The organism is Sanguibacter suarezii NBRC 16159 (assembly GCF_001552735.1).
GTDB lineage: Bacteria > Actinomycetota > Actinomycetes > Actinomycetales > Cellulomonadaceae > Sanguibacter > Sanguibacter suarezii.
The window spans coordinates 57,672-113,837 of the sequence record NZ_BCRT01000016.1; the positions used below are offsets into that span (position 1 = coordinate 57,672).

Annotated in this window: 56 protein-coding genes and 1 pseudogene (2 of these 57 running past the window's edge); 23 read left to right on the plus strand and 34 right to left on the minus strand. The window is 71.1% G+C overall.

Annotated features, from left to right (window positions below; genetic code table 11):
* Together SS2_RS10940 and SS2_RS10945 are read left to right on the plus strand one after the other, a co-directional pair.
* On the plus strand, positions 1 to 26 hold the end of the coding sequence (locus tag SS2_RS10940; protein ID WP_066463975.1) for a pyridoxal phosphate-dependent aminotransferase. The gene continues 1,201 nt to the left of window position 1, outside the view; the window shows 26 of its 1,227 coding nt (coding positions 1,202-1,227); its start codon lies off the left edge, out of view; the stop codon is at positions 24 to 26.
* 128 nt (positions 27 to 154) lie between these two features.
* Positions 155 to 619: a helix-turn-helix domain-containing protein gene (locus SS2_RS10945; RefSeq protein WP_083942138.1), complete on the plus strand. Its 465-nt coding sequence runs from the start codon at positions 155 to 157 to the stop codon at positions 617 to 619.
* A gap of 8 nt (positions 620 to 627) precedes the next feature.
* Here SS2_RS10945 and SS2_RS10950 read toward each other — a convergent pair whose 3' ends face one another.
* Positions 628 to 1,239: a ClpP family protease gene (locus tag SS2_RS10950; protein ID WP_066463977.1), complete on the minus strand. Its 612-nt coding sequence runs from the start codon at positions 1,237 to 1,239 to the stop codon at positions 628 to 630.
* Positions 1,236 to 1,904, minus strand: coding sequence for a ClpP family protease (locus SS2_RS10955; RefSeq protein WP_157607306.1), 669 nt, complete (start codon positions 1,902 to 1,904; stop codon positions 1,236 to 1,238). The genes SS2_RS10950 and SS2_RS10955 overlap by 4 nt, the downstream gene beginning before the upstream one ends.
* Before the next feature lie 206 nt (positions 1,905 to 2,110).
* Between SS2_RS10955 and SS2_RS10960 the strand changes: the two are divergent.
* Positions 2,111 to 3,376 (plus strand): annotated as a pseudogene (locus SS2_RS10960) (DHA2 family efflux MFS transporter permease subunit); the annotation flags it as partial.
* Positions 3,377 to 3,615: 239 nt separating this feature from the next.
* Here the strand turns inward: SS2_RS10960 and SS2_RS17020 are convergent.
* A complete protein-coding gene (locus SS2_RS17020) occupies positions 3,616 to 4,638 on the minus strand; it encodes an NADP-dependent oxidoreductase (RefSeq protein ID WP_083942139.1) in 1,023 nt (340 codons plus the stop codon).
* Between the two features lie 90 nt (positions 4,639 to 4,728).
* Between SS2_RS17020 and SS2_RS18145 the strand changes: the two genes are divergently transcribed.
* Complete coding sequence (locus SS2_RS18145; protein ID WP_066463981.1) at positions 4,729 to 5,379, plus strand: TetR/AcrR family transcriptional regulator; 651 nt, start codon at positions 4,729 to 4,731, stop codon at positions 5,377 to 5,379.
* Here the strand turns inward: SS2_RS18145 and SS2_RS17765 are convergent.
* From SS2_RS17765 to SS2_RS10985, 3 genes are all read right to left on the minus strand, one after another.
* Complete coding sequence (locus SS2_RS17765) at positions 5,363 to 6,160, minus strand: phosphotransferase (RefSeq protein WP_066463983.1); 798 nt, start codon at positions 6,158 to 6,160, stop codon at positions 5,363 to 5,365. The two genes, SS2_RS18145 and SS2_RS17765, sit on opposite strands and share 17 nt — an antisense overlap.
* Positions 6,161 to 6,211: 51 nt before the next feature.
* On the minus strand, positions 6,212 to 7,447 hold the full coding sequence (locus SS2_RS10980) for a multidrug effflux MFS transporter (RefSeq protein ID WP_066463985.1): 1,236 nt from the start codon (positions 7,445 to 7,447) through the stop codon (positions 6,212 to 6,214).
* A gap of 90 nt (positions 7,448 to 7,537) precedes the next feature.
* The gene (locus SS2_RS10985) at positions 7,538 to 8,095 is read right to left on the minus strand and encodes a hypothetical protein (protein WP_157607307.1); all 558 of its coding nucleotides are present in this window, start codon (positions 8,093 to 8,095) and stop codon (positions 7,538 to 7,540) included.
* A 216-nt stretch (positions 8,096 to 8,311) separates the two neighbouring features.
* Here SS2_RS10985 and SS2_RS10990 point away from each other — a divergent pair, with 216 nt between their 5' ends.
* Complete coding sequence (locus SS2_RS10990; protein WP_083942141.1) at positions 8,312 to 9,037, plus strand: SOS response-associated peptidase; 726 nt, start codon at positions 8,312 to 8,314, stop codon at positions 9,035 to 9,037.
* 4 nt (positions 9,038 to 9,041) lie between these two features.
* On the opposite strand, the gene SS2_RS10995 is transcribed toward SS2_RS10990, so the two are convergent.
* Together SS2_RS10995 and SS2_RS11000 are read right to left on the minus strand one after the other, a co-directional pair.
* Positions 9,042 to 10,109: an adenylate/guanylate cyclase domain-containing protein gene (locus tag SS2_RS10995; protein ID WP_066463989.1), complete on the minus strand. Its 1,068-nt coding sequence runs from the start codon at positions 10,107 to 10,109 to the stop codon at positions 9,042 to 9,044.
* A 4-nt stretch (positions 10,110 to 10,113) separates the two neighbouring features.
* Positions 10,114 to 10,980: a biotin--[acetyl-CoA-carboxylase] ligase gene (locus SS2_RS11000; protein ID WP_066463990.1), complete on the minus strand. Its 867-nt coding sequence runs from the start codon at positions 10,978 to 10,980 to the stop codon at positions 10,114 to 10,116.
* A gap of 163 nt (positions 10,981 to 11,143) precedes the next feature.
* Here SS2_RS11000 and SS2_RS11005 point away from each other — a divergent pair, with 163 nt between their 5' ends.
* From SS2_RS11005 to SS2_RS11015, 3 genes are read left to right on the plus strand one after another with little or no spacing between them, the layout of a single operon-like run.
* Positions 11,144 to 12,742 (plus strand): acyl-CoA carboxylase subunit beta, encoded by a 1,599-nt coding sequence (locus SS2_RS11005; RefSeq protein ID WP_066463991.1) that lies wholly within the window; start codon positions 11,144 to 11,146, stop codon positions 12,740 to 12,742.
* Positions 12,739 to 13,386 carry a hypothetical protein gene (locus tag SS2_RS11010; protein ID WP_083942142.1) on the plus strand — a complete coding sequence of 216 codons (648 nt, stop codon included), beginning with the start codon at positions 12,739 to 12,741 and terminating at the stop codon, positions 13,384 to 13,386. Before SS2_RS11005 ends, SS2_RS11010 begins: the two co-directional genes overlap by 4 nt.
* Positions 13,376 to 13,633 (plus strand): acyl-CoA carboxylase subunit epsilon, encoded by a 258-nt coding sequence (locus tag SS2_RS11015; RefSeq protein ID WP_245643527.1) that lies wholly within the window; start codon positions 13,376 to 13,378, stop codon positions 13,631 to 13,633. Before SS2_RS11010 ends, SS2_RS11015 begins: the two co-directional genes overlap by 11 nt.
* 44 nt (positions 13,634 to 13,677) lie before the next feature.
* Here SS2_RS11015 and SS2_RS11020 read toward each other — a convergent pair whose 3' ends face one another.
* Positions 13,678 to 14,388, minus strand: coding sequence for a vitamin K epoxide reductase family protein (locus SS2_RS11020; protein ID WP_083942143.1), 711 nt, complete (start codon positions 14,386 to 14,388; stop codon positions 13,678 to 13,680).
* Between the two features lie 122 nt (positions 14,389 to 14,510).
* Between SS2_RS11020 and SS2_RS11025 the strand changes: the two genes are divergently transcribed.
* The 6 genes from SS2_RS11025 (at position 14,511) to SS2_RS11050 (ending at position 22,068) form a co-directional block, all read left to right on the plus strand.
* Entirely contained in the window at positions 14,511 to 16,226 is a 1,716-nt protein-coding gene (locus SS2_RS11025; protein WP_066463994.1) for a DUF885 domain-containing protein, read from the plus strand.
* A gap of 145 nt (positions 16,227 to 16,371) precedes the next feature.
* Positions 16,372 to 17,058, plus strand: a complete 687-nt coding sequence (locus SS2_RS11030; RefSeq protein WP_066463996.1) for a Maf family protein — start codon at positions 16,372 to 16,374, stop codon at positions 17,056 to 17,058.
* A 185-nt stretch (positions 17,059 to 17,243) separates the two neighbouring features.
* Positions 17,244 to 19,022 carry an ATP-binding protein gene (locus tag SS2_RS11035; protein WP_066463997.1) on the plus strand — a complete coding sequence of 593 codons (1,779 nt, stop codon included), beginning with the start codon at positions 17,244 to 17,246 and terminating at the stop codon, positions 19,020 to 19,022.
* 15 nt (positions 19,023 to 19,037) lie between these two features.
* On the plus strand, positions 19,038 to 19,538 hold the full coding sequence (locus SS2_RS11040) for an NUDIX hydrolase (protein WP_066463998.1): 501 nt from the start codon (positions 19,038 to 19,040) through the stop codon (positions 19,536 to 19,538).
* 47 nt (positions 19,539 to 19,585) lie between these two features.
* Positions 19,586 to 21,571 carry an endonuclease/exonuclease/phosphatase family protein gene (locus SS2_RS11045; RefSeq protein WP_066464000.1) on the plus strand — a complete coding sequence of 662 codons (1,986 nt, stop codon included), beginning with the start codon at positions 19,586 to 19,588 and terminating at the stop codon, positions 21,569 to 21,571.
* Positions 21,572 to 21,579: 8 nt separating this feature from the next.
* The gene (locus SS2_RS11050; protein WP_066464002.1) at positions 21,580 to 22,068 is read left to right on the plus strand and encodes a hypothetical protein; all 489 of its coding nucleotides are present in this window, start codon (positions 21,580 to 21,582) and stop codon (positions 22,066 to 22,068) included.
* Positions 22,069 to 22,083: 15 nt separating this feature from the next.
* On the opposite strand, the gene SS2_RS11055 is transcribed toward SS2_RS11050, so the two are convergent.
* Positions 22,084 to 23,556 carry an NAD(P)H-quinone dehydrogenase gene (locus SS2_RS11055; protein ID WP_083942144.1) on the minus strand — a complete coding sequence of 491 codons (1,473 nt, stop codon included), beginning with the start codon at positions 23,554 to 23,556 and terminating at the stop codon, positions 22,084 to 22,086.
* A gap of 120 nt (positions 23,557 to 23,676) precedes the next feature.
* Between SS2_RS11055 and SS2_RS11060 the strand changes: the two genes are divergently transcribed.
* Complete coding sequence (locus tag SS2_RS11060; protein WP_066464006.1) at positions 23,677 to 24,525, plus strand: purine-nucleoside phosphorylase; 849 nt, start codon at positions 23,677 to 23,679, stop codon at positions 24,523 to 24,525.
* Between the two features lies 1 nt (position 24,526).
* A complete protein-coding gene (locus tag SS2_RS11065; protein ID WP_066464007.1) occupies positions 24,527 to 26,302 on the plus strand; it encodes a phospho-sugar mutase in 1,776 nt (591 codons plus the stop codon).
* A gap of 65 nt (positions 26,303 to 26,367) precedes the next feature.
* Here SS2_RS11065 and SS2_RS11070 read toward each other — a convergent pair whose 3' ends face one another.
* The gene (locus tag SS2_RS11070) at positions 26,368 to 27,072 is read right to left on the minus strand and encodes a DUF4352 domain-containing protein (protein WP_083942145.1); all 705 of its coding nucleotides are present in this window, start codon (positions 27,070 to 27,072) and stop codon (positions 26,368 to 26,370) included.
* Positions 27,073 to 27,257: 185 nt separating this feature from the next.
* Here SS2_RS11070 and SS2_RS11075 point away from each other — a divergent pair, with 185 nt between their 5' ends.
* The gene (locus SS2_RS11075; protein WP_157607308.1) at positions 27,258 to 28,595 is read left to right on the plus strand and encodes a sensor histidine kinase; all 1,338 of its coding nucleotides are present in this window, start codon (positions 27,258 to 27,260) and stop codon (positions 28,593 to 28,595) included.
* Positions 28,596 to 28,638: 43 nt separating this feature from the next.
* On the plus strand, positions 28,639 to 29,301 hold the full coding sequence (locus SS2_RS11080; RefSeq protein ID WP_066464010.1) for a response regulator transcription factor: 663 nt from the start codon (positions 28,639 to 28,641) through the stop codon (positions 29,299 to 29,301).
* On the opposite strand, the gene SS2_RS11085 is transcribed toward SS2_RS11080, so the two are convergent.
* The 15 genes from SS2_RS11085 to SS2_RS11155 form a co-directional block, all read right to left on the minus strand.
* Positions 29,284 to 30,135, minus strand: coding sequence for a siderophore-interacting protein (locus SS2_RS11085; protein WP_245643529.1), 852 nt, complete (start codon positions 30,133 to 30,135; stop codon positions 29,284 to 29,286). The two genes, SS2_RS11080 and SS2_RS11085, sit on opposite strands and share 18 nt — an antisense overlap.
* Positions 30,136 to 30,224: 89 nt before the next feature.
* Positions 30,225 to 30,965 carry a deoxyribose-phosphate aldolase gene (gene deoC / locus SS2_RS11090; protein WP_083942146.1) on the minus strand — a complete coding sequence of 247 codons (741 nt, stop codon included), beginning with the start codon at positions 30,963 to 30,965 and terminating at the stop codon, positions 30,225 to 30,227.
* 81 nt (positions 30,966 to 31,046) lie between these two features.
* Positions 31,047 to 32,141 (minus strand): adenosine deaminase, encoded by a 1,095-nt coding sequence (locus tag SS2_RS11095; protein WP_066464012.1) that lies wholly within the window; start codon positions 32,139 to 32,141, stop codon positions 31,047 to 31,049.
* Between the two features lie 16 nt (positions 32,142 to 32,157).
* Positions 32,158 to 32,421, minus strand: a complete 264-nt coding sequence (locus tag SS2_RS11100) for a hypothetical protein (protein WP_066464013.1) — start codon at positions 32,419 to 32,421, stop codon at positions 32,158 to 32,160.
* Positions 32,422 to 32,525: 104 nt separating this feature from the next.
* Positions 32,526 to 33,239: a hypothetical protein gene (locus SS2_RS11105; protein ID WP_157607309.1), complete on the minus strand. Its 714-nt coding sequence runs from the start codon at positions 33,237 to 33,239 to the stop codon at positions 32,526 to 32,528.
* On the minus strand, positions 33,236 to 33,571 hold the full coding sequence (locus SS2_RS11110) for a DUF202 domain-containing protein (RefSeq protein WP_066464016.1): 336 nt from the start codon (positions 33,569 to 33,571) through the stop codon (positions 33,236 to 33,238). Before SS2_RS11110 ends, SS2_RS11105 begins: the two co-directional genes overlap by 4 nt.
* Positions 33,571 to 33,984, minus strand: a complete 414-nt coding sequence (locus SS2_RS11115; protein ID WP_066464440.1) for a YidH family protein — start codon at positions 33,982 to 33,984, stop codon at positions 33,571 to 33,573. Before SS2_RS11115 ends, SS2_RS11110 begins: the two co-directional genes overlap by 1 nt.
* Before the next feature lie 19 nt (positions 33,985 to 34,003).
* Positions 34,004 to 35,326 carry a thymidine phosphorylase gene (locus SS2_RS11120; protein WP_066464017.1) on the minus strand — a complete coding sequence of 441 codons (1,323 nt, stop codon included), beginning with the start codon at positions 35,324 to 35,326 and terminating at the stop codon, positions 34,004 to 34,006.
* Positions 35,327 to 35,392: 66 nt separating this feature from the next.
* Positions 35,393 to 35,800, minus strand: coding sequence for a cytidine deaminase (locus tag SS2_RS11125; RefSeq protein WP_083942147.1), 408 nt, complete (start codon positions 35,798 to 35,800; stop codon positions 35,393 to 35,395).
* A gap of 2 nt (positions 35,801 to 35,802) precedes the next feature.
* Entirely contained in the window at positions 35,803 to 37,080 is a 1,278-nt protein-coding gene (locus SS2_RS11130) for an ABC transporter permease (RefSeq protein ID WP_066464020.1), read from the minus strand.
* Positions 37,077 to 38,333, minus strand: a complete 1,257-nt coding sequence (locus tag SS2_RS11135; protein ID WP_083942148.1) for an ABC transporter permease — start codon at positions 38,331 to 38,333, stop codon at positions 37,077 to 37,079. The genes SS2_RS11130 and SS2_RS11135 overlap by 4 nt, the downstream gene beginning before the upstream one ends.
* Positions 38,330 to 39,904, minus strand: coding sequence for an ABC transporter ATP-binding protein (locus SS2_RS11140; RefSeq protein WP_066464021.1), 1,575 nt, complete (start codon positions 39,902 to 39,904; stop codon positions 38,330 to 38,332). The genes SS2_RS11135 and SS2_RS11140 overlap by 4 nt, the downstream gene beginning before the upstream one ends.
* A 129-nt stretch (positions 39,905 to 40,033) precedes the next feature.
* Positions 40,034 to 41,131, minus strand: coding sequence for a BMP family lipoprotein (locus SS2_RS11145; protein WP_066464022.1), 1,098 nt, complete (start codon positions 41,129 to 41,131; stop codon positions 40,034 to 40,036).
* Positions 41,132 to 41,376: 245 nt separating this feature from the next.
* Positions 41,377 to 42,570 (minus strand): amidohydrolase, encoded by a 1,194-nt coding sequence (locus tag SS2_RS11150; protein ID WP_245643531.1) that lies wholly within the window; start codon positions 42,568 to 42,570, stop codon positions 41,377 to 41,379.
* An 89-nt stretch (positions 42,571 to 42,659) separates the two neighbouring features.
* On the minus strand, positions 42,660 to 43,784 hold the full coding sequence (locus SS2_RS11155; protein ID WP_157607310.1) for a mannose-1-phosphate guanylyltransferase: 1,125 nt from the start codon (positions 43,782 to 43,784) through the stop codon (positions 42,660 to 42,662).
* Positions 43,785 to 44,009: 225 nt separating this feature from the next.
* On the opposite strand from SS2_RS11155, the gene sdhC reads away from it, so the two are divergent.
* The 4 genes from sdhC to SS2_RS11175 are packed head-to-tail and all read left to right on the plus strand — an operon-like array spanning position 44,010 to position 47,528.
* On the plus strand, positions 44,010 to 44,393 hold the full coding sequence (sdhC, locus tag SS2_RS11160; RefSeq protein ID WP_083942149.1) for a succinate dehydrogenase, cytochrome b556 subunit: 384 nt from the start codon (positions 44,010 to 44,012) through the stop codon (positions 44,391 to 44,393).
* A complete protein-coding gene (locus tag SS2_RS11165; protein ID WP_066464026.1) occupies positions 44,393 to 44,857 on the plus strand; it encodes a succinate dehydrogenase hydrophobic membrane anchor subunit in 465 nt (154 codons plus the stop codon). Before sdhC ends, SS2_RS11165 begins: the two co-directional genes overlap by 1 nt.
* A gap of 47 nt (positions 44,858 to 44,904) precedes the next feature.
* On the plus strand, positions 44,905 to 46,764 hold the full coding sequence (gene sdhA, locus SS2_RS11170; RefSeq protein ID WP_066464027.1) for a succinate dehydrogenase flavoprotein subunit: 1,860 nt from the start codon (positions 44,905 to 44,907) through the stop codon (positions 46,762 to 46,764).
* The gene (locus SS2_RS11175) at positions 46,764 to 47,528 is read left to right on the plus strand and encodes a succinate dehydrogenase iron-sulfur subunit (RefSeq protein ID WP_066464029.1); all 765 of its coding nucleotides are present in this window, start codon (positions 46,764 to 46,766) and stop codon (positions 47,526 to 47,528) included. Before sdhA ends, SS2_RS11175 begins: the two co-directional genes overlap by 1 nt.
* A gap of 312 nt (positions 47,529 to 47,840) precedes the next feature.
* On the opposite strand, the gene SS2_RS11180 is transcribed toward SS2_RS11175, so the two are convergent.
* From SS2_RS11180 to sigE, 7 genes are read right to left on the minus strand one after another with little or no spacing between them, the layout of a single operon-like run.
* Entirely contained in the window at positions 47,841 to 48,938 is a 1,098-nt protein-coding gene (locus tag SS2_RS11180) for a YihY/virulence factor BrkB family protein (protein ID WP_066464033.1), read from the minus strand.
* 9 nt (positions 48,939 to 48,947) lie between these two features.
* Positions 48,948 to 49,523: a 2'-5' RNA ligase family protein gene (locus SS2_RS11185; RefSeq protein WP_066464035.1), complete on the minus strand. Its 576-nt coding sequence runs from the start codon at positions 49,521 to 49,523 to the stop codon at positions 48,948 to 48,950.
* Entirely contained in the window at positions 49,520 to 50,548 is a 1,029-nt protein-coding gene (gene trpS / locus SS2_RS11190) for a tryptophan--tRNA ligase (protein WP_066464040.1), read from the minus strand. Before trpS ends, SS2_RS11185 begins: the two co-directional genes overlap by 4 nt.
* 43 nt (positions 50,549 to 50,591) lie before the next feature.
* On the minus strand, positions 50,592 to 51,065 hold the full coding sequence (locus tag SS2_RS11195; protein ID WP_066464042.1) for a twin-arginine translocase TatA/TatE family subunit: 474 nt from the start codon (positions 51,063 to 51,065) through the stop codon (positions 50,592 to 50,594).
* Between the two features lie 2 nt (positions 51,066 to 51,067).
* A complete protein-coding gene (locus SS2_RS11200; RefSeq protein WP_066464044.1) occupies positions 51,068 to 52,558 on the minus strand; it encodes a S1C family serine protease in 1,491 nt (496 codons plus the stop codon).
* A complete protein-coding gene (locus SS2_RS17770) occupies positions 52,555 to 53,559 on the minus strand; it encodes an anti-sigma factor family protein (RefSeq protein WP_066464051.1) in 1,005 nt (334 codons plus the stop codon). The genes SS2_RS11200 and SS2_RS17770 overlap by 4 nt, the downstream gene beginning before the upstream one ends.
* Entirely contained in the window at positions 53,556 to 54,227 is a 672-nt protein-coding gene (sigE, locus tag SS2_RS11210; protein ID WP_083942187.1) for an RNA polymerase sigma factor SigE, read from the minus strand. The genes SS2_RS17770 and sigE overlap by 4 nt, the downstream gene beginning before the upstream one ends.
* Positions 54,228 to 54,505: 278 nt before the next feature.
* On the opposite strand from sigE, the gene SS2_RS11215 reads away from it, so the two are divergent.
* On the plus strand, positions 54,506 to 55,147 hold the full coding sequence (locus SS2_RS11215) for an O-methyltransferase (protein WP_281178686.1): 642 nt from the start codon (positions 54,506 to 54,508) through the stop codon (positions 55,145 to 55,147).
* On the opposite strand, the gene SS2_RS11220 is transcribed toward SS2_RS11215, so the two are convergent.
* On the minus strand, positions 55,148 to 56,166 hold the 3' portion of the coding sequence (locus tag SS2_RS11220; protein WP_066464055.1) for a leucyl aminopeptidase family protein. The gene runs 577 nt beyond the window's last position; the window shows 1,019 of its 1,596 coding nt (coding positions 578-1,596); its start codon lies off the right edge, out of view; it ends in the stop codon at positions 55,148 to 55,150.

Consider the following 56,166-nt stretch of genomic DNA (forward strand, 5'->3'; position numbering starts at 1 on the left):
TGGGCCGGTTGCGCGGGACTGTCTAGGCGTAGCGTCGATACGCGGACAGCGAACCGTTCCGCCACCCCGCGCCACCAGCGCTGCTGCGTGGCTAGGCTGACGGGACGCGCACCGCGCCGGCCGCAGGCCCCACCACGACGCCGAGGAGACCTCGATGGGCGACGTCATCGCATTCCCCGGGAGCTGGCACGGCGACGACGTGCCGCAACCCTCGGATCGTCCCGTCGCCGAGGACAGTTCGGCCCGCGCGGCGACGGACCCCGCGGCCCTGGACCCCGCAGCCCTGGACCACACACACCAGCGACCTGTCCCGGAAGAGCACCGCAGCTGCCCCGGACGCGCCCTCCTCTGGCGCGAGGTTGCCGGTCATGAGCTGCGCCAGGAGCGGCTGCGCCAGTCCCGCACGCAGTCCGACGTCGCCGACCGCGCCGGAGTGTCCACGCAGTACCTCTCTGAGGTCGAGCGTGGCCGCAAGGAACCCTCCTCGGAGGTGCTGCACGCCGTGTCAGGTGCCCTCGGCCTCGATCTCCTCGAGCTCACCACCCGCGTGAGCCGCACCCTGGCCGCGACGCCGGCAACCCGGTCGTCGTCGACGTCGCCCGTGCTGCTGGCCGCCTGAGCACGCGCTCACCGCGTGAGCGTACGCACCTTCCGGCTGACGACGACCTCGTCCGCCAAGCCGTAGTCCACAGCCTGCGCACTGGTGAAGATCCGGTCGCGGACGGTGTCCTCGCGCAGGCGACCGGTGTCCTGACCGGTGTGCAGGGCGAGCAGGTCGTCCACCTCCAGCCGCATCCGTTGGATCTCCTTGGCCTGGATCTCCAGGTCCGGCAGGGTCCCTTGGCTCCCGGCCGTCGGCGGGTGCAGCAGCACCCGCGCGTGCGGCAGCACCCCGCGCCGGCCGGGCTCACCGGCGGCGAGCAGCAGAGCGGCGGTCGAGGCTGCCTGCCCCACGCAGACCGTCCCGACCGGTGCCCGCAGGAACTGCATCGTGTCGTAGATCGCGAGGGTCGCGGTGATCGAGCCGCCGGGTGAGTTGATGTAGAGGTTGATGCCCTGGTCCGGGCTGGTCGACTCCAGGTGCAGCAGCTGGGCGATGATCACGTTGGCGACGCCGTCGTCGATCTCGGTCCCCAGGAAGACGATGCGGTCCGAGAGCAGCCGGCTGTAGACGTCGGCGGCCCGCTCCCCGGTGACCGTCCGCTCGATGACGCTGGGGATCGTGTACTGCCCGCTCATCGCACACCGCCCAGACCCACGCTGCTGCGGGCCATCACCGGGAGGATGTCCGTCAGGCTCGTGGCGATCTCGTCGACGAAGCCGTAGTCGCGTGCCTGCTCGGCGGTGAACCAGCGGTCCCGGTCAGAGTCGGCCACGACTCGGTCATAGGGCTGACCGGTGTGCTCGGAGATGAGGGTGAGCAGCACCTTCTTGGTGTGCTCGAGGTTCTCCGCCTGGATCGCGATGTCGACGGCGCTGCCCCCGATCCCTGCGGACCCCTGGTGCATGAGCACCCGAGCGTGCGGCAGCGCGAACCGCTTCCCGGGCGTCCCGGCGGCGAGCAGGAACTGGCCCATGCTCGCCGCGAGGCCCATCGCGACGGTGCGGACGTCGCACGGGACCAGACGCAGGGTGTCGTACATGGCCAGGCCGGCCGAGACGGACCCGCCCGGTGAGTTGATGAGCACGGTGATGTCGGTGTCGGGATCCTCGACGGCGAGCAGCAGCAGCTGGCTGCACACGCGCCCGGCGAGCGCATCGTCGACCTCGTGATCGATGAGCACGACGCGCTGGTGCATGAGGCCTGCCGCGAGGCGGTCTGTGGCGGCAGCTGTGGCGGCCGGCGGGACGTCCGGGGCGTCGGCTCGTGCGCCGGGGAGGTGGGGTCGGACGGTGGTTGTCATGGTCATGATTCCTCCAGAGGGTGCGGTACCTCTCCACCATCCGCCTGCCAGGCACAGCGGGGAGGGCCGCGCGTCTGACGGCGGATCTGCCGTCAGCAGAGGACGCTCCCCCAGCGCTCACGACGCGGTTCAGGCATACGCTCAAAGGTGCCCAGCGCTTCGGTCCAGGCGTTGGGATCCCACCGCCTCGTCCCTCGGGAGGCTCGATGTCCGTACCGGCCTCCCCCACTGCGCCCGGGCAGAGCCCTCGGCGCTGGCTCGTGCTCGCCACCGTCGCGCTCGCCCAGCTCATGGTGGTGCTGGACGCCACGATCGTGAACATCGCGCTGCCCTCGGCGCAGGCCGACCTCGGGTTCGACGACAACAACCGGCAGTGGGTCGTCACGGCGTACTCCCTGGCCTTCGGCAGCCTGCTGCTGCTCGGCGGCCGGCTCTCGGACATGGTCGGGCGACGGCGGATGTTCCTCATCGGCCTCGTCGGTTTCGCGGCGGCCTCCGCCCTCGGGGGCGCCGCGCAGACCTTTGCGATGCTCGTCGGGGCGCGCGCCCTCCAAGGCGTCTTCGGCGCCGCGCTGGCTCCGGCCGCGCTGGCCGTGCTCACCACGACCTTCGTCGACTCCACGGAACGCGGCCGCGCCTTCGGGGTCTTCGGTGCGATCGCGGGCATGGGCGGCGCGATCGGGCTGCTGCTCGGGGGGTACCTGACGGAGAACTTCAGCTGGCGCTGGAACCTCTACGTCAACGTCCTCATCGCCGCGATCGCCGTCGCCGCCGGGCTCTGGCTGCTGGGGCGCGGTGGCCACACCGGCCGTCAGACCCTCGACCTGCCGGGGGTGCTGCTCGGCTCGGCGGGGTTGTTCGCCCTCGTCTTCGGCTTCTCCCAGGCGGAGCCGCAGGGGTGGGACTCCCCGCTCACCTGGGTGCCGCTCGCGCTGAGCGTGCTGCTGCTCGTCGGCTTCGTCGTGCGGCAGCGGATGGCGATCAACCCGGTCCTGCCGCTGAGCATCGTCGTCGACCGGGACCGCGGGGCGTCCTTCGTGGCGATCCTCGTGGCCGGGTCAGGGATGTTCGGGGTCTTCCTCTTCCTCACGTACTACCTGCAGACGACGCTGGGGTTCACCCCGATGCAGACCGGCACGGCCTTCCTGCCGATGGTCGTCTCGATCATCATCACCGCCCAGATCATGAGCAACATCGTGCTGCCGCTCGCAGGGCCACGGATCCTCGTGCCCAGCGGCATGGTGCTCGGCGCGGCGGCGATGCTCTACCTGACCACCCTGCAGCTCGACAGCACCTACGTGCACGTGCTGCCCGGGCTCATCCTCCTCGGTGTGGCGATGGGCTCGATCATGCCGGCGTCCTTCCAGATCGCCACGCTCGGGGTGCCCGGCGGGCACGCGGGCGCGGCGTCGGCGATGGTCTCGACGAGCCAGCAGATCGGCGGCGCCGTCGGCACCGCGGTGCTCAACACCCTGGCCGCCACAGCGGCGACGCGCTTCGCCCTGGACAACGCCCCCGCGACGCCAGCCGTCATGGCCGACGCCGCGCTGCACAGCTACGCGACCGCCTACACCGCCTCAGCCCTGATCTTCCTGGCCGGTGGGGTGGCGACGGTCGCGCTGTTCCGCTCGCGGACCGAGCGCGCAGCGAGGGCCGGGGCGCGCCTGCCGGTGACTCTCCTGAGCAGGCGCTCCCGGCCCAGTGACCTGCGTCAGTCCTGCGGCGTGGTGCGCACGACCATCTTGCCGGTGTTCTCCCCGCGCATGAGGCCGAGGAAGGCCTCCACGGAGTTCTCGATGCCGTCCACGACGGTCTCGTCGAAGACGACCTTGCCGGCGGTCAGCCACTCGGTCATGTCCGCCATGAAGGCCGGGAAGTGCTGGGTGTAGTTGCCCACGGTGAAGCCCTGGAGCATGAGCCCCCGGGTGACGATGTTGGCCATGTTCCGCGGTCCGGCGGCCGGGCCGGTCTCGTTGTACTCCGAGATTGCTCCGCACAGGGCCGCGCGGCCGCCGTCGTTGAAGGCCGCGAGCGCTGCCTCGAGGTGGTCGCCGCCGACGTTGTCGAAGTACACGTCGATGCCGTCCGGTGCTGCCTGGGCGAGCTGGTCCATGACGGGGGCGTCCTTGTAGTTGAAGGCCGCGTCGAAGCCGTAGCGCTCGGTGAGCAGAGCCACCTTCTCGGCGGTGCCGGCCGAGCCGATGACCCGGGACGCGCCCTTGAGGCGGGCGATCTGCCCGACCATGGACCCGACGGCGCCGGCCGCTCCGGAGACGAAGACGGTGTCGCCCTCACGCAGGTGGGCGATCTCGAGGAGGCCGACGTAGGCGGTCAGCGCGGTCATGCCGAGCACGCCGAGGTAGGCCGAGCTGGGCACCCCGGGGATCTGCGGGACGACGCGGAAGCCAGCGGCGTCGCCCTGGGCGACGTCGCGCCAGCCGAGCTGGTGCACGACGGTGTCGCCGACCGTGACCGCGTCGGAGGCCGAGGCGACGACCCGTCCCACGGCGCCACCGGTCATGGTCTCGCCCAGCACGTAGGGCGGGGTGTAGGACTTGACGTCGTTCATCCGGCCCCGCATGTACGGGTCGACGGAGATGAAGTCGTTGACGACGCGGACCTCTCCGGGCGCGAGGTCGTCGAGCTCGACGCGGACGATCGAGAAGTTGTCGGCGGTGGGCCACCCTGTGGGGCGGCTGGCGAGCTGGACCTGGGTGCTGGTCGCGTCAGTCATGGGACTCCCTGCGATAGTATTGAACCGTTCAGTTCACTATAGGTCGCGTTCTCTCTCTCCGACAACACGACCCCTGATGCAGGAGGCTCCATGGGACGCCAGCAGACCTTCGACACGACCGCCGTGGTCCAGGCTGCCCGCGACCTCTTCTGGGACCACGGGTACGAGGCGACGTCCTTGTCCGACCTCGAGGAGGCCACCGGCCTCAACCGATCGAGCCTCTACCACGCCTTCGGCAGCAAGCGCGGGCTCTTCGACGCCGCCGCCCAGGACTACCTGGACACCGTCATCCGGCCCCGGCTGGCCGCGCTCGTCGCCGTCGCCGACGTCACACCCGACGCCGCCAGCGCAGCGCAGGCTCCACCGGCGGCCCGGCGGTCCCAGGCGGTCTCGGCACTCATGGAGTACTTCGACTCCCTCGCCCGCGCGGTCGCGGCACTCCCCCCGGGCTCCTCCCGCCAGGGCTGCCTGCTCGTCAACGCCACAGCGGGCCTGGCCGCGCACGACGACGGCGCGCGCGCCGTCGTCGAGGGCTACCGGATCGAGCTGACCCAGGCGCTGCGTGGCGCCCTCGCCGTCGCCGGCCCCACCCGCACCCCCGAGGACCTCGAGGCCGACGCCCGCGTGCTCGCGTCCCTGTCCGTCTCTGCGATGGTGCTCGCCCGGATCAACCAGGGCGAGTCCGTCGCCCTGCTGACCAGCGCCGTCGCCATGGTCGAGCGGCTCACGGGAGAGCAGTAGCCCCAGCCACAGACCGTCCGTCTGAATCGCCAGCGGCGTCCACTGCGGCGCCCAACGCGGCCTGGACGTGCCCGAGCTCCTGCTCGGTGTACCGGCCCGCGAGGTCGGCGAGCATGTAGCGGCAGGCCCAGGCGGTCGCCGCAGGCGGCAGGTCGTCCAGGGCCGCAGCCTCGCTCCAGCCGTCCACGAAGGCGACCCAGGTCGGGTCGACCCGCAGGGCGATCGCGACGGGATCGAGCAGGAGGATGCTCGCCGTGCGGGCTCGGTCGTACTCCGGCGGACCGGCGGCCGCGTTCGTCCAGTCCAGCACGGCAGCGACCTCCCCGTCCGCGGCCACGAGCACGTTGAGCGGGTGCAGATCGAGGTGCAGCAGCCGCGCGCCAGCCCCCTCGGGTCCGAGGACGGGCAGCCCGGCCGGGGCGGGCACCTCCCCCAGGGCGAGCTGCATACGCCCACAGGCCGCGCCGCGGCGTCGGGCACTGGCGGTGTCCAGGCCGGTCAGCGTGGCTGCGGTCGGGGCATCGATACGTGGCAGCAGGACGACCGAGCCCTCGGCGCCGTCATACCGTCCCAGCACTGCGGGGACGGGGACGACGGCAGCACCAGCCGCGGCGGCGAGGGCTTCCAGGTCGAGCACTCCGGGCCAGCCCACCCGCAGCACGACGTCGTCGAGGGCGAAGACCTGCCCGGTCATGCCGCCCAGCGGGACGGCCCGCGACGGGTCGAGCCCGAAGTGGGCAGCCCCCTGCTCCAGCAGCGCGGACGCGCGTGAGGCATCCATGATGCGTCCTCTCGGTCATCGTCGGCCGCCGCGTCGCGGCTCGGGAGCAGGCTACGCCTCGAGCCACCCGCCGCGCCGGTAGGCCGGCGTGGCCACTGCGAGGATCGTCACGCCGATCGCGATCGCCGCGATGATCACGGTCGCCATCGCGACAGCGGTTCCGCCGAGCAGCCCGACGAAGGGGCTGACCACTCCCGCGATCCCGGACTGCATCGCGCCGATGAGCGCTGCGGCAGTCCCGGCCATGTGCCCGTACCGGCCCAGCGCCAGCACCGTCGCGTTCGCGGGGATCATCCCCTGCATACCCAGCACGAGCCAGAGCGCGGCGACCACACCGACCACCCCGCCGACGCCGGTGAGGATCACCACGAGGAGGATGACGGCGAAGATCAGCTGGAGGATCATCGCCACCCGCAGGATGCGGATCGGCGCGACCTTGCGGACGAGGTAGGCGTTGAGCTGGGCAGACAGGACCAACGCCACGCCGTTGAGGGCGAAGATCACCGCGAACTGCCCCTCGCTCATCCCGTACTCGGTCTGCAGCACGAAGGGTGAGCCGACGACGTAGCTCATGATCACGGCCATGCCGAGGCCTGGCAGCACGGCGAGGGCGAGGAAGTGGCGGTCCCGCAGCAGACCGAGGTAGCCGGTGAGGGCGCCCCGCGGCCCGGCCACCCGGCGCCGGTCCACCGGCAGCGTCTCGGGCATGAACCGCCAGACGATGGCCACGAGCACGAGCCCGATGAGCGCCAGCGCGTAGAACACCGCGCGCCACTGCCACTGTCCCGCGATCGCCTGCCCGAGGGTCGGCGCGAACAGCGGCGCGACGCCGATCACGAGCATGAGACGCGAGAGCAGCCTCGCCGCCTCCGAGCCGGTGAAACGGTCACGGATGACCGCGATGGCCACGACCGCGGCGGCGGCGTTGAAGAACCCCTGGACGACGCGCAACGCGATGAGCGTCTCGATGGACGGTGCGATCGAGCACAGCAGCGAGGTGATGACGTGCAGGCTGATGCCGATGAGCAAGGGCAGCCGCCGTCCGTACCGGTCCGAGAAGGGCCCGATGACCAGCTGACCGACGGCGCCGCCGAGCAGCATGCCAGACATCGTCATCTGCGCTGCCGCGGTGCTGGCGCCCAGGTCGGTGGCGACGGTGGGCAGCGAGGGCAGGTAGATGTCGGTCGTGATCGCGGGCAGCGCTGCGAGCGCGCCCAGCATGAGCACGTACTTGATGGTGGGGGTGTAGCGGGGGGACGGGTCGGAGCGCGGAGCGGGGTCGTTCACTGCACGATCATAACGATTCGATCGCGCAGACCGGGGATGTCGACACCCGCACGGTCACGGCGGTCAGGCCGGTCAGCCCAGTCAGTCCAATCAGTCCTGGAGGATGAACTCGTAGTGGTTGGGTTCCTCCTGCGCGGCGATCCACGACTCCACGTGGGCGACGACCGTCTCGGGCGCCTGTGCCCGCACCGTCGTCCCGCTCGCGACAGCCGTGTGCGTCCAGGCCGGACCTGCCTCGTCCGCCTCGTCCCAGTAGACGATGATGACGATCTTCCCGGAGCCGTCGGTCACCTGGTCCGCCAGCGCCTGCACCCGTTCGGGGACGCCGTCAGTCAGTGCACTCAACCGCGTCATCTCGGACTTCACCTGCTCCACGACCGTCTCCGACAGGTCGTCGACCCGAGGCACGGACGTCTGGACGGGTATGGCTGCCGGGTCGACGCCGCTGCGCAGCACCGGCGCGGCCTCCTCGACCACCTCGATCGGAAGCTCCAGGGTGTCTGCGGCGATGTCGGCCACGGGCTCCACAGCCGCCCCGCGCACGAGGCTGGAGAAGGCATGACCGGAGGTGAGACCGGCGGCCAGGACCACAGCACCGGCGCTGATGGTCGCGACCAGGATCATCGACCTGTCCCGCGGGCTCTTCACCTACGCCCTCCGCTCCTTCTGGCAGCTGCCGACCAGCACGTGATGATCATCACGCTGACATCTTTGTCATCGGCACGTTCTCGCTCAACATGATGATTGCTGCGCGACTGTCTCATCGTAGGTCGAACGAGGCGTCGTCGCGGCCTTCGAGGGGGTGATATCGCACGTCATCGCCCTGTGACCCACGGTGACCCACCGCAGCCTACGATTGCCGGTATGTGCGGCCGATTTGCCATGAACGACGCGGTCAACGCGATGATCACCGACTTCGTGCTCGCCACGGGCCGGGATCCGGACGAGTGGATCTCCAGCTGGGCCCCGTCCTACAACATCCGCCCGACGGACCCGGTGCCGATCCTGCTGGAGAGCCTCCAGGACAAGGCCGATCCCGAGGGGCCCACGACCCGCCGGGCCGCGCTCGCGCAGTGGTGGCTCACGCCATCCTCGGCCACGACCCTGCGCAGCTCCGCGCCCATGTTCAACGCCCGCAGCGAGACGGTGACCGAGCGGCCCTCCTTCCGCGGACCGGTCGAGCGACAGCGCGCGATCATCCCGGCGGCCGGTTACTTCGAGACGATGACGGTCGAGGGTGCCAAGGTCCCTCAGTTCATCCAGCGGCCCGGGGACCTGCTCTACCTCGCGGGGCTGTACTCCTGGTGGGCGGACCCTGCCGTCCCGCCGGGCGACCCGGCACGCTGGCACCTGACGACGACGATCCTCACCCGCGAGGCGGTCGGCGACGTGGCGCGGGTCCACGACCGCACGCCCGTCACCCTCCCGCACGAGCTCATCGGCACGTGGATCGACCCGCACGTCGTCGGCGACGCGGCCTTCGTCCAGGACATGGTCGACGCGGCCACGGACGTCGCCGAGGGCCTCGTCTTCCACCAGGTGGCCTCGCCGATCCGCGGGGACTCCCCCGAGACGATCGCGCCGGTCTGAGCCCTCAGCCCTCCGGCGTGAACGCCCGCTGCAGCCGCACGGGAGCGATCACCCCGAGGCCGCGGACCTCCCGCTCGGGCTTGCCGGTCAGCGCGAACTTCGCGTTCCCGGCGAGCAGCTTCGCGGTGGCCTGGTCGAGCAGGACCGTGCCGGGGTCCGCCTCGGCCGTCAACCGCGCGGCGAGGTTGACCGAGGGACCGAACACGTCACCGAACCGCGAGAGCACCCTGCCCCACACCAGGCTCACCCGGACCGGGGGCACGTCGACGAGCTGGCCGTCACGACCGGCCATGGCCAGGCCGAGGGCCACCTCCGCACCGGTCTCGACGTCGTCGGCGATGAACAGGACCGCGTCGCCGATGGTCTTGACGACCCGGCCGCCGGCCGCCGTGATGACGTCACGCGCCCCGGCCTCGAAGTCGGAGACGAAGTCCGAGAGCTCTGAGGACATGAGGCTCGCGGTGCGCGTGGTGAAGGAGACGATGTCCGCGAAGCCCACCGCGCGCGGCAGCGGCAGCTCCCCCTCACCCTGCTCGTCGGCTGCCCGGGCCCCGGAGAACTCCACGGCCCAGCGCCCGGCCAGTGCGGCGATCTGCCGTCGCCAGGCGTGCACCATCTGCGCCTCGAGCACCGGCGCCAGGCTCGGCAGCCGGTCGAGGAAGAGCAGCCGGGCGGAGGTGTCGTCCAGGTGGTGACGCTGCGCCATGTGCTCGACGAGCGCTTCGGCCTGCCACAGGGCCAGGCGCTCGGTGGTGTGACCCACAGACCGCACGAGCGAGGTCAGGGACCGGTTGGAGAGCTCCTCGGTGCCGGCCACCTCGGCGATGTCGCGCAGGGCCTGGGCGTCGTCGGCGGTGAAGCTGCGCTCGTCCGGTCCCACGACCGGCAGCCCCAGAGCCCGCCAGTAGGAGCGCAAGAACTCGTGGCTCAGATTCGTCTGGGCCGCCAGCTCGTCGAGGGTGAGCGAGCGCTCCCCGCCGAGCAGGGCCTCGTCGAGCTCTCGACCTCGGTCGGCGTCGAGGGCTGAGCTCGGCTGATGGGGCGGCGGACCGGGGGTGGGCTCGTGAGACACGACGTCAGTTTAGGCGAAGGTGATACACATCACCGCTACGCACCGTGGTGGTCCGCCCCGCGGCGTCGACCACCACCAGGCCGCCGTCCTCGGCGAAGCCGGTCGCCCGTCCGGTGAGCACCTCGCCGCCGGTGAGCTCGGCCCGCACCTGGGAGCCGATCGTGGCCGAGACGGCCATGATGTCCTCCACCAGACCGGCCGCCACCACGTCCCCGCCGGCCGCCGTCCACCGCTTCTGGACCGCGACGAACGCCTCCGCGAGGGCGGTGAGGATGACTGCACGGTCCGTCGTCGCCCCTCCGGCGAGGGCGATCGACACGGCGCTGGGCACCGGCAGCTCCTCACGCGCCTGGGAGACGTTGAGCCCGATCCCCACGATGACACCGCCGTCGGGCAGCAGCTCGGTGAGGATGCCCGCGACCTTGCGCAGCGATCCCCACCCCTCGATGGCCGGCTCGTCGGTGGGGACCAGGACGTCGTTGGGCCACTTGACCCGGGCGTCCAGCCCGAGGGTCGAGCGCAGCGCGGTGACCGTGGCCAGCCCGGCCAGCAGCGGCAGCCAGCTCAGCGCCTCCTGCGGCACCTGGGGACGCACGAGCAGGGAGCACGTCAGCGCCGCCCGGTCCGGGGTCTGCCATTCGCGACCGGACCGGCCTCGCCCGGCGACCTGGTGCTCGGCGACCAGCAGCGCCGGCGCCGGCCACGCCTGCGGGTCGCTGGCCACCGCGGCGGCCAGCTCGGAGTTCGTGGACTCCGACTCGTCCACCACGCGCAGCGTGGCGAGCGGGCCGTGCGGGACCAGCAGCAGCTCAGACAGGAGCGTGCGGTCCAGTGACGGGCGGTCGAGCGGCGCGGGGTCCTGAGTGTGCATGTCCCCATCATGCCCTGGGTCGCCTCGCCGCGACCTGCTCCAGCGCTCGCCGTCCAGCCGTCACCGGCTGCGGCTCGTGTTGTAGGAATCCCCCAACAGCGCGGCGCGAACCACTCGGCGGGCCCCACATGATTCATGCGTCCTCAGCAACTAGGCTCGGGGCGTGACTGACGCAACCTCCCACCCGGCCGCTGGCACCGCAGCCAAGCTCGCAGACCTCGCGCTGCGCTACACCGAGGCGGTGACGACCCCCGAGGTCGCCGCCGTCGAGAAGCAGCACGCGCGCAAGAAGAAGACGGCCCGCGAGCGCATCGACGCGCTGCTCGACCCGGGCAGCTTCGTCGAGATGGACGCCTTCGCCAAGCACCGCTCGGTGAACTTCGGGCTCGAGAAGAAGCGGCTCGCCGGCGACGGCGTCGTCGTCGGGCACGGCACCGTCGATGGGCGCCAGGTGTGCATCTACTCCCAGGACTTCACGGTCTTCGGTGGCAGCCTCGGCGAGGTCCACGGGCAGAAGATCACCAAGGTCATGGACCTCGCGCTGCGCACCGGGGTGCCGCTCATCGGCATCTCTGACGGTGGCGGCGCGCGCATCCAGGAGGGTGTGGCGGGCCTGACCCAGTTCGCGGAGATCTTCCGGCGCAACGTCGCCGCCTCGGGCGTCATCCCCCAGATCTCCCTCATCCTCGGCCCGTCCGCGGGTGGCGCGGTGTACTCCCCCGCGCTGACCGACTTCATCGTCATGGCCGACGGCACCTCGAACATGTTCATCACCGGCCCGGACGTCATCCGCGCGGTGACCGGCGAGGACGTCGGCTTCGAGGAGCTCGGTGGGGCGCTCACCCACAACGAGCGCTCCGGCGTGGCCCACTACATGGGGGCTGACGAGGACGACGCGATCGACTACGTCCGCAACCTCCTGGACTACCTGCCCCAGAACAACCTCTCGGACGCGCCGACCTTCGCCGCCGAGACGGCCGAGCTCGAGCTCACCGACACCGACCTCGAGCTCGACACCCTGGTGCCGGACTCCGACTCCCAGCCCTACGACATGCGCACGGTCATCGAGCACATCGTCGACGAGGGCGTGTTCCTGGAGGTCCAGCCGCTCTACGCGCGCAACATCCTCATCGGCTTCGCTCACATCGAGGGCCACTCCGTGGGCATCGTGGCCAACCAGCCGATGTCCATGGCCGGCACGCTGGACATCAACGCCGCCGAGAAGGCCGCACGCTTCGTGCGGACCTGCGACGCCTTCAACATCCCCGTGGTCACCCTCGTCGACGTGCCGGGCTTCCTGCCCGGCACCGACCAGGAGTGGAACGGCATCATCCGCCGCGGCGCCAAGCTCATCTACGCCTACGCCGAGGCCACCGTCCCGCTCGTCACCCTCATCACGCGCAAGGCGTACGGTGGTGCGTACATCGTCATGGGCTCCAAGCAGCTCGGCGCAGACGTCAACCTCGCCTGGCCGACGGCGCAGATCGCCGTGATGGGTGCCGGTGGCGCGGTGAACATCCTCCAGCGTGGTGCGCTCAAGGCAGCCGCCGACGCCGGGCAGGACGTCGAGGCCAAGCGCAAGCGGCTCACCGACGCCTACGAGGACGCGATCGTCAACCCGTGGGACGCAGCCGAACGTGGCTACGTCGACGCGGTCATCGCCCCTCACGACACACGGATCCAGATCATCCGCGCACTGCGTGCCCTGCGCACCAAGCGCGCGTCCCTTCCTCCGAAGAAGCACGGGAACATCCCACTATGAGCAACCCATTCGACCCCACCTCCTCCGAGGACCCGACCGGCGACGACCAGTCCCACGAGGCCGCGAGCGGCGCTGAGGGCTCCGGCCACGACGACCACGGTCACGGTCACGGCGGACACGACCACGCCGCCCACGGCCCCGAGCCGCTGCCCGGCGTCGACGCCGGCGAGCTGCACACGGCGGTCGACGAGATCGCGGCCGCGCTGCACGACTACATCGAGTCAGCAGCCGGGGTGCGCGCGGAGTTCGGCGCGCACGAGGCCGACGAGGACCCGCGCATCCTCGCGATCGAGGAGCGGGTCTCGGGTCTCAACGCCCGCCTCTACGACCTCATCCACGAGCGTCTGGGCATGCACGCCGACCTCACCAGCCTGGCCTGGGAGGAGGAGCCCGGCGACGAGCACTCCGACGACGCCGGCGAGAACGCCCCGGACACCTTCCACCTCGGCTTCTTCGTCTGGCCTCCCGCGGGCCCCTCGGACGAGTCGATGGACTCGGTCATCTCCCTCATCGACGCCGGCGGGGAGGCCATCACCCAGCGTCTCGCCGAGGCCGGCTTCCAGGTCTCGGAGTGGGGCGCGGCTCGCGGTACGCCGGTCCTCTTCGAGGACGACTCCGACGAGGACTCCGACGGTGAGCACTGATCAGATGAGCACGGAGCAGACCGGACCGGTCGCCGAGATCGTCGCGGCGGCCGCGCAGATGCGCGTGGTCCGTGGTGCTCCCGACGACCTGGAGGTCGCCGCGCTGGTGGCCGGCCTGGTCGCCGTCGCGTCGTCGGGCGCAGATGTGCCCGACGACGTCCCGGAGACCGGGCAGTGGGTGCGCCGCTCGCGTCCTGCCGCGGCGCTGCCCACGGGTGGGGACTCCTGGCGCTGGAGCCTGCGCTGAGCGACGCCAGCTGAGCGATGCCTGCTGGCCGATGCCTCCCGCTCTCAGCTGAAGAGCTTCGACCCGTGCTCGATGAAGATCAGCACGAAGAGGAACGCGACCCAGGCGATCCCGGCGTAGAGGTCGTAGTCGTTGCGGAACCAGCCGCGGACCCGGGCCTGTGCCTTCGCCGGGAGGTAGAGGTTGTTCTCGCGGACGTTGTAGTGCAGCAGCGTGAGGAACACCAGCGACGTCGAGATCGTGATGAGCAGGCACCACGGGCACAGCGCGCCGATGACCCACATCGACTGGCTGAACAGCCACACCGCGAAGATCAGTCCGAGCAGGTAGATGACCTGAGCGGTGAACATGAACCAGCGGGGGAAACGCACCCCGGCCAGCCCGGCCACCGCGATCGTGATGACCACCGGTTCGGTGATCAACCCGAGGAAGGCGTTGGGGAAGCCGAAGAGGCTCGCCTGCCACGACAGCCCGACCGTGCCGCAGCTGATGACCGAGTTGACGTTGCAGCTCAGCGCCGCCAACGGGTCCTCGGCGAGCTTGATCGCGTCGTAGGAGAGCACGAAGGCGGCGAGCAGGCTCAGCGTGGCCGAGAACAGCATCGTCCCGAAGATCCACCGCGTGGAGTGACGGAAGCCGGTCATGGCCTGCGCGGCCTGCGCCAGCTCCTCGTCGCTCATGAGGTCGAAGTCGTCGGGCTCGGCGGACTCGACGGTCGCGAGCCGGTCCCCTGCCGTTCCGGTGTCGTGCGCCATGGTGCTGTCCCCTCAGACGGTGCCGGTGGTGCCCGGGATTCTTCCCGGTCTATGGTCTCTCGCGGTCGACCCGCGAGGTCAGGACCATCGTCCCCAGCTGCTCCTGGAGTAGCGTGCTGACCATGACGAACACTCCCGAGGTGCCGCCACGCACCCCCTCCGAGATCGACGCGCTGGCCAATATTTTCGTCCAGTCCGCTGCGAAGCTCAACCCCTTCGCGGCAACATCGTTGGGTATTCCCGGCTATGACCACCTCGTCACCGACTTCTCCCCCGCGGGCATCGAGGCCCGCGCATCGCTGGTGCGCACGGTCCTGGCCGACGTCGACGCCCTGACCCCGGTGGACGACGTCGACGTCGTCACCCAGGCGGCCATGCGGGAACGGCTCGGCCTCGACCTCGAGCTCAACGCCGCCGGTGAGGAGCACGCGATGCTCAACGTCATCGCGAGCCCGCTGCAGGAGATGCGCGACGTCTTCGACATCTCCTCCCAGGACACCCCCGAGCAGTGGGAGAACATCGCCGCACGCCTCAACGCGCTGGGCACGTCCGTCGACGGGTACATCGAGTCGCTGCGCTACGCCGCCTCGCGCGGGCAGGTCGCAGCGATACTCCAGGTGCGCGAGGGGGCCAAGCAGGCCGCCGAGCTGGCCGACCCTGCCGAGTCCTTCTTCACCTCCTTCGTCGCCGGCCCGGCCGTGGACGCCGCCCTCGACGACTCCGCCTCCTGCGCGGCGATCCGCAAGGAGCTGGAGTTCGGGGCCCGGGCAGCCCGGGAGGCCTACGGTCGCCTGGAGCAGTTCTTGCGGGACGAGCTCGCCCCGCAGGCTCCCACGCGTGACGCCGTGGGGCGCGAGCGCTACACCCTCGCCTCCCGCTACTTCCTCGGCGCGACGGTCGACCTCGACGAGACCTACGAGTGGGGCCTGGACGAGCTCGCCCGCGTGGTCGCCGAGCAGCAGTCCGTCGCCGAGCAGGTGGCCGGACGCGGCGCGAGCATCGAGGAGGCCGTCGCCCTGCTCGACGCCGACCCCGCGCGGGTGCTGCACGGCACCGCCGCGCTGCGCGCGTGGATGCAGGAGACCTCCGACGAGGCGATCCGCGCCCTCGACGGCGTGCACTTCGACATCCCTGCCCCGGTCCTCGACCTGGAGTGCATGATCGCCCCGACGCAGAACGGCGGGATCTACTACACCCCGCCGAGCGACGACTTCTCCCGCCCGGGCCGCATGTGGTGGTCCGTGCCGCCGGAGGTCACCCAGTTCAACACGTGGCGCGAGAAGACCACCGTCTTCCACGAGGGAGTGCCCGGCCACCACCTGCAGTGCGGTCAGGCGGTCTACGAGCGCGACACGCTCAACGACTGGCGCCGGTTGGCCTGCTGGGTCTCCGGGCACGGGGAGGGCTGGGCCCTCTACGCCGAGCGCCTCATGGCCGACCTCGGCTTCCTCGACGACCCGGGCGACCGGCTGGGCATGCTCGACGCCCAGCGCATGCGGGCCGCGCGCGTCGTCCTCGACATCGGGGTGCACCTGGGCAAGCCGGCGCCCCAGGCCTGGGGCGGGGGCACGTGGGACTCGGCGAAGGCCTGGGACTTCCTGCGCGCCAACGTCAACATGCCCGAGCCCTTCGTGCGCTTCGAGCTCAACCGGTACCTCGGCTGGCCGGGGCAGGCACCGTCGTACAAGGTCGGTCAGCGTCTGTGGGAGCAGACCCGCGACGCCGCGAAGGCCGCGGCCACCGGGCGCGGGGAGGACTTCGACATCCGCGCCTTCCACGCCCGCGCCCTGAGCCTGGGCTCGGTCGGCCTGGACGTGCTCAAGGACGCCTTGTCCTGAGGTGGACGCCGGGGCCTGCGCACGCTGAGGGGGTCGCGCGCAGGCCCCGGCGTGATCGTGGGGGACGTGCGACGATTCTCCCCGATCGTGGCACCGGAAGGCTGGGACGAAGGTCCAACCTCCGCGGCGCACTAGGCTGGTCCGCGTGACCACCCTGCTCCTCGCCTCCGCGTCCCCTGCCCGCCGCACCACCCTCATCGCCGCCGGCATCGTGCCCGTCGTGCGCGTCTCCGACGTCGACGAGGACGCGGTCCTGGCCGCGGCCCGCGCGCGCTTCGGCGAGCTCGAGCCCGCCGACGCGGTCCTGCTGCTCGCTCAGGCCAAGGCCGAGGCCGTGACCCAGCTCGTCGAGGCCGAGGCGGAGATCGCCGGCACCGAGACCGAGCCCGCCCCGATCGACGGGGACATCGTCGTCGGCTGCGACTCCATGCTCGAGCTCGACGGGGAGATCTTCGGCAAGCCCGCCACCGCCGAGGAGGCCGTGGCCCGCTGGCAGTCGATGCGCGGCCGGGCCGGCGTGCTGCACACCGGCCACTGGGTCGTCGACCTGCGCGCCGAGGCCGACGGTGGCACCGGCGGCACCCTCGGGGCGTCCAGCGCCACCGTGGTGCACTTCGCCGACGTGAGCGACGCCGAGATCGAGGCGTACGTCGCCACCGGCGAGCCGCTCGCCGTCGCCGGCGCCTTCACCATCGACGGCCTGGGCGGCGCCTTCGTCGACCGCATCGAGGGCGACCACCACAGCGTCGTCGGGCTCTCCCTGCCGCTGCTGCGCGAGCTGCTCGGCCAGCTCGGTGTGACGTGGACCGACCTGTGGGTGCGCAGCGCCTGACACCTCGCCCGGATGTGCGACTCCACCAAGGGACCCGCCCCACAGCGCCCTCGCACCCGATTTGCGGGTGCGCGCCATGGAGGATCCCTACAATCGCCCGAGAGGGCGGTTGGCCGTCTCCCCAATCTTGGCTCGCCACGCGCGCCAACCGTGAAATGAGGCCCGTCGAAGCGTTACGGTGAGCCGTGCCCCTCATCTCCAAGGTCCTCATCGCCAACCGCGGCGAGATCGCCGTCCGCATCGCTCGCGCGTGCGCCGACGCCTCGATCGCCTCCGTCGCCGTGTACGCAGACTCCGACCGCGAAGCCCTCCACGTCCGTCTCAGCGACGAGGCCTACGCCCTCGGCGGCAGCCGCGCTGCAGAGACGTACCTCGACATGGGCAAGCTGCTCGACGTCGCCCGCCGCTCGGGAGCCGACGCCGTGCACCCCGGCTACGGCTTCCTCGCCGAGAACGCCGACTTCGCCCGGGCCGTCATCGACGCCGGCCTGGTGTGGATCGGTCCGCCGCCCTCGGCGATCGACTCCCTCGGGGACAAGGTCAGCGCGCGGCACATCGCCCTGCGCGCCGGCGCTCCCCTGGTGCCTGGCACCCCGGACCCGGTCGCCGACGCGAGCGAGGTGCACGCCTTCGCCGCCGAGTTCGGCCTGCCCGTGGCGATCAAGGCAGCCTTCGGTGGCGGCGGACGCGGCCTCAAGGTCGCCCGCACCGCCGACGAGATCGACGAGATGTTCGACTCCGCCGTCCGTGAGGCCACCGCTGCCTTCGGTCGCGGCGAGTGCTTCGTCGAGCGCTACCTCGACCGTCCGCGGCACGTGGAGACCCAGTGCCTGGCCGACCAGCACGGCACGGTCGTGGTCGTCTCGACCCGTGACTGCTCGCTGCAGCGTCGCCACCAGAAGCTCGTCGAGGAGGCCCCCGCGCCCTTCCTCACCGACGCCCAGCGCGCCGAGCTCTACGCCTCCTCCGAGGCGATCCTGCGCGAGGCCGGCTACGTCGGCGCCGGCACCTGCGAGTTCCTCATCGGGGTGGACGGCACGCTGTCCTTCCTCGAGGTCAACACCCGCCTGCAGGTCGAGCACCCGGTGAGCGAAGAGGTCACCGGGATCGACCTCGTGCGCGAGCAGCTGCGCATCGCCGCGGGCGAGCCGCTCGGCTACTCCAGCGTCGAGGTCCGCGGGCACTCCTTCGAGTTCCGGATCAACGGCGAGGACCCGTCCGCCAACTTCCTGCCCGCCCCCGGCAAGATCACCCGGCTGCGCCTGCCCAGCGGGCCCGGCGTCCGCGTGGACAGCGGGGTCGTGGAGGGCGACACGATCTCCGGCGCCTTCGACTCCCTGCTGGCCAAGGTCATCGTCACCGGCGCCACCCGCGCCGAGGCGATCCAGCGCGCCCGCCGTGCGCTGCGCGAGCTCGAGGTCGTGGGCATCCCCACCGTCACCCCCTTCCACCGCGCGGTGCTCGAGGCGGACGCCTTCGTCGCCGACGAGCCCTTCTCCGTGCACACCCGGTGGATCGAGACCGAGTTCGTCGAGGAGTGCGCCGCCCTGGGCGCGCCCGCCTCCGCCCCCGAGGAGGAGGACGCCCCGGCGGCCACCGAGCGCGTGGTCGTCGAGGTCGGCGGCAAGCGCCTGGAGGTCGTCATCCCGGCCGGCCTGGGCATCGGCTCCGGCCTCGCCGGACGCGCCCGCTCCGGCGCCACCCGCCGCCCGGCCCGCCGGTCCTCGGCCAAGCCGGCCGGCGGCAGCGGCAACGCCCTGAGCTCGCCCATGCAGGGGACGATCGTCAAGGTCGCCGTGGCCGACGGCGAGAAGGTCGCCAAGGGAGACCTCGTCGTCGTCCTGGAGGCGATGAAGATGGAGCAGCCGCTGCTCGCCCACCGCGACGGCACCGTCACCGGCCTGACCGCGACGGTCGGCACGGGCATCACCTCAGGGTCGGTCATCTGCGAGATCGTGGACTGAGGACCGGGAGAACCGATGACCGCTGGCGAGCCGCACTCGATCCGCCACCCCGGTGACGGGTGGGTGGACTGCGCCTGCGGCAGCCGGCACTGGGGCCAGTTCGGCGCGGCCGGGCTGCTGCTCGCCCGCCGCGACGCCACCGGCGCGCCCTCGCACGTCGTCCTGCAGCACCGTGCGCTGTGGAGCCACCTCGGGGGGACGTGGGGGGTGCCCGGCGGGGCCCTCGCCCCCGGGGAGACCCCGGTGGACGGCGCGCTGCGCGAGGCCCACGAGGAGGCGGGCATCCCGCCCGGCGCCGTGCGGATCCTCGGCGAGCACGTGCTCGACCACGGCCCGTGGCGGTACACCACGATCCTCGCCGACGTGCTGCCTGGGACCGCGATCGACGTGCGCCCCACCGACCCGGAGAGCCTGGAGATCGCCTGGGTCTCGGTCGATGAGGTCACCGACCGGACGCTGCTGCCCGCCTTCGCCCAGGCCTGGCCGCAGCTGCTGGAGCGCCTCTCCCCGGTCTGACCTGCTGTGATGAGCACGCCGTGGCAGGAGGCGAGTAGCGTCGCCCTATGACCGACGACACCCCGGGCACCCGCGCACCGCAGCTGCCTGCCCGTTCCCCGGACCGGGTGCTGCTCGCGCTCCTCGTCGTCGTCACCGCCGTCGCAGCCGAGCTCGTCCGGATGAGCGGCCCGTTCATCGACGCCGCCTTCACCTCCGGCGTGGTCACCGCCGCGCTGACGGCCGTGATCACCTACGCCGCCCCCGGTCTCTTCGTGCTGGCCTTGTGCACCCGGCGTCCGCTCGACGGGCGCGTCGTGCTGCTCACGGTCGGCGCGCTCACCGTCGGGCGGATCGCCACTCAGGGGCTCACCGGCACGGCTCGGTACGGCGTCGTGCTGGCCACCGTCGCCCTCGCCGTGGCGAGCGTCGTCGTCCTCGCCGCGGCCGTCGCCCGGATCTCCGGGCGTGCGGTGGCGGCCGGGGTGGGCGGCGGGCTCGCCGTCTCCGCCGCGATCAACCTCACGCTGCGCACCTGGGACGCCGGATGGCGCTCCGGGGTGCTCGGCTGGGGGGTCACCCTCGCGCTGCTGGTCGTCGCCCTCGTGCTGGCGTGGCGGCTGCGCGCGCTGCCGTCCGCCCCGGCGGTGCGCGGGCTGTGGCTGCTCGGTCCGTACCTGGGTCTGGCGGTGATGACCTTCGCCAACCCCGCCTTCATCGCCTCCCAGTCGGGGCTGCCGCTGTGGCTGTCCGGCGTCGTCCTCCTGGTCGCTGCGCTGGGCACCGCGACGCTGCTCGCGCTGCCGGCGCCCAACCCCGCCCGGCTGCCCGCCTGGACCGACGCGATCGTCGTCGTGATCGCGGCCGGCGCCGGCGCCGGCGTCTTCTTCACGACCGGCTGGCCACAGGACCCCGGGCGGGCCACAACGGTCCTCGTCGCAGTGAGCATCGTGGTCCTCGCCGGGTCGACGACGATCGCGCTGGCTCAGGCCCTCACCCGCCCCACCCACCGTCAGCGGGCGCCGCGGCTGGCCGGCGCGGCGACGTGCGCCGGGCTGGGCCTCATCCTCCCGCTGCTGGTCTACCAGCTCGACTACGCCGTGCCGCTGCCCGTCCCTCACACCCTTGTCCCGGTCGCTGTGGCCGTGCTCATCGCCGGGATGTCGATGCGGGCACGGATGCGGGCACGGATCTTCGACGGGGAGGTGGTCCTCACCGCGACCCCGCTCCCCCTGGCAGCTCAGGCCCCTGCGCTGGTCGCCACCTGCCTGCTCGCCCTCGTCGGCATGACCCTCGTGGTGCCCACCGGGTCGCCGGGCACCACCGACCGCCTCGCGGGCGAGTTCCGCATGCTCAGCTGGAACCTGCACTACGGCGTGAGCGCCGAGCCCTCGGTCGAGCTCGCGCAGATGGCTGCGGTCATCCGGGACTCCGGCGCCGAGGTCGTGACCTTCCAGGAGGTCTCGCGCGGGTGGATCATGGGCGGCGGCGCGGACATGGCCACCTACCTGGCCCAGGACCTGGACATGGAGTTCGTCTTCGCGCCTGCCGCGGACCGACAGTTCGGCAACGCCATCCTGTGGAAGGCCTCCCTCGGTGACCTCGTCGACGTCGAGCGCACCGGCCTGCCCTTCGGGGAGGGTCCGCAGCGCCGCTCAGCCATCTCGGGAACTCTCACCGAGGCCGTCCCGGTCCGGATCACCTCGGTCCACCTGCAGCACCGCGCCGAGAACACCCCCACCCGGATCGCCCAGCTCGACGTGCTGCTCACCGCGCAACCCGTCACAGGGGCGTACCTGCTGGCCGGTGACCTCAACGCCGAGCCCGGCTGGCCCGAGCCCCACATGCTGGCCTCGGCCGGGCTGACGAGCGCCCAGGACGCCGCCGGCGCTCCGGGCGCACCGACCTTCCCCAGCCTCCTGCCCTACCAGCGCATCGACTGGATCTTCGGCGCCAACGTGACGTTCAGCGACGTCGAGGTCCTCAGTACCCAGCAGTCCGACCACCTGCCGCTCGCGGCCACCGTCACCCTCGATCCCGCCACCACACCCTAGGAGCCGTCATGGAGATCACCCTGCCCCTGAACGAAGCGCTCGCGCTGGCCACAGCGAAGGAACCGCTCCCGCCCGTGGTCCGCTCGATCACCGCGGACGGTGCCTCGCTCCAGCTCGACATCGACCTGCGCGTCATCCCGGACGCCCCGCTCGCCCTGCGGGTGGCCGCCTCGGCCATCGGGACGGTGACCGTGACCGCGACCTTCACCGGGTACTCCTTGGGCGCGGCCCTCTTCGAGATGACCGCGCACGCCCGGGCGATCCCGGCGCACAAGCTGCTCAACCAGCTCACCGGGCCCATCGCCTCGGCCCTGGGCCGGCGCGGCCTGCCCGAGGGGCTCATCGAGGTCCGCAAGGGCGACAACGAGCCGATCGTGGCCGTGCACGTGCAGGACGCCGTCGCGGCCAAGGCGACCGGGGTCACCGTGACCGACGTCGACGTGCGCGACGCGACGGCCTACGTGAGCCTGGCGGTGGGCACGGTCACGCTGCTGTGACCGGCCGCCGCCACGTCACTCGCTGACGTGGTGGCTCATCCGCGCGACCTCGGCGATCGAGCCGGACAGCGACGGGTACACGGTGAAGGCCTCTGCCACGTCGTCAGCGGTGAGCCGGTGCTCGACGGCGAGGGTGATCGGGAAGATCAGCTCGCTGGCCCGCGGGGCCACGACCACCCCGCCGAGCACCACTCCCGCGTCAGGGTGGGAGAACATCTTGACGAAGCCGTCCCGGATGCCCAGCATCTTCGCCCGCGGGTTGCGGCTCAGCGGCAGGATCGTGGTGAGGTACTTCGACCCCTGGGCGATGAGCTTCTTCTCCGAGTACCCCACGGTCGCGATCTCCGGGGCGGTGAAGATGTTGGCCGCGACGGTCCGCAGCTTGATCGGTGCGACGGCGTCGCCGAGGGCGTGGGACATCGCCACGCGGCCCTGCATGGCAGCCACGCTCGCCAGCGGGAAGACGCCTGTGCAGTCACCGGCCGCGTAGACGCCGCGGGCGCTGGTCCGCGAGACCTTGTCCACCTCGATGTGCCCGGACGGCGTCAGCCGCACCCCGGCCTCCTCCAGGCCGATGCCCGCCGTGCTCGGCACCGAGCCGACCGCCATGAGCAGGTGGGAGCCCTCGACGATCGACCCGTCCGAGAGGGTGACCTCGACCCGGGCGTCCGCCCCCGAGCCCACGACCCGGGCAGACTCCGCCCGTGAGCGGGACCTGACCGTCATGCCGCGGCCGCGGAACACCTCTTCGATGAGGTTCGCGGCGTCGGCGTCCTCCCCCGGGAGCACCCGGTCGCGGCTGGAGATCAGCACGACCTCGCAGCCCAGGGCGTTGTACGCGCCGGCGAACTCCGCGCCGGTCACCCCGGAGCCCACGACGATGAGCTTCTCGGGCAGCTCGGTGAGGTTGTAGATCTGGGTCCAGGTGAAGATCCGCTCGCCGTCGGGGACAGCCGAGTCCAGGATCCGCGGGGTGGCCCCGGTGGAGACGAGGATGACGTCCGCGTCGAGCACGAGCGGGGCGTCGGCGCCGACGGGGCTGTCCACGACCACCCGCGACGGCCCGTCCAGACGCCCGTGCCCGAGCACGATGCGGACGTTCTCCCGCTCGAGGCGGGCGCGGATGTCCGCGGACTGCGCGGCCGCGAGCGCCATGACGCGGGAGTTCACCGCGGCCAGGTCGACGTCCAGGCGCAGCGGGGTGGACAGGCCGGACACCTTGATCCCCAGCTCTGAACCGGTCTCTGCCACGGTCATCCACTCGGCCGTGGCGATGAGGGTCTTGGACGGGACGACGTCGGTCAGGACGGCAGCGCCGCCCATCCCCTGGCGCTCGACGATGGTGACGTCGGCGCCGAGCCGGCGAGCGACCAGCGCGGCCTCGTAGCCGCCTGGGCCACCTCCGAGGATGACGATGCGAGTCGCCTGCAGGTCGGTCGAGGACGAGTCGGAGGACGGGCGGGGAGCAGCAGGCGGTGTCTGAGTCACGTGCCTCAGTATCTCAGCAACTCGCCGGGGCTCTCTCCGACCCGGTCCGGCACGCTGACCAGTGCACGCGACCCGCGCGCGCGGTCGTCGCAGCCGCCCAACACCGATAACCTCAGATACATGACGACGCCCTCTGTCCCCACCCCCGCTGCCCAGGCCCCGGCCCTCGACGCAGACCCCTTCGACCTGGCCCGCGACGCGGCGGAGCACATCGCTCGCGCGACCGGGGTCGCCTCCCACGACGTGGCGCTCGTGCTGGGCTCCGGATGGGGAGGCGCGGCCGACCTGCTCGGCGAGACGGTCGCGGAGATCCCCAGCGACGAGGTTCCCGGCTTCTCCAAGCCGGCCGTCGAAGGTCACGTGGGGACGCTGCGCTCGATCCGCATCGCGGCCACCGGCAAGCACGCCCTGGTCCTGGGATCGCGCACGCACCTCTACGAGGGCAAGGGCGTGCGCGCCGTGGTCCACGGCATCCGCACCGCGGCTGCCACCGGCGCCCGCACGGTCATCCTCACCAACGGCTGCGGCGGCCTCAACGTCGACTGGTCTCCTGGCACCCCGGTCCTCATCAGCGACCACATCAACCTCACCGCCACCTCACCGCTCGAGGGTGCGACCTTCGTCGACCTCACCGACCTCTACTCCACCCGTCTGCGCACCCTCGCCCGCGAGGTCGACGCCGCGCTGCCCGAGGGTGTGTACGTGCAGTTCCCCGGCCCGCACTACGAGACCCCGGCCGAGGTCCGGATGGCCGGACGCATGGGCGGGGACCTCGTCGGGATGTCCACCACCCTGGAGGCCATCGCCGCCCGCCAGGCTGGCATGGAGGTCCTCGGGATCTCCCTCGTGACGAACCTCGCGGCCGGCATCAGCCCGGTCCCGCTGTCCCATGCCGAGGTCATCGAAGCAGGCCAGGCCGCCGGACCGCGCATCTCCGCGCTGCTGGCAGCGATCGTGGAGAAGGTGTGACATGAGCGTTCAAGAGTTCACCGAGCTCGCAGCCGAGGTCGAGGCGTGGATCGCCGGCGACCCTGACCCGTACACCCGCAACGAGCTCACCCGGCTGCTGCAGGAAGCGCGCGACACGGACGACGACAACCGTCGCGACGGGATCCGCGCCGACCTCGAAGACCGCTTCGCCGGTCAGCTGCAGTTCGGCACCGCCGGGCTGCGCGGGACGATGGCCGCCGGTCCCAACCGGATGAACCGCGCGGTCGTGATCCGCGCGGCCGCCGGGCTCGCCGCCTACCTGCGTGAGACCGTCGTCGGCGGGCACCCGCCGCGCATCGTCGTCGGCTTCGACGCGCGGCACCTGTCCCACACCTTCGCGCTCGATTCCGCCGCGGTCTTCACCGCGGCCGGGCTCGACGTCATGATCCTCGACCACGCGCTGCCCACGCCGGTGCTGGCCTTCGCCGTGCGTCACCTCGACGCCGACGCGGGGGTCATGGTCACCGCGAGCCACAACCCGCCCGCGGACAACGGCTACAAGGTGTACCTCGGCGGCCGGGCCGTCGAGAAGTCAGGCCGGGGCGCCCAGATCGTCCCGCCCTACGACGCCGAGATCGCCGCGCACATCGCCGCCGCGCCGGTCGCCACCGACGTCCCGCTCGCGACCGAGGGATGGCGCACGGCGGGACCGGCGCTGCTCGACGACTACCTGGCCGCCGTCGGCGCCCTGGCCGACACCGGAGCCCCGCACCGGCTGAGCATCGTCGCCACGCCCCTGCACGGGGTCGGCGGAGCGGTCCTGGAGCGTGTGCTGCGCTCCGCCGGGTACTCCGACGTCTTCCTCGTGCCTGAGCAGGCTGAGCCAGACCCGGACTTCCCCACGGTCGCCTTCCCCAACCCGGAGGAGCCGGGGGCCATCGACCTGGCCCTGGCCTACGCCGAGTCGCTCGGCGCGGACCTGGTCATCGCGAACGACCCCGACGCAGACCGCTGTGCGGTGGCCGTCAAGGACGTGCGCACGGTCCTGGAGCGTCAGCCCAACACCGGCACGGACACCGCGGTGTCCGACGGGTGGCGGATGCTGCACGGTGACGAGGTGGGCGCCCTGCTCGGTGAGCTCGTCGCGAGCGAGCACGCTCGCAGCGGCGCGACGCTCGCGAGCTCGATCGTCTCCTCACGCCTGCTCGGCAAGATCGCGAAGACCCACGGCCTCACCCACGTCTCCACGCTCACCGGGTTCAAGTGGATCGCCCGGGTCGACGGGCTGGCCTACGGCTACGAGGAGGCCTTGGGCTACTGCGTGGACCCGGCTCAGGTGCGTGACAAGGACGGCATCAGCGCCGCGCTGCGCATCGTCGGGCTGACCGACCGCCTCAAGGCTGAGGGCCGCACGCTCATCGATGCCCTCGACGACCTGGCCCGCACCCACGGTCTGCACCTGACCGACCAGCTCGCGGCGCGGTACACCGACGTCTCCCAGATCCCGCTCACCATGCAGCGGCTGCGCAACGCGACGCCCGAGCTGCTGGGTGGCTCCCCGGTCGTCGAGCTCATCGACCTGTCCGACGGCGTGGACGGCCTGCCGCCCACGGACGGCCTGCGGCTGCTCACCGAGGACGGCACCCGCGTCGTGGTCCGTCCCAGCGGGACCGAGCCGAAGGTCAAGTGCTACCTCGAGGTGGTGCTGCCCGTGGACAAGAACGCCAGCTACGACGACCTCACCGCCGTGCGGCACGAGGCGCGCCAGCGTCTCATCGACGTCAGCACGGACATGGCGGCCGCGCTGGGGCTGTAGCCCTCCCGCACGCACGACGACGCCCCGCACCGTGTGGTGCGGGGCGTCGTCGTCGGTGGGTCAGGTCAGGTCAGCGTGACGCTGACGCCGCCGGAGAACGGCGAGTCGTGCAGCTCGACCGAGGCCGGGGTCGCATCGGCCGGGATGTCGAAGACGACGATCCCTTCGACGGTGTTTCCCGGGTTGATGCTCGTGAGGAAGCTGTTGGAGTCGGGCAGGTAGATCGCCGCAGAGCTGTCTGCGGAGTGGGTGCGACCCTGGCCGTCGAGGAGCTTCTGGGAGCCCGAGTCGAAGTACTGCGCGGCGTCGCCGACATTCGTCACCGTGACGTGGAGCAGCAGGAACTGACCCTGGGCGTCCACCCCGAATGTCGCGTCCCCGATGTGAGGCACCCCGGCCTCGATGCTTGTCACCGTGAACTGGAACTTGCCGTCGGCGACTGGGGAGCCGACGCCCGGTGCGGCCGGTGCCTCAGACACCTCGGGGGCGTCGGGGGCGGGTGCCTGCGCTGCGTCGGAGGCACCGGGGGCCGGCGCTGTGGGCTCCGCGCCCCCGGAGACTGCCTGCGACACGACGACGACCGCGACGACCACGAGCAGCGCGGTGATGATCTTGTGGCGCGCGAAGAAGTTCTTCTTCGGAGCCGGTTGTGGCTGGAGGACCGGGGGCTGCTGCCCGGTCGCGGCCTGCTGATAGGCCAGACGCTGCTGTGCCTGCGCGTCTGCCTGCTGAGCCTGGAGGCTGGGGTCGGTACCGCGAGATCGTGCCATGGAATGTCCTCGTTCTGGTGGTGGGTGTGACGTCGGTCGAGCAACACCCACACCTCATCGCAGACGCCGCCGTGCTCGCATCGCCCGGTCGGGGCCTGTGCACCACCCGATCGGTGGACCGTGCCACGCGGCCGTCCACCCGATCGGGTGACGACGCCGTCAGCGGCTGGCCCTACGCTGACGCTGTGTCCCGATCACCGACCCAGCTGCCACCCCACCAGCCGCACCTCCGGCCGTCCGCACCTGCGCGACCGGTCACCTCTGCGAGCGCGTCGGCACCGGTCCGGCCGTGGGCAGCCCGCCTGCGTCGTGCCGGCCCGGGGGCGGTCACCGTGATCCTGGTGACGACGAGCCTGCTCTGCTCGTTGGCGGCGCTGGCCTACGAGTCGAACGCCCGCGGGACGCAGGGAGCGGCCGCAGCGTGGGTGACGACCGGCATGATCGCCGCCTTCGGGGTGTCGGCCCTGGTCATCGTCCGCCACCGGTACCCGGTCGCGCTGACGGTGGTCGCCTGCGCCTTCGCCCTGGTCTTCCCGGCAGACACCTTCGCCGCACTCGTCGGCCTGTCCTGCGTCGTGGCGACCCGCAGCCGGCGCAAGGCCGTCGTCGCGACGGTCGCGGTGAGCGTCGTGACGGTTGTCGCCGTGCTGCGCGACGGGCTCCGGCCCGCTCAGTTCCAGGTCTTCACCGCGAAGGTGGCCGGCGAGGTCCCCCAGCCCTTGTCCTGGTGGTTCTACGCGCTGCTCGTGGTCATGGTCCTGGCCTTCGCCGTCGGTGTGGGCGTCTTTAGACGCACCTCGGTCGACCTGGACCACCTGCGCGAGCAGTCCAGCCGCAGCGCTCGCACCACGGCTGACCTGCAGTCTGAGCTCACGCGCCAGGAGGAGCGGGACCTCATCGCCCGCGAGGTCCACGACACCCTCGCGCACCGCCTCGCGCTCGTCTCCCTGCACTCCGGCGCCCTGGAGATGGCCGCACGGGACCACCCGGAGCTGCAGGGATTCGCTCACGAGGTGCAGGCGAACGCGCACCGGTCCCTCGAGGACCTGCGCGGCCTCATCGGGGTGCTCCGCGATCCGGGGTCACGGCGCAGTGCCGGCTCCGGCGTGCCGGCGACCGTCACCCTCGAGGACCTCTCGGAGCTGCTCAACGCCTCACGCAAGGCGGGCAGCCAGATGGTCGCCACGGTCATGATCAACGACTCGGCCTCGGCGAGCGCACCGCTGACCCACGCCGCCTACCGGGTGGTCCAGGAAGCCCTGACCAACATCCACAAGCACGCACCCACGTCACCGATCGACGTGGACCTGACAGCGAGCGCGGCGGCTGGCGTGCGGGTGCTCGTGACCAACGCCCTCTCTCCGGGCTCCTGCCAGGCCATCCCGGGTGCTGGCGCCGGGATCGCCGGGATCCACGAGCGTGTGCGGCTGCTCGGCGGCCGGTCCTGGATCGGCCCGCACGACGGGCGGTTCGTCGTCGACGTGTGGCTCCCCTGGCACTCGGTCGACAGCGCGTCGACCTGACCAGGCCTGACAGCCACAGCTGCACCGGCTGATCGGGCCTACCATGGCACTCGTGATCCGCGTGCTGCTGGTAGACGACGACCCCATGGTGCTCCGAGCCCTGACCATGATCCTGGGGACCGATCCTGGCATCACCGTCGTGGGCACCGCCGGGGACGGCGACCAGGTCGTCACCGCCGTCCAGGCGCACCACCCCGACGTCGTCCTCATGGACCTGCGCATGCCCCGCATGGACGGTGTGGCGGCGACAGCCTCGGTCACCGCCCTGCCCCAGCCACCGCTGGTGATCGTCATGACGAGCTTTGACTCCGACGAGAGCATCCTGCGCGCCCTCGAGGCCGGCGCAGCCGCCTACCTGCTCAAGGACGCCCCGCCGCGGGACATCATCACGGCCGTCCACGATGTCGCGTCAGGGGGCGGCGCGCTCTCTCCGCGCATCAGCCGGTACATCATCGACCGCGTCAGGACCGATCCCTACGCAGCAGCGCGTACAGCGGCCCGTCAGCAGCTCGACCAGCTCACCGAGCGGGAACGCCAGATGGTCTACGGCGTGCACGCAGGGCAGACGAACGAGGAGATCGGCGCGTCCCACTTCCTCAGCGCGGCGACGGTCAAGACTCACCTGTCGAGCGCACAGACCAAGCTCGGCGTGTCCGGGCGCGTCCAGCTCGCGCTGCTCGTCGAACGATCAGGCCTGCTCGGCTGAGACGAGAGAAGGGCTGACCAGCCCGGCCTCGTCGGAGTCCACGGCGGCCTTCCAGTCGGCCTTCTCGCTGCGCCATCCCTCTTCGGTGCGCCCTCGGCGCCAGTAGCCCGAGGCCGACAGCGCGGAGACCGGGACCCCGCGCTCTCCGCGCAGGTGACGGCGCAGGTCTTTGACGAAGCCCGCGTCCCCGTGGAGGAACACTTGAGGGCTCCCCTCGGGGAAGGTCCACCCGGTGACCACGTCGACGAGCAGGCTGCCCTCGCCCGTGCGGTGCACCCAGGTGATGAGCTCGCCGTCGCAGGGCTGCGCCGCGCAGGTGAGCGCCTGCTCGTCCTCGGGCCCGCCCACCTCGCAGAACACCTTCGCACGGGCACCGGCCGGCAGGGCTTCCAGCGCTGCGGCGATCGCCGGCAGGGCGCTCTCGTCACCGATGAACAGGTGCCAGTCCGCCTCGGCCGAGGGTGCGTAGGCACCCCCGGGACCGACGAAGCTCATCGGGTCGCCCGGCTGGGCGGCTGCGGCCCACGGGCCGGCGAGGCCCTCGTCCCCGTGGATGACAAAGTCCACGGACAGCTCGCCGGCAGCGGCGTCGAAGGACCGGATCGTGTAGGTGCGCAGGCGTTCGCGCTGGCCGTCGACCTCGGGTGGGAACTGGAGCTTGATGTACCGGTCGGTGAAGGCGGTGGGGTCGAGGGCGCCCACCGTCTCACCGCCCAGGACGACCCGCACCATGTTCGGCGTGAGCCGCTCGGTCCGCACCACACGGGTACGAGTGGTGACCCGTACCCGCTGGGGTGCGCTGGGCTCAGGAGTCTGAGCAGGTGAGACGGACAAGGCAACCTCCGGGACAAGGGACTAAGGCCACCCTAACCCGGATCTGGTCCCTGGGGACCCGATGGGGCCCAGGACACACCTGGTGCCGGTCAGTAGCCGGCGTCGCCGCCCTCGGGGGGCCGCTGGGCGTCGACCTGGTCGATGACCTGCTCGTCGACGTCGTCCAGCCCGGCCAGCACAGCGGCCGTCCCGGACAGGCCGAGGCGGGTCGCGCCGGCCTCGATCATCGCGAGCGCGTCGGCCGCGGTACGGATCCCGCCGCTCGCCTTGATGCCGAGCCGGTCACCGACCGTGGCCGCCATGAGCTCGACGGCGTGCACGCTCGCGCCGCCGGCCGGGTGGAACCCGGTCGAGGTCTTGACGAAGTCCGCCCCCGCGCCCTCGCTCGCCCGGCAGGCCGCGACGATCTCGTCATCGGTCAGCGCCGCGGACTCGATGATCACCTTGAGCACGGTCGGGTGCGGAGCGGCGGCACGGACGGCGGCGATGTCTGCCTGGACGTCCTCCCACTCCCCCGCCTTGACCGCTCCGAGGTTGATGACCATGTCCACCTCGTGCGCGCCGTCGGCGACCGCGTGGGCTGCCTCGGCAGCCTTGATCTGGCTGTGGTGCTTGCCGGAGGGGAAGCCGCAGACGGTGGCGATCTTCACCGAGCTGCCGGCGGGCAGTGCGAGCGGGAGCATCGACGGCGAGACGCAGATCGAGTAGGTCCCGAGCTCGGTCGCCTCCTCAGCCAGCGCGGCGACGTCGGCCGGGGTGGACTCGGGCTTGAGCAGGGTGTGGTCGACACGGGCGGCAAGCTCGTCGGCGGTGAGGTGCGGGTGGCTCATGGTCTTCTCCGTCATGTGGGGTGGGGCGCCGAGGGGGCGGCGATGGGTGAGCCGCCCCCTCGACGGTCGTGCGAGAGCGGGTCAGGCCTGGGTGGCCTGGGTTGCCAGCTCCGCCTGGGCGTAGCCGGCGAGGATCTGCTCGCCGAGTGCGTGGCGGGCGTCGTGGTGGATGAAGGCACTCCACGCGGCCGCGAGGGTCGCGTCGCGGAGGTCGTCGAGCGTCCATCCGGCCTCGGAGACGAGCAGCGTCATCTCCTTGGTCATGGTCGTCCCGGACATGAGCCGGTTGTCGGTGTTGATGGTCACCGCGAAGTCGAGGTCACGCAACCGGGAGATCGGGTGGGCGGCGATCGAGGCGGCCGCTCCGGTCTGCAGGTTGGAGGACGGGCACAGCTCGAGGGGGATCTGGTTGTCGCGGACCCAGGCAGCGATGCGGCCCAGGACGGGTGCGTCGGTCTCCAGCCCCGTGATGTCCTCCACGAGGCGCACCCCGTGGCCGATGCGGCTGGCCTGGCCCAGGTGCACGGCCTCGGCGATGGACTCCACCCCGGAGGCCTCGCCTGCGTGGATGGTCACCGGGAAGGACGCGTCGTTGAGCGTGCGCCACACCCCCGGGAAGCGGGAGGGCGGGAAGCCGTCCTCGGCACCGGCGATGTCGAAGCCGACGACGCCGCGGTCCCGGTTCGCCAGGGCCAGCTCGGCGATCTCGTCCCAGCGGTCGGCGTGGCGCATGGCCGTGACCAGCTGGCCCACCTGGATGGTGCGGCCCTGCTCGGCGGCGAGCGCCACCCCCTCGTCGAATCCCTCCTGGACGGCGTCGACGGTGTCCTGGAGCGAGAGGCCCTGGGTGAGGTGCTGCTCGGGTGCCCAGCGCTGCTCGGCGTAGACCACGCCGTCGGCGGCGAGGTCGAGCACGGACTCGCGCGCGACCCGGCGCAGGCCCTCACGGGTCTGCATGACGGCGATCGTGTGGTCGAAGGTCTCCAGGTAGCGCACGAGGGACCCGGAGTCGGCGGCGTCGACGAACCAGGCGCGCAGCTCCTCAGCGTCGGTCGTGGGCAGCTCGTGGCCAACCTCGGCAGCGAGCTCGATGATGGTCTGGGGACGCAGGCCACCGTCGAGGTGGTCGTGCAGGACGACCTTGGGCAGTGAGGAGATGAGCAGGTCAGAAGTCATGACCCAACGGTACCGGTCAGGTGTGGGGGTCGTCGTCGCTCGGCACTGTCCACGACTGCTCGATGACGTCGGCCTCGTCCGCCTCGCCGGTGAGGTCAGGGCGCGGCGTGGCCGGGCGGTACTCCTCGACGGTCACGTCAGGGGCTTCCGGGTCCTCGGGGTCGAGAGGGACACCGTCCGCGTCGAGGGTTACCTCCTCGGTGAGGTTGACCGCCTCGTCGATCTCCGGGCCGGTCAGGCCTGCGTCCCGCAGCGCGTCGTCGCCGGGCAGGGTGCTCATCGATGTCCTCCTCGTGGTGGGTTTCCCTCCCATGCTCGCCCGACCGGGACTCCTGCGCCACCCGCGCCGGCCACGCCAGCTGTGCAGCGGCCGTCAGGCCCCGGTCAGGTGGGCGGCAGCGGCAGCAGCGCCCACGTCAGGTGTGACCAGCCGCCGTAGGCGGGGCGCCGGGCGCCGCCGTGGGCCAGCTCGTCGCGGGTGACGGGGATCAGGCGCCCGACCGACGGCTCGTACACCTCCAGGGCGCTCCCGTCCGGGCTGGTGAGCACGACGACGTGGCGCGGCACCGCTGCACCGACACCGGCGCGGGTGTCCCCGCCGGTGTAGAGCGGCACAGGCACCCCGGCCCGGGCGCAGGCGATCACGTGGTCGAGCAGGAGCCCGTACCGGGCCGGGTCCGTGTCCACGAGCAGGCGGTGGGTGTAGCGGACCCTCCCGAAGCGCGCGACCTTCGCCGCGCCCCACGGCGGTGTGCCCAGACCGCCCGGCCAGTCCAGGCCGAGCAGCGCGTGGCGTGTGCTGGCTGCCTTGGCGGTCTGCTGGAGGTCCGCGAAGCGCGCGGTCTGCGTCCGGCCGTCACCGGTAGCCAGCCAGCGCGCCAAGCGGGGATCGCCGGCTGCGGCCAGCACCACGAGCGCCGCCGAGCCGCAGGTCGTCGGGTCCGCCTGGACCGGACGCTGCGCACCGAACTGCTCGACGACGCGCCGCACCGATCCCGGCGCCCCGGCTGCCCGCGGTGGCACCGGCGGCAGCGCGCCGCGACCCCCGCCGAGGGTGTGCAGGACGGTGGAGAGCTGGTGCCCGGCGCGGCCGGTCACGGCCACGACGTCCAGACGTTGACCATCGCCGTCGCGGTCCCGAGCGCACCGAGGCAGGCCACCGACCACGCCATCCGGGCCAGCCCGGGCCACACCTGGGTGCGGGTGCCCAGCCGCAGGGAGCGGGCCGGGCTGGAGACCATGAGCCGCGCCGCGACGTAGAGGGACAGCGCCGCTGCGGCGATCGCCAGGACGGGGGCGCCGCTGCGGATCGCCGCCATGGACAGCAGCAGCGCCCCGACGATCGTGCCCAGGACCGTGCGCTGCCAGGACAGCGCGGTGCGTTCAGGCTGGGCTCCAGGCGGCTGCATGGCCGGCGTGTTGGGACCCATCAGCCCACGATCGAGGCGATCGCGTACCCGGTGAGCAGCAGGGCCATCGCGACCACGCCGGCGACCAGCACAGGCAGCGCCGCCGGGGCGGGCAGCGGCGACCCGGTGCGCAGGGCGATCTCGTGCGTGCGCCATGAGCGCAGCGCGTAGACCGCGAGGATCCCCCCAGCCAGGCAGGCCACCGCGGCGACCACCTCGAGCAGGACCGGCATCTCGGCGAAGGTCGAGAACGACGTCAGCGCGACGCCGCCGGCGACCAGCCCCAGGCCGGTGCGCACCCAGGCCAGCGCGGTCCGCTCGTTCGCGAGAGAGAACCGGGCATCCGGCTCGACGCCGACGCCGTAGACAGCGCTAGGACGCCGCTCCCGGCGAGGCTCGTCCGCGGCTGGGCTCTCGTCTTCACGGTGGTTCACCACAGGCTCGCCCCAGGCCTCAGGCGAGCCGGTCGAGGATGAGCGGGGTCGGCGTCGAGGCCGCCGGCGTCACCTCGACGGTGATCGCTGACTCGGCCGACTCGAGCGCTCGGGCGAACCGCTCCGGGGTGTCGGTGTGGAGGGTGAGGATCGGCTGCCCGGCGGCGACCCGGTCGCCCGGCTTGGCGTGGATCTCGACGCCCGCTCCGGCCTGGACCACGTCCTCGCGGCGTGCCCGGCCCGCACCCAGGCGCCAGGCGGCGACGCCGACGTCGAGCGCGTCGAGGCGGGTGAGCACCCCGTCGGAGGGGGCGAGGACCTGGTGGGTCTCCGTGGCGACCGGCAGCGGCGCGTCGACGTCGCCGCCCTGGGCGGTGATCATCGCCCGCCACACGTCCATCGCGCGGCCGTCACCGAGGACGGCGCGCACCTCGTCCTCGCCGACCTGCCGGCCGGCCCCGGCCAGCATCTCCACGGCGAGGGCGACCGTGAGGTCGACGACGTCGCGCGGTCCGCCACCGGCCAGCACCTCGACGGACTCGCGGACCTCGAGGGCGTTGCCGGCCGTCAGGCCCAGCGGGGTGGACATGTCGGTGATGAGCGCGACCGTGCGCACCCCGGCGTCGGTGCCCAGGTCGACCATGGTGCGGGCGAGCTCGCGGGCGGAGTCGACGTCCTTCATGAAGGCCCCCGACCCGACCTTGACGTCGAGGACGAGCGCGCCGGTGCCCTCGGCGATCTTCTTGCTCATGATCGAGGACGCGATGAGCGGGATCGCCTCGACGGTCCCGGTGACGTCGCGCAGCGCGTAGAGCTTGCGGTCGGCGGGGGCCAGCCCGGACCCGGCCTGGCAGATGACCGCCCCGACGCTCTCGAGCTGGGCCATCATCTCGTCGTTGGTCAGCGCCGCGCGCCAGCCGGGGATGGACTCGAGCTTGTCGAGGGTCCCGCCCGTGTGCCCCAGGCCGCGACCGGACAGCTGCGGGACAGCGACCCCGAACACCGCGACGAGCGGCGCGAGCGGCAGGGTGATCTTGTCTCCCACTCCCCCCGTCGAGTGCTTGTCCGAGGTCGGCCGCGACAGCCCGGAGAAGTCCATCCGCTCCCCGGAGGCGATCATCGCCGCCGTCCACCGGGCGATCTCGGCGCGGTCCATCCCGTTGAGCAGGATCGCCATGTTGAGCGCGGCCATCTGCTCCTCCGCGACGACGCCGCGGGTGTAGGCGTCGATGACCCAGTCGATCTGCGCGTCGCTCAGCGTGCCGTGGTCACGCTTGACCCGGATCACGTCGACGGCGTCGAAGGCTTCAGGGGTGGTGGTCGCTGCCAGGTCGCTCGTCATCGTCAGACTCTCTCTGTCGTCGTGCGGTTGTCGTGCGGTCGTGGTGCTGTCGTGGTGCAGAGTCGCTCAGGCGCGCTCGAGGAGGTCGTCCGGGCCGAAGGCGTCGGGCAGCACCTCGCTCATCGTCCGGATGCCGCGCGTGGTCTCCACGAGCAGCCCGGGGCCGCCGTGCTCCCACAGGAGCTGGCGGCACCGTCCGCACGGCATGAGCGTGGTGCCGTGCCCGTCCACGCAGGTGAAGGCCACCAGCCTGCCGCCGCCCGAGGCGACGAGCGACGAGATGAGCCCGCACTCGGCGCACAGCACGACGCCGTAGGCCGCGTTCTCGACGTTGCACCCCACGACGACGCGTCCGTCGTCGACCAGGGCCGCAGCTCCGACCGGGAAGGTCGAGTAGGGGGCGTAGGCCTTGGTCATGACCTCCTGGGCGGCGCTGCGCAGCGCCGCCCAGTCGATGGCTGTCGTGTCGGTCATCGTCATCCCTTGATGTAGGGCTCGCCGGCCGCAGCCGGACCGCGCACCCGACCCACCAGGCCGGCGACCGCGATGATCGTGACGACGTAGGGCAGCATGAGCATGAACTGGTTGGGGATCGGGGTCTCCAGGACCCCGAGCACCTGCTGGAGCTTGTCGGCGAAGCCGAACAGCAGCGCGGCGCCGAGCGCCCCGATCGGTGTCCAGCGACCCAGGATCATCGCGGCGAGGGCGATGTACCCCTTGCCGGCCGTCATCTCCTGACCGAAGGCACCCACCGAGCCGATGGTGAAGAACGCTCCACCGAGGCCGGCGACCATCGAGCCGAGCATGACGTTGCCCCACCGGGTGCGGTTGACGTTGATCCCGACGGTGTCCGCCGCCTGCGGGTACTCACCGACCGAGCGCACCCGCAGACCCCACCGGGTGCGGAAGAGCGCCACGGTGATGACCGCGACCGCGATGTAGAGCAGGTAGACGATGATCGACTGGCGGAACAGGACCGGGCCGATCACCGGGATCTCCGACAGCACCGGGATGGGCAGCGCCGTCAGCCGCGGTGGGGAGTTGAGGGTGCCTGCGTTCTGCTTGAGCACGGAGCTGAACAGGAAGCTCGTCAGGCCGACCGCGAAGACGTTGAGCACCACACCGACGATGATCTGGTTGACGGCGTACTTGACCGTGAAGAGCGCGAGCATCACGCCGATGAGCAGACCGGCGACGGGCGCGGCGATCAGACCCACGTAGGCGTTGTCCGCGATCGAGGCCACGACCGCCGCGCCGAAGGCACCGGTCAGCAGCTGTCCCTCGATGGCGATGTTCACCACGCCGGCCCGCTCGTTGAGCAGACCGCCGAGCGCACCGAAGGCCAGCGGGACTGCGAGCAGGAGCGAGCCCTGCAGCAGGCTCACCAACGAGGTGGACTTGTCGGCGACAGCCCAGACGAGGAAGGTGAGCACCCAGATCACGCCGAAGACGACCGGGACCCACCGACCGACCTGCAGGTCCGCCTTGACCCGGAAGTAGGCGTAGGCCGCAAGCAGCAGGGACGCCACCGACAGCACGATGGCCGTCGCCTTGGACGGCAGCTCGATGGGGTCGAAGGTGACGAAGTCCGTGCTCGTCGACAGACCGAAGGTGGTCGTCTCGCCCGAGGGCGCGAGCAGGCCGAAGAGGACGAAGGACAGCACACCGAAGACCGCGAGGGTGATGGGGAGCTTCCAGCTCCGCCCGGCCGTGACTGCGGGGGCCTGGGCGACCAATTGTGTCGAGGCGGTCATGCGCTGACTCCCTTCGCGAGGGCCGGGTTCGGTGCCGGAAGGCGGAAGATCGCTCGGACCAGGGGCGGTGCGGCGATGAACAGCACGACGAGGGACTGGATGACGAGCACGATGTTGATGGGGGTGCCGGTGGCACCTTCCATGGCACGGCCACCGACGTTGAGCCCTGCGTAGAGCAGGCCGGCGAAGAAGATGCCGAGGGGCTTGGACCGTCCCAGCAGGGCGACGGTGATGGCATCGAAGCCGATCGATCCGGCGATGCCGCCGGTGAGCGCCTTCTCCGTCCCGAGGACCTGCACCGCACCGGCGAGGCCGGTCAGCGCTCCCGAGACGACCATGACCAGGACGAAGGACGAGGACACTGCCATGCCTGCGGTCCGTGCCGCGTGCGGGTTGGATCCCACTGCGCGGAAGCGGAAGCCCCAGGTGGAGCGGGTCATGAGCCACCACACCACGATGGCTGCGAGGATCGCCACGAGGAAGCCTGCGTTGAGGCGGAACTGGTCGCCCAGCAACGCCGGCAGCTGCGCGGTCGACTTCACGCCCGGGCTCTTGGGCTGGTTGGACCCTTCTCGGGTGAAGGCTGAGGTGGTCAGCAGGAAGGCCACGAGGTAGAGCGCGACGTAGTTGAGCATGATCGTGACGATCACCTCGTGCGCCCCGGTCCGGGCTCGCAAGAACCCGGCGATCCCTGCCCAGACGCCACCGGCGAGCACGCCGCCGAGCAGCGCGAGGAGCAGGTGCAGCACGACGGGCAGGTCCCAGGCGAAGCCGACGTAGCCGCCGATCGCCGCACCCATGATGACCTGCCCCTGGGCGCCGATGTTGAACAGGCCGGCGCGGAAGCCGACCGCCACCCCGAGCGCAGCGATGATCAGCGGCGTCGCCACCGTCATGGTCTCGGTGAGGGGCTTGAGCGCCCTGGCGGCCGTCGTCGCGTCGTAGTTGAAGACCGCGCCGCGGAACATCGCGGAGTAGGCCTCGCTCACGGCGGTCCACGCGGCGTTGAAGAAGTCGGAGGGCTTGGAGAAGATGTAGCCGGCCGCCGTGATCACGGCCTCGTTGACGGCGATGATGAGGATCCCGCCGATCACCAGGGCCAGCACGAAGGCCAGCACCGTGACGCCGAAGCTTCCGGTGGTCACCTCGCGCAGGACCTGAGCCGCCCTGCCGACGCCGGACTCCTCAGGCTTGGCGTCGGGGGTGCGGGGGTTGGGCGCCTCATCCATGGAGACGGGTTGCTGGTCGCTCACAGAGTCTGTCCTGTCTCGTCGTCGGTGGTCGGCGTCGCGCGCGGCGACCTGCCCGTCTGCTCGATGGCGTCGGCGAGCGGCACGCCCGCCATCATGAGTCCCAGCACGTCACGCGGGGTCGTCGAGGGGACGATCCCCACGATCCGTCCGCGGTACATCACCGCGATCCGGTCCCCGAGCTCCACGACCTCGTCCAGCTCGGTCGAGACGATGATGACCGGCGTCCCGCCGTCGCGCTCGGCCACGATCCGCCGGTGCAGGAACTCGATGGATCCCACGTCGACGCCGCGCGTCGGCTGGTTGGCGATGAACAGCTTGAGCGGGCGCGAGAGCTCGCGGGCCAGCACCACCTTCTGCTGGTTGCCGCCGGAGAGCTTGCCGACGTGCTCCCCGGGGCCCTGGGTGCGGATGTCGTACTCGTCGATGCGGTGGACGGCGTTGCTGCGGATCTCCGCGAGGTTGAGAGCGATGCCGCGGGCGTAGGGGCTCTTGTGGTAGAGGTCCAGGACGAGGTTCTCCGCCACGGAGAAGTCCAGGACCAGCCCGTCCACCTTGCGGTCCTCGGGGACGAAGCCGATCCCCGAGCCGAGGGCCTCGTCGGGGGTGAGCCCCCTGAGCTCCTTGCCGTCGAGGCGGATGGACCCGGCGGCGGCCTCCTGCAGCCCGATGATCGCCTCGGCGAGCTCGGTCTGGCCGTTGCCCTGGACCCCGGCCACGGCGAGGATCTCGCCTCGGGCGACGGAGAAGGAGACGTCGTCGACAGCCACGTGGCCGGTCGGTGTCAGCACGGTGAGGTTCTCGACCGTGAAGGTCACCTCGCCGGGCTCCGCGGGCGTCTTGTCGAGGCCGAGCAGCACCGAGCGTCCGACCATGAGCGAGGCGAGCTCGCTCTCGGAGGCGGTGGGCTCGGCGTTGCCGACCACCTTCCCGCGGCGGATCACGGTGATGACGTCGGCGATGGCCCTGACCTCACGCAGCTTGTGCGTGATGAACACGATCGACGTGCCGGCGTCCTTGAGCTGGCGCATGATGGCGATGAGCTCGTCGGTCTCCTGCGGGGTGAGCACGGCGGTGGGCTCGTCGAGGATGAGGATCTTCGCGTGACGGGTCAGGGCCTTGACGATCTCGACCCGCTGCTGGACCCCGACGGGGAGGTCCTCGACGACGGCGTCGGGATCGAGCCCGAAGCCGAAGCGCGCGGAGATCTCGCGCACGCGCTCGCGCGCTGCGTCCAGGTCGAGGAACCCGCCGGCGCGGGTCTGCTCGTGGCCGAGCATGACGTTCTCGGCGACGGTGAAGACAGGCACCAGCATGAAGTGCTGGTGGACCATGCCGATCCCGGCCGCGAGAGCGTCGCCAGGTCCGCGGAAGGTCGTGACGACGTCGTCGATCGCGATGTCACCGGAGTCGGCCTGGTAGAGCCCGAAGAGCACGTTCATCAGCGTGCTCTTGCCCGCACCGTTCTCACCGAGGAGAGCGTGAATCTCACCTTCCTCGATGACGAGGTCGATGTGGTCGTTCGCGACCAGAGGTCCGAACGACTTGGTGATACCCCGCAGTTCTAGCTTCACTACGTTCTCCTTCTGGTGCGCAAGTCGCCTCGCTTGCGACAGTAGCCCTGAATCGGCCGGGCCCGCCCTCAACTGACCAAGCCGGCCCGACAGACGTCGGGCCGGCTTGGTCAGGTGGTCATGAACCGATCACGGAGAGCTGGGAGACTCCACGACGATCTCACCGGAGATGATCTCCTCGCGGATCTTGTCGAGCTGGTCCTTGAGCTCCTGCGGCACCTGCTCCTCGAAGTCGTGGAACGGAGCGAGGTCGACGCCACCGTTCTCGAGCGTCCCCACGTAGGGCTCAGACGAGAAGTCGCCAGCTTCGGCGGTGGTGATGGCGTCCTCGACCGCAGCGCCGATCTCCTTCATCACGGAGGTGAGGATGATGTCGGCGTACTCCGGGTTCACCAGGGCGCCGTCAGAGTCGACCCAGATGACCGAGACGCCCTCGTTGTCGCGAGCGGCGGCGAGCGCACCAGCGCCGACGGGGCCGGCGACCGGCATGATGATGTCCGCGCCCTGGTCGATGAAGGTCTGCGTGAGCTGCTGACCCTTGGACTGGTCCTCGAAGTCACCGGTGAAGGAGCCGTTCTGAGAGGCCTTGTCCCAGCCGAGGACCTTGACGGCCGCGCCGTTGTCCTCGTTGTACTTCGCGACGCCGTCGACGAAGCCGTCCATGAAGATGGAGACGGACGGGATCGCGACCCCGCCGAAGGTGGCGACGGTGCCGGTCTTGGACATGCCCGCGGCGACGTAGCCGGCGAGGTAGGCGGCCTGGGCCGTGTCGAAGCTCAGCGGCTTGACGTTGTCGAGCTCGATGGGCGCTCCGTCAGCGTCTGCGGCCGTGGAGTCGACGATCGCGAAGTCGACGTCCGGGTTGGCCGCGGCGGCGTCGCCGGTCGCGGTGCCCAGCAGGTAGCCGACGGTCACGATGACGTTGCAGCCCTCGGTGACGAGGTTGTCGATGTTCGGGGCGAAGTCGGACTCGCTCTGCGACTCCTGGGTCGCGACCTGGATGCCGAGCTCGTCCTTCGCCGCGTTGAGGCCGTTGAAGCCGGACTCGTTGAAGGACTTGTCGTCGAAGCCACCGGCGTCGGAGACCATGCAGGCCTTGAAGTCGGAGGCCGGAGCAGCCGAGCCACCGGCGGTGGTCGTCTCCGAGTCGTCCGGCGCGTCGCCGCACGCGGCCAGCGCCAAGGCGGTGATGGCGGTGACCGCCGCAAGCTGTACAGCTTTCTTCACTGGAACTCCAAGTGTGCGTGTCGAGGAGCGTCCCGGTCAGGTCTAGAGCACGCAAGCGACGCTGCTTGGTCGCGTTCTTGGGCCGGGTGCCCTTGTTCACATGAAGACTAGTGGCGTCACGGTTAACGCCGCATTACCGGGGCGTAACAAGCGACGTTCGTTATGGAACTGCAAGGAGTGTCTACCTGCTGAACGCGACCATCCACATCGCGAGACGACAGGCGCGCCGACGTCCCTTGTGCGCCTTATCGCCCCATGACCGCCACGCGCGCCAGCAGCGCGACCCCGGCGCGGATCGCCCGCTCGTCGACCCGCAGGTCACCCTGGTGGATGTCGAAGGTGCGTCCGCCCGGTGTGCGGGTCCCCAGCCGTGCCATCGCTCCCGGCACCTTGGTGAGGTACCAGGCGAAGTCTTCCCCGCCCAGGGACTGCTCGGTGAGCTGGACCGAGTGCGGGCCGAGCACCTCCCGGGCCGCCGTCTCGAGCGCCGTGGTGCACAGCTCGTCGTTCTCGACCGGGGGCACCCCGCGGTGGTGGGTCACCTCGACCCCCACGCCGTAGGGCTCGGCGACCTGCTCGACGGCGTCGTGCAGCACCTGGGCCGCCTGCTCCCAGGCGCGCACGTCCAAGCAGCGCAGCGTGCCGCGCACGGTGCCGATCGTGGGGATGGCGTTGTGCGCCTGCCCGGCCGAGACCGCGCCCCACGTGAGGTTGACGCCCGAGCGCGGGTCGAGCCGGCGCCCCAGCACCCCCGGGACCTGCGTGATGATCTGCCCGAGGGCGTAGACGAGGTCCCCGGTGAGGTGCGGGCGGGAGGTGTGGCCGCCGGCCGACGTCACGGTCACGGTCACCTCGTCCGAGGCTGAGGTGATCGGGCCGATCCGGGTACCCACGCTCCCCGCGTCGACCTTGGGGTCGCAGTGCACGGCGTAGATCTCGTTCACGCCGTCGAGCACGCCCTGGTCGAGCAGGTCGAGGGCACCGCCCGGCTGGACCTCCTCGGCCGGCTGGAAGATGAGCCGCACCGGGCGGGTCAGCTCACCGGCACGGTGCAGCTCGGCCAGCACCAGCCCGACGCCGAGCACGATCGTGGTGTGCACGTCGTGCCCGCAGGCGTGCGCCATCCCGTGCACGGTCGAGGCGAAGGGCAGCCCGGTCGTCTCCACCAGGGGCAGCGCGTCGATGTCTGCGCGCAGTGCCACCCGCCGCAACCCGGTCAGAGCGGGGCTGGGGCCGATGTCGCAGGTGAGGCCGGTGCCGGTGAGCAACCGCGGCTCCAGGCCGGCACGGGTCAGCCTCTCGGCGACGAGCGCGGTGGTGCGGACCTCGGTGCGGGCGATCTCCGGGTGGGCGTGGATGTCGCGGCGGATGGCGACCAGCTCCTCCTGGAACTGCTCGGCCAGCTCGACGACCCGGTCTGCTGTTGCAAAGTGACTCACCACTCGAGGTTAGTCCCGCTGCAGGGGTGCCACCTGCGCCGTTCGCCCGCTGATACCGCCCAGCCCCGGTCGCGCGCCCCGCGGGGCACCTAGAGCAGCTCGTCCAGACCGCGCTCGCGCAGCTCGGCGACCATGTCCTTGACCTGCTGGGCGCGGGCCCGGGTGGTGACCAGGAGCGCGTCAGGGGTGTCGACCACCACGACGTCGTCGAGCCCGAGGATGGTGATGACGCGCTTGCCCGAGGGCACCACGACCGACCCGGCGCTCTGCACCCGGACCACCTGGCCGGCGTCGCCCAGGACCTTGGAGCCGGCCTGGTCGTCCGCCGGCAGCAGCGCCGCGAGGGAGTTGAAGTCGCCGACGTCGTCCCAGCCGAAGTTCCCCGGGACCACGACGACGCCGCCGGCGTCGGCCACCGGCTCGGCGACCGCGTGGTCGATCGCGATCTTCTCCAGCCCCGGCCACACCCGGGCCAGGACCTCCTCGCGCTCGGGGGTGTCCCAGGCCTTGGCGATGGTGACCAGGCCCGCGTGCAGGGCGGGACGCTGGGTGGCGAGGTGACCCAGCAGCACCGAGGTCTTGGTGATGAACATGCCCGCGTTCCAGCGGTACTCGCCCGTGGCGAGGTAGCGCTGAGCGGTGGCCGCGTCCGGCTTCTCGGTGAACCCGACGACGTGCAGCGCGCTCGGGGCCCCCTCCAGCCCGAGGGGCTGGCCGGAGTGGATGTAGCCGAAGGCGGTCGACGGGCGCGAGGCCGCGATCCCGATCGTCACGACGTACCCGTCCTGGGCGGCGCGCACACCTTCCCGGACTGCCTGCTCGAAGGCTGCGGACCCGGTGATGACCTGGTCGGCGGCGAAGGACCCGATGACCACGTCGCCGTGACGCTCGGCGAGCACCGCTGCGGCCAGGCCGATCGCGGCCATGGAGTCGCGCGGGGACGGCTCGGCGAAGATGTTGGCGGCGTCGACCTCAGGCAGCTGCTCCCCCACGGCCTCGGCGTGCGCCGCACCGGTCACCACGACGACGCCGCCCGGCCCGGTCAGGCCGGCGATGCGGTCCACGGTGGCCTGGATGAGCGAGCGACCCGAGCCGGTGAGGTCGTGCAGGAACTTCGGCGATCCTGACCGCGAGAGCGGCCACAGCCGGGTGCCGGCTCCGCCCGCGGGGATGACCGCGTAGAAGTCAGGGATGGGGTTCGTCGTCGAAGGCATGGTGCTGAGCATACTGAGTGCTGACCGCGGGCAGGCATAGGCACAGTGAAATGAATCACGTTTGTGGCATGACGGCGCACGGCGAGGGGCCGACGACCCTCTCACCACAGAAACTTCACTACAGTGGGGAACGACAGACGGTTCTGGCCAACGCTGACCAGAGCTACCGAGGGAGCACCGGACTCGCCAGTTCCGCCCCCCTGACTCGCCACAGGAGGCGTCCAAGTGCCTAGTGCACCTGCTGGCACGTTGTACCGCGGCCGCGAAGGCATGTGGTCGTGGGTCGCGCATCGCGTGACCGGCGTGCTGATCTTCTTCTTCCTACTCGTCCACATCCTCGACACCGCGCTCGTGCGGGTCTCCCCCGAGGCCTACAACGCGGTGATCGGCACCTACCAGACCCCCATCATGGGCTTGGGCGAGGCCGGCCTCGTCGCGGCGATCGTCTTCCACGCCTTCAACGGTATCCGCATCATCCTGGTGGACTTCTGGGCCAAGGGTCCTAGGTACCAGCGCGTCATGCTCTGGGTCGTCCTGGGGCTCTTCGTCGTCACCATGGCCGGGTTCCTGCCCCGCCACCTCATCAACGTCTTTACCGGGGGGCACTGATGACCACGACCAACCTGCCCACGCAGCCCACCCTGCCCAACCCGCGTGACGCGTACAAGAGGCTCAAGACCACGCGCTCGAACTTCGAGCTCTACGGCTGGGTCTTCATGCGCGCCTCCGGCGTCATCCTCCTCGTGCTGATCTTCGGTCACCTCTTCGTCAACCTCATGGTGGGCGACGGCGTGCACGCGATCGACTTCGCCTTCGTCGGCGGCAAGCTCACGAACCCGTTCTGGCAGGTCTGGGACCTCATGATGCTGTGGCTCGCGATGATGCACGGCACCAACGGCGTCCGCACGATCATCAACGACTACGCCGAGCGCCCCCTCGTCCGGCTGTGGCTGAAGATCGCGCTCTACGTCGCCTTCGTCGTCGTCACCGTGCTCGGCACGCTCGTGATCTTCACCTTCGACGCCTGCCCCTCCGGTGCACCCGCAGACCTGCTCCCGTCGATCTGCAGCTAGCTCTACTTCCCCCCACACTTACTCGTCACGAGGAGGCATCGTCCCCGATGCAAACCCATCAGTACGACGTCGTGATCGTCGGCGCTGGCGGCGCGGGCATGCGCGCCGCCCTGGAGTCTTCCGGCCAGGTGCGCACCGCGGTCATCTCGAAGCTCTACCCCACCCGGTCCCACACGGGCGCTGCCCAGGGCGGCATGTGCGCTGCCCTGGCCAACGTCGAGGAGGACAACTGGGAGTGGCACACCTTTGACACCGTCAAGGGCGGCGACTACCTCGTCGACCAGGACGCCGCGGAGGTCATGGCCAAGGAAGCCATCGACGCCGTGCTGGACCTCGAGCGCATGGGCCTGCCCTTCAACCGCACGCCCGAGGGCAAGATCGACCAGCGTCGCTTCGGTGGGCACACGCGCAACCACGGCGAGGCCGCAGTGCGTCGTTCGTGCTACGCCGCGGACCGCACCGGTCACATGATCCTGCAGACCCTCTACCAGAACTGCGTCAAGCAGGACGTGGAGTTCTTCAACGAGTTCTACGTCCTCGACCTCATCGTCGACCACGACCTCTCGGCCGGCAACGTCCCCGACGGCGAGACGGTCAACGCGACCGGCGTCGTCGCCTACGACCTCGCCACCGGCGAGATCCACGTCTTCCAGGCCAAGGCGATCATCTTCGCCACCGGCGGCGCGGGCAAGATCTTCAAGACGACGTCCAACGCCCACACCCTCACCGGTGACGGCATGGCCCTCGCCTACCGTCGCGGCCTGCCGCTGGAAGACATGGAGTTCTTCCAGTTCCACCCGACCGGCCTGGCCGGTCTGGGCATCCTCCTCTCCGAGGCTGCTCGCGGTGAGGGCGGGATCCTGCGCAACGGCGACGGTGAGCGCTTCATGGAGCGCTACGCGCCCACCATCAAGGACCTCGCGCCTCGTGACATCGTGGCCCGCTCCATGGCCAACGAGGTCCGCGAGGGCCGCGGCGCCGGGCCGAACAAGGACTACGTCCTGCTCGACCTGACCCACCTGGAGCCGGCGCACATCGACGCCAAGCTCCCGGACATCACCGAGTTCGCCCGGACCTACCTGGGCATCGAGCCCTACACCGAGCCGATCCCGGTCTACCCCACCGCGCACTACGCGATGGGCGGCATCCCCACGAACATCGAGGGTGAGGTGCTGCGCAACGAGACCGACGTCGTCAACGGCCTCTACGCCGCCGGCGAGGTGGCGTGCGTGTCCGTGCACGGCTCCAACCGTCTGGGCACCAACTCCCTGCTCGACATCAACGTCTTCGGCAAGCGTGCCGGCCGTGCGGCCGCCGCGTACGCCAAGACCGCGCAGTTCCGCGACCTCCCCGAGGACGCGGCCGCCCGGACCATCGCCCAGCTCGAGGAGATGCGCGAGCGTCCCGACGGCGAGCGGGTCTCGGACGTGCGCACCGACCTGCAGGTCACGATGGACATGAACGCCCAGGTGTTCCGGACCCACGAGTCCCTCACCCAGGCTGCCAAGGACATCCGCGAGCTCCAGGCCCGGTTCAAGAACGTCTCGGTCCAGGACAAGGGCCGGATGTTCAACACCGACCTCCTCGAGGCTCTCGAGCTCGGCTTCCTGCTCGACATCGCCGAGACGGTCGTCGTGGGTGCGCTCAACCGCAAGGAGTCCCGCGGTGGTCACTTCCGCGAGGACTTCCCCGACCGTGACGACGCGAACTACATGCGTCACACCATGGCCTACCGCCGGCCCCTCGACGGCACCGAGGCCGCCACTGCTCTCGCCGAGGCGGAGCAGGGCGACATCGCACCGGAGAACGCGTTCACGCACGTCTCTGACTTTGAGAACTACAAGGTCGTGCTGGGCTCCAAGCCCGTCACCATGACCCGGTACGAGCCGATGGAGCGAAAGTACTGATGACTGCCACTCTGGAAACCTCCGCCCCCGCGGCGATCGGGGAGATCCCGAGCTTCGACGTCACGATCCGGCTGCGGCGCTACCTGCCCGAGTCGGAGCACGGCGAGGAGTCCTACTGGGAAGAGTTCGTCGTCCCGGTGCACGGGACCGACCGTGTCCTCGACGCCCTGCACAAGATCAAGTGGGAGCACGACGGGTCGCTGACCTTCCGCCGCTCCTGCGCGCACGGGGTCTGCGGGTCGGACGCCATGCGGATCAACGGCCGCAACCGCCTGGCCTGCAAGACGCTGCTCAAGGACGTCAACCCTGACAAGCCGATCACCGTCGAGCCGATCAAGGGCCTGCCAGTCATCAAGGACCTCGTGGTGGACATGGAGCCGTTCTTCGCCTCCTACCGCGAGATCATGCCGTTCCTCATCACCACGGGCAACGAGCCGAGCGGTGAGCGGATCCAGTCCGCCGAGCAGCGTGAGCGCTTCGACGACACGACCAAGTGCATCCTGTGCGCCGCGTGCACGTCCTCGTGCCCGGTGTTCTGGACCGACGGGCAGTACTTCGGCCCGGCCGCGATCGTCAACGCCCACCGCTTCATCTTCGACTCCCGCGACGAGGGTGCCGAGCAGCGCCTGGAGATCCTCAACGACAAGGAAGGCGTGTGGCGCTGCCGCACGACCTTCAACTGCACCGAGGCCTGCCCTCGCGGCATCGAGGTCACCAAGGCGATCCAAGAGGTCAAGCGCGCGATGATCACCCGGGCCTTCTGACCCCCCGATCCCCGCAGCACGACCGCACCACCGCACCACCGCACTCAGCACAACCCGCACAGCCCGCACAGCCCGACGGCGGCCCCTGCACCAGGGGCCGCCGTCGTCGTCTCCGGCCCCGGCCCCGTACCCGTACCCGTACCCCACCCTCCCGAACTCGTGAGCGATCCGCCGAACTCGTGAGCGAGGACGCTCTCAGCGGCCCGCACCGTCCCTGGCTCACGAGTTCGCGGGCTGGGTCACGAGTTCGCGGGGTCGGTCGCGGCAGGGCTCAGCCGGGCACGAACGGCGTCGGGCTGACGGCGCGGTCGGTCAGGGGGTGGGGCGTGGGGTGCGGCGTCGGCCGAGGAGGAAGCCTGCCAGGAGGGCTGCGGCGAGGGTCGCCGCCCGGCGAGCCGCGGACGGCGCTGGACGGCCGTCGTCGGGCACGAGCGGGGCTTCAGCGGGGTCCAGGTCGAGCGGGCGGCCCTCGCGGGCGGCGATGATCGCGGCGAGGGCCACCTTCTCGTCGGCCTCGCGCTCGAGGAGCTCCTGGGGCAGGTTGGCGGTGAAGGCTGCTGCGGTGAGCAGGATCCGCGCCGAGATGTTGATCCAGATGAGCAGCGTGACGATCACCGCGAAGGACGCCACGATCGGGTTGGCGTCGGCCCCACGAGCCACCACGGAGGTCCCCAGGAACCGCACGACGCCGAAGCCGACGGCCGCCAGCGCAGCTCCCTGCCACAGGTCACGCCGGGGCGGGCGCGCACCGGCGAGCAGCAGGACGACGACGGCGAAGGTCCCCATGTCGATCGCGAAGCTCACCACCGCACCGGCCAGCGGCAGCAGCACCGTGCTGGTGTCCTCGATGCCCACCAGGGACAGCACCCATCCCAGCGCGCTGTTGAGCACGATGCCCAGCGCCGCCGACACGACCAGGGCGAGCCCGACGGTGACGAAGCCGGCGAGGTCGCGCAGCTTGGCCAGGATGGCGTTGCCGCCCCCCGGCGGGAGGCCGAACATCACCCGGACCGAGCTGCGGATCGCCCCCATGCAGGAGATCGCGCTGACCAGCAGCACGACGACGGCGATGATGCTCGCCGCGTTGAGGCTGGCGTCCATGACCAGAGAGTCCGGGTCGATCAGGCCTTCTTGGCCGTTGATCGTGATCAGTCCGGGCAGCGCCTTGTCGATCGACGTCAGGAGCGACTCGCGCAGCTCGCTGTTCGAGCCGAGCACCGTCATGAAGGCGGTGTACCCGATGGTGAGTCCGGCGAAGAGGGAGAAGATCGCCGAGTAGGCGATGCCCCCGCACAGGAGGGCGCCGTTGACCTGGGAGTACCGGGTCAGCGCCCGTGCAGGTCGGGTGCCCTTCCACCACTCGAGGATCGCCTGCACCCGAGAGACCAGGGAGGCGAGGGGGGATGTCACCCCGACAGACTAGGAGGCCGCGCCCGGGACGGCATCTTGTGCTCGTCCCAGGCTCAGGGGGAAGTTGTGCACCCGACGCCACACGTTGTCGTCACCGTGCTCGTAGAGGGAGATCGCGTCGGCCACGAAGCTCGCCTCGTAGGTGGCCATCGCCTCGAAGGCGAGGTCCAGCTGCTCGTCGGAGACCTCGTGGGCGACGGTCACGTGCGGGTGGTAGTTGAACCGCAGCGACTGGTGCAGGGTGCCGGAGCGGACTGCTCGCTCGAGGGACTCGCACTCGGCGATGCCCTGGGCCACCTGGACGAAGACGACCGGCGAGAGCGGCCGGAACGTCCCCGAGCTGCGCAGGCGTACCTCGAAGGGGCTGTAGCAATCGGCGATCGCCGAGAGGTGGGCGAAGACCTCGTCCATCTCCTCCGGCTCGATGATCGTCGGCCCGAGAAGAGTGATGTGCGGCGGGATGAGGTCGGCGAGCGGGTCGCCGAACTCCTTGCGAGCACGCTGGAGCTCCGGGCCGAAGGGAGGCGGCACCTCGATGGCGACTCCGATCCGGCGCTGGTCTCCGACGCGCTCGGGGAAGATCACAGCGTCGGCCCCGCGGCCGGCAGCAGGCCCACCCGGTCGTAGACCCTGCTCAAGGTCACCGAGGCGATCTCACGGGCCTTGGCCGCCCCACGCGCAAGCAGCCGGTCGAGCTCGGCCGGGTCGGAGAGGTACTGGTCCACCTTCGCCTGGAACGGCGTGAGGAAGTCCACCACGACGCCCGCGAGATCGACCTTGAGGTTCCCGTACTGCTTGTCCGCGTACTCGGCCTCGAGGGCCTCGATGCTCTGACCTGTCAGGGCAGAGAAGATGGTCAGCAGGTTGGCCACACCCGGCTTGTTCTCGCGGTCGAAGACGATGTCGGTGCCGGCGTCGGTGACTGCGGACTTGATCCGCTTCGCGGCGACCTTGGGGTCGTCCATCAACCAGATGGTGCCCTTGCCGGTCGCGGACTTGCTCATCTTCGCGGTCGGTTCCTGCAGGTCGTAGATCTTGGCGACGGCCTTGACGATGTGCGGCTCAGGGACCACGACGGTGCCCTCACCGAAGCGGGAGTTGAGCCGCTCGGCGATGTCCCGGGTGATCTCCAGGTGCTGGCGCTGGTCCTCGCCCACCGGCACCAGCGCGGCGTCGTAGAGCAGGATGTCAGCGGCCATGAGGACCGGGTAGGTGAACAGACCGACCGTGGTGCCCTCCGCCCCGTGCTTGGCGGACTTGTCCTTGAACTGGGTCATCCGGCTCGCCTCGCCGAACCCCGTCTGGCAGGACAAGATCCACGCGAGCTCGGCGTGCTCGGGGACGTGCGACTGGACGAAGAGCGTGGACCGGTCTGGGTCCACGCCTCCGGCGAGGTACTGGGCGAGGGTCCGGCGGGTGCGCTCACGCAGCTTGGCCGGCTCCGGGTTGACGGTCAGCGCGTGCAGGTCCGCCATCATGTAGAGCGTGTCGTAGGAGTCCTGCAGGGCCACCCACTGGGTCAGCGCACCGATGTAGTTGCCAAGGGTGAGCGAGTCGTCTGTGGGTTGCATCCCCGAGAGAATCCGGGGGCGCCGTGCGTCGTTGGCCATTCCATCATTCTGGCAGCAAGACCCCCCAACCTCCGAATCCTTCTCAGGTGGCCTCGACGTCGAAGGGTGCCAGGGTGCCCGTCTGGAGGGCGGGCTTCGGCTCAGGCCAGCTCTGCGCCGCCGGGGCCGCGTTCGCGGCGGGCGGAGCGGCAGCGCCGGACGCCGCCGTCGAGGGACCGGCTGTCGCCGCCCCTGCGGCAGCCAGACCGGCCGCGGCGCTGGCGGAGCCGGCGGCCTTCGCCTTGACCCGCGGGTCCAGGACCGTGTCCTCCAGCAGAGCGTCGCGCACGATGCGGCGTGGGTCGTAGCGGCGGGGATCGAGCTGGGCCCAGTCCACGTCGCCCATCTCCGGGCCCAGCTCCTCGGAGACCTTGACCTTGGTGTCGGCCATGAAGGTCTTCATCTTGCGCACGATGCCCGCGAGCTGCTCGGCGTACCCGGGCAGCCGTTCTGGGCCGATGACGAGGACGGCGACCACCAGCAGGATGATGAACTCACCGCCGTTGATACCAAACATCGTCAGTCTTCCTCGCTGGTTGCTGTGCTGAGCACGATCGGGACGTCACGCTCATCATTGCCGGAGCGCACCCGGAGTACAACAGTGTCCCCCGGCGCCTTGGCGCGGATGGCCACGATGAGCTGGTCCGACTGGGTCACCGGCCGGCCGTCCACCTCGAGGATCACGTCGCCGGACACGATGCCGGCGGCGTCTGCCGGTCCGCCCGGGGTGACTGCGTCCTGGCCGTTCTGGGGCGCGGTGACCACCTGCACCCCTTCGCCGTCGTAGCTCGAGTCGAGCAGCACCCCGATGATCGGGTAGGTCGCGCTGCCGGTCTCGATGATCTCGTCAGCCGTGCGACGGGCCTGGTTGGACCCGATCGCGAAGCCCAGGCCGATGTTGCCTGCGGCCGTCATGGTGCCGGGCGGCTGCGCGATCGCGGAGTTGATGCCGATGACCTGCCCCGCGCCGTTGACCAGCGGTCCGCCGGAGTTGCCGGGGTTGATCGCCGCATCCGTCTGGAGGGCGTTGATGAAAGCGGTGTCAGAGCTGTCGCCGGCGGAGACCGGGCGGTTGAGCGCGCTGATGATCCCGCTGGTCACCGTCCCGTCGAGGCCGAGCGGAGCGCCGATCGCGATGACCGGGTCACCCACCACCACCGTGTCGGAGTCACCGAGGACGAGCGGCGTCAGGCCGTCCCGGTCCACCCGGATCACCGCGATGTCGTAGTCGGAGGTGCGCCCGATGAGCGTGGCGTCCTCCTCCGACCCGTCGACGAAGGTCACCCGGATGGTCCCTGAGGGGACGGCACCGGCGATGACGTGGTTGTTGGTGAGGATGTACCCGTCCTCACGGATGATGAAGCCGGACCCGGTGCCCTGCCCGTCCGCCCCGGCGACGTGGATCGAGACGACGGAGGGTGCCACGGTCGCGGCGATGTCTGCGATGGAGCCGTCCGGGCGGGTGATGTCCGCGTTGGGGGTGATGGCCGGCAACGGCTGTCCCGGGCTCGGGTCGAGCATCTCCCACGCCCGCTGCCCGGCCACGCCCCCGACGGCGCCCATGACGAGGGCGGCGATCAGCAGGACGACGACCGTCCCCGCGCCGACGCCCCGGCTGCGGGGGGCCTTCGCGCGCGGTTGCCCGGGCACCGGATCGACGTGACCGCTCTGGCCGAACCACGTCTGGACCCCCGCCCACTGCTCAGCCGTGGGATCACCGGACCCGGGTGCGTCACCGGAGGACGGGTTGGAGCCTTCAGAGCTCGCGGAGCCCGAGGCGCTGTCCGGGCTTGTCGCGCTCGTCGCGCCGACCGGCGCGTAGCGCGCGTGGTCCGGGTGCGGCTCGTAGGGGGAAGGGCTCGACGCCGCAGCAGACGACGGCGCAGGAGACGACGGCGCAGCATAGGACGGCACCGCGTACGACGGCGCAGGGTGTCCTGGAGGCAGCGGGACGGGTGGCAGCCGGACGGGCTCAGCGGCCCCCCGTGCGGTGGGGTCGGGCTCGGTCACGAGAGCACTCCTGTCAGTGTTGACCAGCCGCGCTCCACGCGCGCCTGGAACCCCGTGTCGAACTCGTCGACTGAGAACGTGGAGACAAGTTGTAGCACGTCATCCAGGGAAGACGCTGAGACAAGATCGATCACGGTGTCCGACGACTGCCACACCAGGTGCAGCGGGTCGGCCGAGATGACGTACACCGGTGCCCCACCCACCATGACAGTGGTCAGGTCGTCGAGCACGTCCGGAGAGAGCTGGCCCCGCTGCTCACGGATGACCACGTCCCCGATCGGGCTCTCCAGGTCCACCTCCAGGACCGTCCCGCTCGAGCCGGCGAACCGGAGCGAGCGGACCGTCAGCCCCTCGGGCAGCGCGTCCGGGTGCGGCCAGCCCTCGGCCTGCATCCAGTCCAGCACCTCGTGGTCGTAGCCGAGCGAGGCGGCCCCACCGTCCGAGGCAGCCGAGACGGCCACCGGGAAGGAGCCGGGGACCGGCTGGACGGCGCCGGCGAGCGCCGTCAGCGCAGCCGCCGGGTGGCGGACGGGCGCCACGACCGGACGGGCGCCGAGGGCGAACAGCCCGGAGGCCGCCACGCCCGTGATGACCAGGGCCGCCGCGACGCTGCGGTGACGGCGCCGCAGGGACACCAGCGTCGGGACCGTCGTCGGCAGGTCGCCGCACAGGGCCTGCCAGCGCGGCGGCAACGGCTCCACGAAGCTGCTCTCGGTGAGCGGGACGGGCGAGGCAGGTGCCGCGCTCGCTCCGGGAGCGCCGCGGTCGGCACCGGACGGCTCGACCTGCTGGGCGAGGGCGAGCAGCCGGTCGACGAACTCCGGAGCCGGTGCGACGTCGCCCAGCTCCCGGCACAGCACCTGCCTGGTGGCGCGCGCTGCGCGGACCTCACGCGCGCAGTCGGGGCAGCCTGCGAGATGGGAGAGCACCCGATCGGTGGCGGCAGCGTCCAGCTGGCCGTCGATGAACGAGCTCACCCGTGAGCCCAGGTGGGCGCTCACGCAGCCCCGCCGGAGGACCGGGCGGCGTGGACCACGCCCGGGTGCAGCGAGCGGGTCGAGGCGGTCGGCACCGTCTCAGCAGCGGCGAGCTCGTCGAGCGGGTTGATCTTGGTGAGCTCCACTCCCCCACCCGGACGGGTGGGAGCGCGGTGGGCCAGCGCCACGCGCAGCTGCGCGCGGGCGCGGTGGATCCGCGACCGCACGGTCCCCAGCTTGATCGACAGGGTGACGGCGATCTCCTCGTAGGACAGCCCCTCGATGTCGCACAGCACGACGGCGGCACGGTACTCGGGGGTCAGGGCGTCCAGGGCGTGCTGGATGTCGCGGTCGAGGTTGGCGTGGGCGTAGCCGCGCTCGGGGTCGCCCAGCTCACCGAGGGAGGGGTACTGCGCGGCGTCCTCGCCCATGGCATCCATCCGGATGCGCTGCTTGCGGCGCGCCTGGTCCAGGAAGAGGTTGGTGGTGATGCGGTGCAGCCAGCCCTCGAAGGTGCCCGGGGTGAAGCTGTGCAGCGAGCGGAAGACGCGCATGAAGACGTCCTGCGTGAGGTCCTCGGCGTCGTGCTGGTTGCCGGTCAGCCGGTAGGCCAAGCGGTACACGCGCACGGAGTGGTCCTCGACGATCGACTGCCAGCTTGGCGGTTCCCAGGGCGCGGGTGAGGGCGTCAGGTTGTGAGGCGCACGGTCAACGGCGGGATGGTGGGATTCGAGCACCTCACCAGTGTCCCAGCATCTGTGCCCGGTTGTCTCATTCCTGTCGGTTCCTCGGTGAACATTCACGGACTCGGCACAGGCTCTCGGCCCGTCGCGCCCCTCCTGGAGGACTTCCCCGCACGTGGCTGCGCCTGCGGCCAGCGCCCCCGCAGGTCAGCAACCTGCCACACAGCGGTGGTGACCGGTACGATCACCTCAGACCTCGCCTGCGCCGACCACCCATGGAGGGCACCATTTCCGCCGACAGAGCTCAGAGCTGGGCCTATGCCGAAGACTTCATCACCGAGGACGACGTCGTCCTCGGTGCCCGTGACCGTGCGGCGCAGCTCGGTTGCTACTCGATCCTGCCTGGCGCCGCCGCGGCCTTGACCGTGCTCACTGCCGCCGTCGGCGCCCGCGCGGTCGTCGAGGTCGGCACCGGCACGGGAGTGGCCAGCCTGGCCATGCTGCGCGGCATGGACGACGACGGCGTGCTCACCACGATCGACGTCGAGGTCGAGCACCAGCGGGCGGCGAAGAAGGCCTTCGCCGAGGCCGGGATCCGCTCCTCACGGACCCGCACCATCTCCGGACGCGCCCTCGACGTGCTGCCCCGGCTCACGGACGCGGCCTACGACCTCGTCTTCGTCAGCGCCGCTGACACCAGCTGCGCCGCCTACGTCGACCAGGCCCTGCGCCTGCTGCGTCCCGGCGGCCTGCTCGTGGTCGACAACGCGCTGCGCGGTGGGCACGTGGCCGACCCAGCGCGACGCGACCCGGGCACCACCGCCGTGCGCGACGTCGGGCGCTCTCTGCGCGAGGACGCCCGGGTGCTGCCCGCGCTGCTCCCGGTCGGGGACGGGCTGCTCGTGGCGGTCCGCCGCGACGCGGCCTGATCAGCCGAGCGTCTCCAGCAGCCGCAGCAGCAGCCGGGCTCCGTAGCCGGTGGCTCCCTTGGTGACCTCGTGCGAGGCCGACGTGGCTCGCGCGGGCCCGGCGATGTCCAGGTGCGCCCACCGGCGTGCACCGGTGAACTCGCGCAGGAACAGTGCGGCGGTGATCGCTCCGCCCCCGGCGGGCTCGATCGGCACATGGCGCAGGTCAGCCACCTCAGAGCGCAGCGCGGGCAGGTAGTCCTCCACCAGCGGCAGCTGCCACACCTGCTCCCCGCTCGCCCGGGCCGCGGTCTCGATGCCACGCACGAGCTCGGCGTCGGCGCTGAACACGGCCGCGTGCGTGCGCCCCAGCCCTACGCTAGCCGCGCCGGTCAGCGTCGCGACGTCCAGCAGCAGGTCGGGCTCGAGCTCGGCGTCGGCATAGGCCAGCGCGTCGGCGAGGACGATGCGTCCTTCGGCGTCGGTGTTGGCGATCTCGACCCGGGTCCCGCCGCGCAGGCGGAGCACGTCACCGGGACGGTAGGAGCTCGCACCGACGTGGTTCTCCGCGAGCGGCAGCACCGCGGTCACCCGGTGCGGGCTCCGCGCCTGGCTCGCGCCGAGCACCGTGGCCAGGGCCACGGCGGCGCCGGCCATGTCCGTCTTCATGGGGACCATCGCCTCGCGAGGCTTGATGGACAACCCACCCGTGTCGTACGTGATGCCCTTGCCGACGACGACGACGTGGCTGCTCGCCTCGGCCGTCTCGGCGTCGAAGGGGGTGTAGGTCAGCGTCACCAGACGCGGCGGGTTCGCCGAGCCGGCGCCCACCGCGAGGATCCCGCCGAAGCCGTCGCGGGCCAGGGCGGACTCGTCCCAGACGGTGATGTCCAGGCCCTCGGCCTCACCGAGCTCGACAGCGCGGTCGGTGAACCACTGGGGTGTCTTGACGTTCGAGGGCACCGTGGACAGGTCGCGGACCAGCCAGGTTGCCCAGGCGTGCCGGGCTGCTGCCTCCAGGACCCGGTCGGCCACGTTCC

What these genes read in the sequence shown, in the direction of transcription:
- trpS (WP_066464040.1), bottom strand. Translation starts at nt 50,548, where the DNA reads ATGGCCAACGACGCACGGCGCCCCCGGATTCTCTCGGGGATGCAACCC.
- SS2_RS11020 (WP_083942143.1), bottom strand. Translation starts at nt 14,388, where the DNA reads ATGGCGCACGACACCGGAACGGCAGGGGACCGGCTCGCGACCGTCGAG.
- SS2_RS11060 (WP_066464006.1), top strand. Translation starts at nt 23,677, where the DNA reads ATGACGACGCCCTCTGTCCCCACCCCCGCTGCCCAGGCCCCGGCCCTC.
- deoC (WP_083942146.1), bottom strand. Translation starts at nt 30,965, where the DNA reads ATGAGCCACCCGCACCTCACCGCCGACGAGCTTGCCGCCCGTGTCGAC.
- SS2_RS11025 (WP_066463994.1), top strand. Translation starts at nt 14,511, where the DNA reads ATGACGAACACTCCCGAGGTGCCGCCACGCACCCCCTCCGAGATCGAC.
- SS2_RS11110 (WP_066464016.1), bottom strand. Translation starts at nt 33,571, where the DNA reads ATGGGTCCCAACACGCCGGCCATGCAGCCGCCTGGAGCCCAGCCTGAA.
- SS2_RS11065 (WP_066464007.1), top strand. Translation starts at nt 24,527, where the DNA reads ATGAGCGTTCAAGAGTTCACCGAGCTCGCAGCCGAGGTCGAGGCGTGG.
- SS2_RS11175 (WP_066464029.1), top strand. Translation starts at nt 46,764, where the DNA reads ATGACTGCCACTCTGGAAACCTCCGCCCCCGCGGCGATCGGGGAGATC.
- SS2_RS11095 (WP_066464012.1), bottom strand. Translation starts at nt 32,141, where the DNA reads ATGACTTCTGACCTGCTCATCTCCTCACTGCCCAAGGTCGTCCTGCAC.
- SS2_RS11050 (WP_066464002.1), top strand. Translation starts at nt 21,580, where the DNA reads ATGGAGATCACCCTGCCCCTGAACGAAGCGCTCGCGCTGGCCACAGCG.
- SS2_RS11040 (WP_066463998.1), top strand. Translation starts at nt 19,038, where the DNA reads ATGACCGCTGGCGAGCCGCACTCGATCCGCCACCCCGGTGACGGGTGG.
- SS2_RS10945 (WP_083942138.1), top strand. Translation starts at nt 155, where the DNA reads ATGGGCGACGTCATCGCATTCCCCGGGAGCTGGCACGGCGACGACGTG.
- SS2_RS17765 (WP_066463983.1), bottom strand. Translation starts at nt 6,160, where the DNA reads ATGGATGCCTCACGCGCGTCCGCGCTGCTGGAGCAGGGGGCTGCCCAC.
- sdhA (WP_066464027.1), top strand. Translation starts at nt 44,905, where the DNA reads ATGCAAACCCATCAGTACGACGTCGTGATCGTCGGCGCTGGCGGCGCG.
- SS2_RS11155 (WP_157607310.1), bottom strand. Translation starts at nt 43,784, where the DNA reads ATGCCTTCGACGACGAACCCCATCCCTGACTTCTACGCGGTCATCCCC.
- SS2_RS10950 (WP_066463977.1), bottom strand. Translation starts at nt 1,239, where the DNA reads ATGAGCGGGCAGTACACGATCCCCAGCGTCATCGAGCGGACGGTCACC.
- SS2_RS10955 (WP_157607306.1), bottom strand. Translation starts at nt 1,904, where the DNA reads ATGACAACCACCGTCCGACCCCACCTCCCCGGCGCACGAGCCGACGCC.
- SS2_RS11130 (WP_066464020.1), bottom strand. Translation starts at nt 37,080, where the DNA reads ATGACCGCCTCGACACAATTGGTCGCCCAGGCCCCCGCAGTCACGGCC.
- SS2_RS11000 (WP_066463990.1), bottom strand. Translation starts at nt 10,980, where the DNA reads ATGCACACTCAGGACCCCGCGCCGCTCGACCGCCCGTCACTGGACCGC.
- SS2_RS11070 (WP_083942145.1), bottom strand. Translation starts at nt 27,072, where the DNA reads ATGGCACGATCTCGCGGTACCGACCCCAGCCTCCAGGCTCAGCAGGCA.
- SS2_RS11080 (WP_066464010.1), top strand. Translation starts at nt 28,639, where the DNA reads ATGGCACTCGTGATCCGCGTGCTGCTGGTAGACGACGACCCCATGGTG.
- SS2_RS11100 (WP_066464013.1), bottom strand. Translation starts at nt 32,421, where the DNA reads ATGAGCACCCTGCCCGGCGACGACGCGCTGCGGGACGCAGGCCTGACC.
- SS2_RS11195 (WP_066464042.1), bottom strand. Translation starts at nt 51,065, where the DNA reads ATGTTTGGTATCAACGGCGGTGAGTTCATCATCCTGCTGGTGGTCGCC.
- SS2_RS18145 (WP_066463981.1), top strand. Translation starts at nt 4,729, where the DNA reads ATGGGACGCCAGCAGACCTTCGACACGACCGCCGTGGTCCAGGCTGCC.
- SS2_RS10990 (WP_083942141.1), top strand. Translation starts at nt 8,312, where the DNA reads ATGTGCGGCCGATTTGCCATGAACGACGCGGTCAACGCGATGATCACC.
- SS2_RS11120 (WP_066464017.1), bottom strand. Translation starts at nt 35,326, where the DNA reads ATGACGAGCGACCTGGCAGCGACCACCACCCCTGAAGCCTTCGACGCC.
- SS2_RS17020 (WP_083942139.1), bottom strand. Translation starts at nt 4,638, where the DNA reads ATGACTGACGCGACCAGCACCCAGGTCCAGCTCGCCAGCCGCCCCACA.
- SS2_RS11045 (WP_066464000.1), top strand. Translation starts at nt 19,586, where the DNA reads ATGACCGACGACACCCCGGGCACCCGCGCACCGCAGCTGCCTGCCCGT.
- SS2_RS11165 (WP_066464026.1), top strand. Translation starts at nt 44,393, where the DNA reads ATGACCACGACCAACCTGCCCACGCAGCCCACCCTGCCCAACCCGCGT.
- SS2_RS11125 (WP_083942147.1), bottom strand. Translation starts at nt 35,800, where the DNA reads ATGACCGACACGACAGCCATCGACTGGGCGGCGCTGCGCAGCGCCGCC.
- SS2_RS11010 (WP_083942142.1), top strand. Translation starts at nt 12,739, where the DNA reads ATGAGCAACCCATTCGACCCCACCTCCTCCGAGGACCCGACCGGCGAC.